46 protein-coding genes and 2 pseudogenes are annotated in these 46,773 nt (G+C 70.6%); 20 read left to right on the forward strand and 28 right to left on the reverse strand.

Annotated elements, in window-relative coordinates; all coding sequences use genetic code 11:
• Positions 1–130 precede the first annotated feature (130 nt).
• Positions 131–796, reverse strand: coding sequence for a PAS and ANTAR domain-containing protein (locus tag AC1DU4_RS16680; protein ID WP_477841610.1), 666 nt, complete (start codon positions 794–796; stop codon positions 131–133).
• 334 nt (positions 797–1,130) lie between these two features.
• Between AC1DU4_RS16680 and AC1DU4_RS16685 the strand changes: the two genes are divergently transcribed.
• Genes AC1DU4_RS16685 through AC1DU4_RS16725 form a run of 9 tightly spaced genes read left to right on the forward strand, consistent with a single transcriptional unit; the run spans position 1,131 to position 12,285 of the window.
• Complete coding sequence (locus tag AC1DU4_RS16685; RefSeq protein ID WP_477841612.1) at positions 1,131–2,180, forward strand: 3-oxoacyl-ACP synthase III family protein; 1,050 nt, start codon at positions 1,131–1,133, stop codon at positions 2,178–2,180.
• A 1-nt stretch (position 2,181) separates the two neighbouring features.
• Positions 2,182–3,093: a beta-ketoacyl-[acyl-carrier-protein] synthase family protein gene (locus AC1DU4_RS16690; protein WP_477841614.1), complete on the forward strand. Its 912-nt coding sequence runs from the start codon at positions 2,182–2,184 to the stop codon at positions 3,091–3,093.
• A complete protein-coding gene (locus AC1DU4_RS16695; protein WP_477841616.1) occupies positions 3,090–4,751 on the forward strand; it encodes a fatty acid CoA ligase family protein in 1,662 nt (553 codons plus the stop codon). The genes AC1DU4_RS16690 and AC1DU4_RS16695 overlap by 4 nt, the downstream gene beginning before the upstream one ends.
• Complete coding sequence (locus AC1DU4_RS16700; protein WP_072845635.1) at positions 4,748–5,041, forward strand: hypothetical protein; 294 nt, start codon at positions 4,748–4,750, stop codon at positions 5,039–5,041. The genes AC1DU4_RS16695 and AC1DU4_RS16700 overlap by 4 nt, the downstream gene beginning before the upstream one ends.
• Positions 5,038–6,078: an NAD-dependent epimerase/dehydratase family protein gene (locus AC1DU4_RS16705; protein WP_477841618.1), complete on the forward strand. Its 1,041-nt coding sequence runs from the start codon at positions 5,038–5,040 to the stop codon at positions 6,076–6,078. The genes AC1DU4_RS16700 and AC1DU4_RS16705 overlap by 4 nt, the downstream gene beginning before the upstream one ends.
• Before the next feature lie 31 nt (positions 6,079–6,109).
• Positions 6,110–9,127, forward strand: a complete 3,018-nt coding sequence (locus tag AC1DU4_RS16710; protein WP_477841620.1) for an amino acid adenylation domain-containing protein — start codon at positions 6,110–6,112, stop codon at positions 9,125–9,127.
• Entirely contained in the window at positions 9,124–9,819 is a 696-nt protein-coding gene (locus tag AC1DU4_RS16715) for a formyltransferase family protein (RefSeq protein WP_477841622.1), read from the forward strand. Before AC1DU4_RS16710 ends, AC1DU4_RS16715 begins: the two co-directional genes overlap by 4 nt.
• The gene (locus AC1DU4_RS16720) at positions 9,816–11,996 is read left to right on the forward strand and encodes an MMPL family transporter (protein ID WP_477841624.1); all 2,181 of its coding nucleotides are present in this window, start codon (positions 9,816–9,818) and stop codon (positions 11,994–11,996) included. The genes AC1DU4_RS16715 and AC1DU4_RS16720 overlap by 4 nt, the downstream gene beginning before the upstream one ends.
• A 55-nt stretch (positions 11,997–12,051) precedes the next feature.
• Positions 12,052–12,285: a hypothetical protein gene (locus tag AC1DU4_RS16725; protein ID WP_477841626.1), complete on the forward strand. Its 234-nt coding sequence runs from the start codon at positions 12,052–12,054 to the stop codon at positions 12,283–12,285.
• 242 nt (positions 12,286–12,527) lie between these two features.
• Here AC1DU4_RS16725 and AC1DU4_RS16730 read toward each other — a convergent pair whose 3' ends face one another.
• Both AC1DU4_RS16730 and AC1DU4_RS16735 read right to left on the reverse strand, forming a co-directional pair.
• Positions 12,528–13,028 carry a hypothetical protein gene (locus AC1DU4_RS16730; RefSeq protein WP_477841628.1) on the reverse strand — a complete coding sequence of 167 codons (501 nt, stop codon included), beginning with the start codon at positions 13,026–13,028 and terminating at the stop codon, positions 12,528–12,530.
• A 162-nt stretch (positions 13,029–13,190) separates the two neighbouring features.
• On the reverse strand, positions 13,191–14,060 hold the full coding sequence (locus tag AC1DU4_RS16735) for an alpha/beta fold hydrolase (RefSeq protein ID WP_477841630.1): 870 nt from the start codon (positions 14,058–14,060) through the stop codon (positions 13,191–13,193).
• A gap of 112 nt (positions 14,061–14,172) precedes the next feature.
• Here AC1DU4_RS16735 and AC1DU4_RS16740 point away from each other — a divergent pair, with 112 nt between their 5' ends.
• A complete protein-coding gene (locus tag AC1DU4_RS16740; protein WP_477841632.1) occupies positions 14,173–14,811 on the forward strand; it encodes a TetR/AcrR family transcriptional regulator in 639 nt (212 codons plus the stop codon).
• Positions 14,804–15,073 carry a hypothetical protein gene (locus AC1DU4_RS16745; protein WP_477841634.1) on the forward strand — a complete coding sequence of 90 codons (270 nt, stop codon included), beginning with the start codon at positions 14,804–14,806 and terminating at the stop codon, positions 15,071–15,073. The genes AC1DU4_RS16740 and AC1DU4_RS16745 overlap by 8 nt, the downstream gene beginning before the upstream one ends.
• Before the next feature lie 63 nt (positions 15,074–15,136).
• On the opposite strand, the gene AC1DU4_RS16750 is transcribed toward AC1DU4_RS16745, so the two are convergent.
• A complete protein-coding gene (locus AC1DU4_RS16750; protein WP_477841636.1) occupies positions 15,137–16,204 on the reverse strand; it encodes a phosphatidylinositol-specific phospholipase C domain-containing protein in 1,068 nt (355 codons plus the stop codon).
• Positions 16,205–16,353: 149 nt separating this feature from the next.
• On the opposite strand from AC1DU4_RS16750, the gene AC1DU4_RS16755 reads away from it, so the two are divergent.
• Positions 16,354–16,812 carry an SRPBCC family protein gene (locus tag AC1DU4_RS16755; protein ID WP_477841638.1) on the forward strand — a complete coding sequence of 153 codons (459 nt, stop codon included), beginning with the start codon at positions 16,354–16,356 and terminating at the stop codon, positions 16,810–16,812.
• Between the two features lie 559 nt (positions 16,813–17,371).
• Here the strand turns inward: AC1DU4_RS16755 and AC1DU4_RS16760 are convergent.
• From AC1DU4_RS16760 to AC1DU4_RS16770, 3 genes are all read right to left on the reverse strand, one after another.
• Entirely contained in the window at positions 17,372–18,094 is a 723-nt protein-coding gene (locus AC1DU4_RS16760) for a hypothetical protein (RefSeq protein ID WP_477841640.1), read from the reverse strand.
• Entirely contained in the window at positions 18,084–18,524 is a 441-nt protein-coding gene (locus AC1DU4_RS16765) for a hypothetical protein (protein WP_477841642.1), read from the reverse strand. The genes AC1DU4_RS16760 and AC1DU4_RS16765 overlap by 11 nt, the downstream gene beginning before the upstream one ends.
• 94 nt (positions 18,525–18,618) lie before the next feature.
• The gene (locus tag AC1DU4_RS16770) at positions 18,619–18,774 is read right to left on the reverse strand and encodes a DUF6131 family protein (protein ID WP_477841644.1); all 156 of its coding nucleotides are present in this window, start codon (positions 18,772–18,774) and stop codon (positions 18,619–18,621) included.
• Between the two features lie 324 nt (positions 18,775–19,098).
• Between AC1DU4_RS16770 and AC1DU4_RS16775 the strand changes: the two genes are divergently transcribed.
• A complete protein-coding gene (locus AC1DU4_RS16775; RefSeq protein WP_477841646.1) occupies positions 19,099–19,302 on the forward strand; it encodes a hypothetical protein in 204 nt (67 codons plus the stop codon).
• A 7-nt stretch (positions 19,303–19,309) separates the two neighbouring features.
• On the opposite strand, the gene AC1DU4_RS16780 is transcribed toward AC1DU4_RS16775, so the two are convergent.
• Positions 19,310–20,293 (reverse strand): alpha/beta hydrolase, encoded by a 984-nt coding sequence (locus AC1DU4_RS16780; protein WP_477841648.1) that lies wholly within the window; start codon positions 20,291–20,293, stop codon positions 19,310–19,312.
• 181 nt (positions 20,294–20,474) lie between these two features.
• On the opposite strand from AC1DU4_RS16780, the gene AC1DU4_RS16785 reads away from it, so the two are divergent.
• On the forward strand, positions 20,475–21,617 hold the full coding sequence (locus AC1DU4_RS16785) for a glycerate kinase (protein ID WP_477841650.1): 1,143 nt from the start codon (positions 20,475–20,477) through the stop codon (positions 21,615–21,617).
• Positions 21,618–21,668: 51 nt separating this feature from the next.
• On the opposite strand, the gene AC1DU4_RS16790 is transcribed toward AC1DU4_RS16785, so the two are convergent.
• Entirely contained in the window at positions 21,669–22,094 is a 426-nt protein-coding gene (locus AC1DU4_RS16790; RefSeq protein ID WP_477841651.1) for a nuclear transport factor 2 family protein, read from the reverse strand.
• A gap of 298 nt (positions 22,095–22,392) precedes the next feature.
• Here AC1DU4_RS16790 and AC1DU4_RS16795 point away from each other — a divergent pair, with 298 nt between their 5' ends.
• Positions 22,393–22,581, forward strand: a complete 189-nt coding sequence (locus AC1DU4_RS16795) for a hypothetical protein (protein ID WP_139191225.1) — start codon at positions 22,393–22,395, stop codon at positions 22,579–22,581.
• Positions 22,582–22,625: 44 nt separating this feature from the next.
• Here the strand turns inward: AC1DU4_RS16795 and AC1DU4_RS16800 are convergent, their stop codons facing one another.
• The 12 genes from AC1DU4_RS16800 to AC1DU4_RS16855 all read right to left on the reverse strand — a co-directional run bounded on the left by AC1DU4_RS16800 (position 22,626) and on the right by AC1DU4_RS16855 (position 37,218).
• Positions 22,626–24,479: an ABC transporter ATP-binding protein/permease gene (locus AC1DU4_RS16800; protein WP_477841654.1), complete on the reverse strand. Its 1,854-nt coding sequence runs from the start codon at positions 24,477–24,479 to the stop codon at positions 22,626–22,628.
• A 74-nt stretch (positions 24,480–24,553) separates the two neighbouring features.
• On the reverse strand, positions 24,554–25,690 hold the full coding sequence (locus AC1DU4_RS16805) for a cation:proton antiporter (RefSeq protein WP_477841656.1): 1,137 nt from the start codon (positions 25,688–25,690) through the stop codon (positions 24,554–24,556).
• Positions 25,691–25,748: 58 nt separating this feature from the next.
• Positions 25,749–26,651, reverse strand: a complete 903-nt coding sequence (locus AC1DU4_RS16810) for an acyl-CoA thioesterase (protein WP_477841658.1) — start codon at positions 26,649–26,651, stop codon at positions 25,749–25,751.
• The gene (pyk, locus tag AC1DU4_RS16815) at positions 26,652–28,070 is read right to left on the reverse strand and encodes a pyruvate kinase (RefSeq protein WP_477841660.1); all 1,419 of its coding nucleotides are present in this window, start codon (positions 28,068–28,070) and stop codon (positions 26,652–26,654) included.
• A gap of 138 nt (positions 28,071–28,208) precedes the next feature.
• Positions 28,209–29,714 (reverse strand): glutamate synthase subunit beta, encoded by a 1,506-nt coding sequence (locus AC1DU4_RS16820; RefSeq protein ID WP_477841662.1) that lies wholly within the window; start codon positions 29,712–29,714, stop codon positions 28,209–28,211.
• A 323-nt stretch (positions 29,715–30,037) separates the two neighbouring features.
• On the reverse strand, positions 30,038–31,045 hold the full coding sequence (lgt, locus tag AC1DU4_RS16825; RefSeq protein ID WP_477841664.1) for a prolipoprotein diacylglyceryl transferase: 1,008 nt from the start codon (positions 31,043–31,045) through the stop codon (positions 30,038–30,040).
• Entirely contained in the window at positions 31,042–31,845 is an 804-nt protein-coding gene (gene trpA, locus AC1DU4_RS16830) for a tryptophan synthase subunit alpha (protein WP_477841665.1), read from the reverse strand. The genes lgt and trpA overlap by 4 nt, the downstream gene beginning before the upstream one ends.
• On the reverse strand, positions 31,842–33,098 hold the full coding sequence (gene trpB, locus AC1DU4_RS16835; RefSeq protein WP_072845654.1) for a tryptophan synthase subunit beta: 1,257 nt from the start codon (positions 33,096–33,098) through the stop codon (positions 31,842–31,844). Before trpB ends, trpA begins: the two co-directional genes overlap by 4 nt.
• Before the next feature lie 114 nt (positions 33,099–33,212).
• On the reverse strand, positions 33,213–34,022 hold the full coding sequence (gene trpC, locus AC1DU4_RS16840; protein WP_477841667.1) for an indole-3-glycerol phosphate synthase TrpC: 810 nt from the start codon (positions 34,020–34,022) through the stop codon (positions 33,213–33,215).
• Positions 34,023–34,107: 85 nt separating this feature from the next.
• Positions 34,108–34,833: a TIGR02234 family membrane protein gene (locus AC1DU4_RS16845; protein ID WP_477841669.1), complete on the reverse strand. Its 726-nt coding sequence runs from the start codon at positions 34,831–34,833 to the stop codon at positions 34,108–34,110.
• Complete coding sequence (locus AC1DU4_RS16850) at positions 34,826–36,403, reverse strand: anthranilate synthase component I (protein WP_072845685.1); 1,578 nt, start codon at positions 36,401–36,403, stop codon at positions 34,826–34,828. Before AC1DU4_RS16850 ends, AC1DU4_RS16845 begins: the two co-directional genes overlap by 8 nt.
• 116 nt (positions 36,404–36,519) lie before the next feature.
• Positions 36,520–37,218 (reverse strand): hypothetical protein, encoded by a 699-nt coding sequence (locus AC1DU4_RS16855; RefSeq protein WP_477841691.1) that lies wholly within the window; start codon positions 37,216–37,218, stop codon positions 36,520–36,522.
• An 82-nt stretch (positions 37,219–37,300) separates the two neighbouring features.
• Between AC1DU4_RS16855 and AC1DU4_RS16860 the strand changes: the two genes are divergently transcribed.
• Entirely contained in the window at positions 37,301–37,756 is a 456-nt protein-coding gene (locus AC1DU4_RS16860; RefSeq protein WP_477841672.1) for a peroxiredoxin, read from the forward strand.
• Between the two features lie 7 nt (positions 37,757–37,763).
• On the opposite strand, the gene AC1DU4_RS16865 is transcribed toward AC1DU4_RS16860, so the two are convergent.
• Positions 37,764–38,546 carry a dioxygenase family protein gene (locus tag AC1DU4_RS16865; protein WP_477841674.1) on the reverse strand — a complete coding sequence of 261 codons (783 nt, stop codon included), beginning with the start codon at positions 38,544–38,546 and terminating at the stop codon, positions 37,764–37,766.
• A gap of 142 nt (positions 38,547–38,688) precedes the next feature.
• Here AC1DU4_RS16865 and AC1DU4_RS16870 point away from each other — a divergent pair, with 142 nt between their 5' ends.
• Positions 38,689–39,180 (forward strand): MarR family winged helix-turn-helix transcriptional regulator, encoded by a 492-nt coding sequence (locus AC1DU4_RS16870; RefSeq protein ID WP_477841676.1) that lies wholly within the window; start codon positions 38,689–38,691, stop codon positions 39,178–39,180.
• 1 nt (position 39,181) lies between these two features.
• On the opposite strand, the gene AC1DU4_RS16875 is transcribed toward AC1DU4_RS16870, so the two are convergent.
• Positions 39,182–39,361, reverse strand: a complete 180-nt coding sequence (locus AC1DU4_RS16875; protein WP_477841678.1) for a tautomerase family protein — start codon at positions 39,359–39,361, stop codon at positions 39,182–39,184.
• Between the two features lie 252 nt (positions 39,362–39,613).
• On the opposite strand from AC1DU4_RS16875, the gene AC1DU4_RS16880 reads away from it, so the two are divergent.
• Complete coding sequence (locus AC1DU4_RS16880) at positions 39,614–39,817, forward strand: hypothetical protein (protein ID WP_477841679.1); 204 nt, start codon at positions 39,614–39,616, stop codon at positions 39,815–39,817.
• A 397-nt stretch (positions 39,818–40,214) separates the two neighbouring features.
• Here the strand turns inward: AC1DU4_RS16880 and AC1DU4_RS16885 are convergent.
• Positions 40,215–40,772: pseudogene (locus AC1DU4_RS16885) on the reverse strand (sigma-70 family RNA polymerase sigma factor); the annotation flags it as partial.
• Positions 40,773–40,862: 90 nt separating this feature from the next.
• On the opposite strand from AC1DU4_RS16885, the gene AC1DU4_RS16890 reads away from it, so the two are divergent.
• Positions 40,863–41,078, forward strand: coding sequence for a hypothetical protein (locus tag AC1DU4_RS16890; protein WP_477841681.1), 216 nt, complete (start codon positions 40,863–40,865; stop codon positions 41,076–41,078).
• Positions 41,079–41,245: 167 nt separating this feature from the next.
• Here AC1DU4_RS16890 and AC1DU4_RS16895 read toward each other — a convergent pair whose 3' ends face one another.
• From AC1DU4_RS16895 to AC1DU4_RS16910, 4 genes and pseudogenes are all read right to left on the reverse strand, one after another.
• Positions 41,246–42,055 (reverse strand): ABC transporter permease, encoded by an 810-nt coding sequence (locus tag AC1DU4_RS16895; protein ID WP_477841682.1) that lies wholly within the window; start codon positions 42,053–42,055, stop codon positions 41,246–41,248.
• Positions 42,052–42,978 (reverse strand): ATP-binding cassette domain-containing protein, encoded by a 927-nt coding sequence (locus AC1DU4_RS16900; protein ID WP_477841684.1) that lies wholly within the window; start codon positions 42,976–42,978, stop codon positions 42,052–42,054. Before AC1DU4_RS16900 ends, AC1DU4_RS16895 begins: the two co-directional genes overlap by 4 nt.
• A 180-nt stretch (positions 42,979–43,158) precedes the next feature.
• A complete protein-coding gene (locus AC1DU4_RS16905; RefSeq protein WP_477841686.1) occupies positions 43,159–44,382 on the reverse strand; it encodes an MFS transporter in 1,224 nt (407 codons plus the stop codon).
• A gap of 6 nt (positions 44,383–44,388) precedes the next feature.
• Positions 44,389–45,728: pseudogene (locus AC1DU4_RS16910) on the reverse strand (NAD(P)-binding domain-containing protein).
• 101 nt (positions 45,729–45,829) lie between these two features.
• Between AC1DU4_RS16910 and AC1DU4_RS16915 the strand changes: the two are divergent.
• Positions 45,830–46,696 carry a helix-turn-helix domain-containing GNAT family N-acetyltransferase gene (locus AC1DU4_RS16915; RefSeq protein ID WP_477841688.1) on the forward strand — a complete coding sequence of 289 codons (867 nt, stop codon included), beginning with the start codon at positions 45,830–45,832 and terminating at the stop codon, positions 46,694–46,696.
• Positions 46,697–46,773 lie beyond the last annotated feature (77 nt).

Raw genomic sequence — 46,773 nt, forward strand, 5'->3', positions numbered from 1 at the left:
GCTGGTCGTTGTCCGTGGGGCGCCTCACCGCATGAAGATCTGCGCCTGTTGTCGCGGTCGTGACCTGCCCGAGGGCAAGGCGGTCGTGACCTGCCCGAGGCAAGAAGGCGTTGACCACCGTGGGGCAGCGTTACGCCTGTGGCCGACGATCGGCAGCCAACGTGCTGAGCAGGATGTGGTCGAATCTGTCGCGGACCTGTGGCGGGAGTTCGAGCGCGGTGGGAAGCGCCGCAGCCAGATGCTCGGCAATTCTGCGCACCTTCACGTTCGACTGCTGCGAGCACCACGTCAGCACTTCGAAGGCGTGGTCGGCACTGATGCCGTATACCAGCATGAGCGCTCCCTTCGCCTGTTCGAGTGCGATGCGGGCCTCCACTACGTGCGGGATATTGCGGTCGAGAGAGTTCTTGATGTCGGCATCGCGCATGTTGGTCACGTCGATGTAGAACCCAGACGTTCCGATCACAGCACCACCGGCATCGACCATGCGGTCGCCGACGACGACCACGAAGTGCACCCTGTCGGCCGTGTCGACGATCCTGTGTCGTCCACTGAACGGCACCCCCTCCTGCAGAACCCGCCGGAGGGTGTCGGCGACCGACGCACGATCCTCGGGGTGTTTGTGAGCGAGCACCAGTTCCGTGGTGGGCGTGACCGTCCCGGGCTGGTAACCGTGCATCCGGGCAACCGTGTCGGACCATTCCCACTTTTCGCCGTCGAGCAGCAGCCTGAAGCTGCCGACGTGCGGAAGGAGCCCGGGATCCGGGAGTTCCTGCAGACTGCCGTCGCCTGTCACCTGTCAAGTCTGGCACCTGATCCGGTCGCCTGCCCACCCATTGTGCATTGTCACCGCCGAGACGATCCGCCGAGACAAGTTGTCGGCCGGCATGCTCCTGTGGCATCGATGCGCACCGGCCAGGCCGCGACCGGTCGCGGCCCCAGTGGGCCGTCCCCGGCCCACTGTGTACATTCCTCGGCGCGGAGGTAGGCGAGGGTGAGAACCTACTCCGAGCGGATCCAGACACTCCACCATGCCCGCCGCGCCCGGTTTGCGGAAATTCCGTGGAGCACTGATGTTTTCGCGCCCAATCGTTGCTGTCCGGTTGCTCGACCCAGCTGAGGAGAATTCATTGGTTCATTCACGATTCGAGGCGATCGGCGCCTACCTTCCGGTCGACGTCCTCACCACCGAAGATCTGATCGAGCAACTCGCCCAGAAGCCGTCCTTCGACTTCGCGGCGGTCACCGGCGTGCAGGAACGACGGGTCCGGGACAAGTCGCCCGAAAACTACGAGGACTCCTTCGCGCTCGCGATGAAGGCCGCGCGCGACTGCCTCTCGCGCTCGCGCTACGACGCGGACGACCTCGACGTGGTCATCTCGGTGTCCATCACCCGCAGCAAGGAGCGCACGAAGACCTACTTCGAGCCCTCCTTCGCCTCGGCGATCGCCAAGGAACTCGGCGCGCGGCGGGCCATCCACTTCGACCTGTCCAACGCCTGCGCGGGCATGCTCACCGGCACCTACCTGCTCGACCGGATGATCCGGGCCGGCACGGTCCGCAACGGGATGGTGGTCAGCGGCGAGGCAATCACCCCGATCGCCGAGACCGCCGTCCAGGAACTCGCCGGCGGCTACGACCCGCAGTTCGCCTCGCTTTCCGTCGGCGACTCCGGGTGTGCGCTGGTCATCGACCGGTCCGAGGACGAGGGCGACCGCATCAACTACATCGAGCTGATGACCGCCTCCGAGTACGCCGACGCCTGCCTGGGCATGCCCAGCGACCGGACCGCGGGCGTCGCGCTGTACACCGACAACCGGCGGATGCACAACGAGGACCGGTTCAAACTCTGGACCGACACCCAGCGCAATCACCTGGCCCGCCAGGGGCGCACCTTCGCCGACGAAGAGTTCGACTACATCATTCATCACCAGTTCGGCGCGTCCGCGGTGACGTTCATGAACGCGCTCGGCGAGCGCGAGTTCGGCACGCCGATGCCCGAGGCGCTCAACGTGGTCGAGAAGTACGGCAACACGTCCACCACCTCGCACTTCATCGTCCTGCACGACCAGTTGCGGCAGTCCAACATTCCCGCCGGCTCGAAGATCCTGATGGTGCCGGCGGCGTCCGGCATCGTCACCGGGTTCCTGTCGGCCACCGTCTCGTCTCTGGAGGCCTGAAATGGGTATCGTCATCACGGCAACCGGCGCCAGCCACGACACGGACACCGCGAGCAGCATCGAGCACGCCGGCCGGGCCGTGCGTGCGGTGCTCACCGACGCCGCCGTCGCCCCCGAGAGCATCGGGGTGCTCATCAACACCGGCATCTACCGGGACTCGAACACCGTCGAACCGGCGATCGGCGCGCTGATCCAGAAGGCCGCCGGGATCGGGCTCGAGTACGACGAACACGACCCCCGGTCGTTCTCGTTCGACCTGATGAACGGCGCCTGCGGCGTCCTCAACGCCGTCCAGGTCGCGGCCGCGCTGCTCACCACCGGCAGCACCGGACGCGTGCTCGTGGTCTCCGGCGACACCCATCCGTCGATGACCGGACCCGACGCCCCGGCGGACTTCCCGTACGCCACCGCCGGTGCGGCGCTCCTGCTCGAACACACCGACGGGGCAGACGGTTTCGGCCCCCTGCATGTCGAGCTGGCCGACGGCCCGGCCGCGGTCGAGGGCTTCGTCGACACCGACACGATGGGCGTCACCGGCCGCAGCGCGATGACCGTCCGGCGGTCCGACGACTTCGAGGCCCGCGTCCTCGACGTCGCACTGTCCGCGGCAACCGCCGCCATGGACGCCACCGAGTGCGATCCGGCCACCACCGTGCTGATCTCCTCGCGGCCGACGCCGGGATTCCGCGCCGCGCTGTCCGCGAAGGTCGGCATCCGCGCCGTCGACGACGCCGGCACCGCGGACCACGTCACCGGTGACACCCACACCGCCGCCCTGGCCCTGGCCTACCACCATGCCGTCGGCGCCGGTCGCCTCGACCCCGTCGAGCGGGTCCTGTTCGTGGCGGCCGGCGCCGGGCCCAGCGCCGCGGCCACCGTGTACCGGGTCCCGTCCGGCCGAGCCGGGCGATGAGCGCCGCATTGACGGACAACTGGCTCGACCGACTCACCGCCACGGCCCGCCGGCGGCCCGGTGCCCCGGCGGTGACGTCCGCAGCCGGCGCCGCCGCCGAGGGACTGCCCGACTACGCCGACGTGACGTTCGGTGAGCTCGACGAGTGGTCCGACGCCCTCGCGCAGCGGTTCGCCGCCGCGGGCATGACGGCCGGTGTCCGGACGATCGTGCTGGTCAACCCCGGTCCCGAGTTGTACGCGATCCTGTTCGGGCTGTTCAAGACCGGCGCCGTCCCCGTGGTGATCGATCCCGGCATGGGGCTGCGTCCCATGCTTCGCTGCCTCGCCGCGGTGGACCCGCAGGCCTTCGTCGGGCTGCCCCAGGCGCACGCGGTGCGGGTCCTGTTCCGGCGGGGGTTCCGTGGGGTCGGCGCCAAGGTGACCGTCGGACGCCGCTGGTTCTGGGGTGGGCACACCCTCGCCGGTCTCGGCCGCAAGCCCGTCGGCGAGCGACCGCCGACCGCACCGGCCGGCGACGACGAGCTGTTGATGATCGCCTTCACCACCGGGTCGACCGGGCCGGCGAAGGCCGTCGAGCTCACCCACGGCAACCTCGCCGCGATGCTGACCCAGACGCAGGCCGTCACCGCGGTCACCGCGGAGGAATCCGCCCTGGTGACGCTGCCGATGTTCGGGGTCCTGTACCTGCTGCTCGGCGCCCAGGTGGTGCTGCCGCCGCTGGTCCCGAGCAAGGTCGGTGACACCGACCCCCGGCACGTGGTCGACGCCGTCAACCGGTTCCGGGTGCGCACCATGTTCGCCTCCCCCGCCCTGCTCGGCCCGCTGCTCGACCACGCCCGGACCCACGAGGTGGTCATGCCGACCGTCCGTGCGGTCTTCTCCGGCGGCGCCCCGGTGCCGGCCGCGGTCGTCACCGGTCTGCGCGAGGTGTTGTCGGCCGACGCCCAGGTCCACGCCGGATACGGTGCGACCGAGGCGATCCCGATGTCCACCATCGAGTCGCGCGAACTGCTCGACGGCCTGATCGAGCGCGCCCAGAGCGGCGACGGCACCTGCATCGGCCGGCCGGTGGACGGGGTCGAGGTCCGGGTCATCGCCGTCACCGACGCCCCGCTCGAGGGCTGGGCGCAGGCCCAACCGCTGCGCGGCGCCATCGGGGAGTTGGTCGTCAGCGGCCCGAACGTCAGCACCCGTTACCACTGGCCGGCGGCCGCGAACCTGACCGGCAAGATCGCGGACGGCGACCGGACCTGGCACCGCACCGGCGATCTCGGGCGGATCGACGACGAGGGCCGGATCTGGTTCTGCGGCCGCAAGTCCCAGCGCGTCGAGACCGGCGCGGTGACGCTGCACCCGGTGCAGGTGGAGCAGGTCTTCAACGCCGCGCCGGGCGTGGCCCGCACCGCGCTGGTCGGTGTCGGCGACCGCGGCGCCCAGCGTCCCGTCCTGTGCGTGGAGACGTCCCCCGGCGCCGACGCCGCCGCCGTCCTCGACGGCCTGCGCGAGCGCGGTGCCCGGTTCCCGCTCACCGCGCAGATCGACCGGTTCCTGGTCCACCCGCAGTTTCCGGTCGACATCCGCCACAACGCCAAGATCGGCCGCGAGGAGCTGGCCGTCTGGGCGGCCACCCGCCTCACCCGAGGAGCGCAGTCGTGACGCCGAAAACCGCCCTGCTGCGGACGATTCCGATCCTCGGCTGGCTCTACCTCGCCTTCGGGGCCGGTCGGGCCCTGCGGGGACGACCCCTGCGGCATCCGCTGGCCCGGGCCGCCTGGTGGCTCGACGCGGTCCTCAGCGTCGTGGTGCACGCCGCGCAGGTCCCGGCCGCGGTCCGCGTGGCCGGCGGCGACCGGTCGCCGCTGGCGACCGCCCTGCTCACCATGACGTTTGGCATGACCTGGTGGAAGACCCAGCCCGGTTCCGAGACAAAGGAGACGAACCCGTGAGGATCCTGGTCACCGGGGCATCCGGATTCCTCGGCGGCCGTCTCGCCCGCCGCCTGGTCGACGACGGTGAGCACGAGGTCTCGATACTGGTCCGCCGCAGCAGCATCCTGACCGATCTCGGCGACACCTCCGCGATGACGCTCGTCTACGGGGACCTCGCCGACCCGGACTCGCTCGATGCCGCCACCCGCGGCGTCGACGTCGTCGTCCACAGCGCCGCCCGGGTCGACGAACGCGGTGTCCGGTCCCAGTTCCAGCGCGAGAACGTCGACGCCACAGCGCAACTGCTCGCCTCGGCGCGGGCCAACGGCGCCCGCCGCTTCGTCTTCATCTCGAGCCCCAGCGCGCTGATGAGCTACGACGGCGGCGACCAGCTCGACCTCGACGAGTCGGCGCCCTACCCCACCCGGTTCCTCAACCTCTACTCCGAGACCAAGGCCGCGGCCGAGCAGGCGGTCCTGGCCGCGAACACCGACGGGTTCACCACCTGCGCGCTGCGACCACGGGCGATCTGGGGACCGGGCGACCGCTCGGGTCCCATCGTGCGGCTCCTCGGCCGGGCCCGGGCCGGGACCCTGCCGAACCTCTCCGGTGGCCGCGACGTCCTCGCGTCGCTGTGCCACGTCGACAACATCGTCGACGCCTGCGTCAGGGCCGCGGAATCCGACACCGTCGGCGGCAAGGCGTATTTCATCGCCGACGCCGAGGTCACCAACATCTGGCCGTACATGGCCGAGGTGGCGCAGGACTTCGGGTTCGAGATGCCGGACCGGTCGGCCGACCCGCGGGTGGTCCGGTCCGCGGTCCGGGTCCTCGACCTGATCTGGAAGATCCCCTACCTGGCGACGCGGTACTCGCCGCCGCTCTCGATGTACGTGCTGGCGTTGATGACCCGCTCGTCGACCTTCGACACCAGCGCCGCCCGACGCGACCTCGGGTACGCCCCGGTGGTCGACCGCGACGCCGGCATGGCCGAGTTCCGTGACTGGGTGGACCGCCAGGGCGGCCTCGCCACGCTCACCCGTGATCTCCGTTGACCCCACCACCCGCGCCGAACCGAGGTTGCCCGTGACCACGACCGTCCCCACCTTCCAGCGACCCGTCTCGGCCACCGAACGGCTGTACCTGGCGACGCAGCCGCTGTCGCCGCCGTTCGCGATCCAGCTCGTCGTCACCGGCACCGGCGACCTCGACCCCGACGACCTCGTCGCGGCGGTGGCACGCGCGTCCGCCGCATGTCCCGGCACGCGACTGGTGCGCCGCGCCGGCGCCTGGGTCGACTCCGGCGCGGTGCCGCACGTCGAGGTCGTCGACTCGGCCGAGATCGACTTCACCGACCTCGACGCCAGCCCCGTTCTGCGCCGGCAGCTCGGGCTGAGCCCGCAGGCCACCACCGAGGTGGTGCTGCTGCGCGGCGAGGCCACCACCGTCGTCTTCCGCGCCTTCCACGGCGTGATGGACGCGAAGGGACTCGGCACGTGGGCCGCTGACGTCTTCCGGGTACTGCGGGGCGAGGACCCGGTCGGCGCGCCCGATCCCACCGCGGACCACGACCTCGTCGCCCGAATCGGCATGCGGGGCAAGCCCACCACGCTGGTGCCGACCCGTCGCTCACCCCTCGGCGTCACCGGCCGGGCGCCGCGCGACGCCCGCTTCACCTGGCGTCACCGCACCGTGCCCGGCACCACCACGGGCGCGGTCGCTCGGATCTCGGCGGTCCTCGCCGACGCCGTCGGCCGGCCCACCCGGATCATGGTCCCGGTCGACCTGCGCCGCCACGACCCCACGATCCGCTCGACCGCGAACCTGGCGCTGCCCCTGTTCCTGGACGTCGCCCCCGGCCAGTCCTGGTCCCAGGTGAACGCGCAACTGCTCGTCGGCCTGGTCGAGGGGCGCGAGCTCAACGAGATGGACAACGGCGGCCTGGCGAAGCTGCCCGCGGCCGTGACCCGCGCGATCCTCGAGGCCGCGCATCGCCTCGGGGCCCACGCCGACCGGAACCTGGTCGCCGCGATCGTCTCGCATGCCGGTGACGTCGACCCCGAACTCCTGTCCGCCCCCGGCTACACCGCAGCCAGCGTCCGGGCGCTCCCGGTCCACACCGGCCTGGTGCCGATGTCGTTCGTGATCCTCGAATCCGGTGGGAACACCGAGATCACGGTGTCCTGCCGGGCCGGGGACAAGGTGGCGGGCCGCCTCGACGAGCTGCTCGACCGGGTGGCCGCCGCGCTGACCGTCGACGACCCCGCGCCGGCCCTCGACCTCGCGCCCGCCCTGCCCATGGAGACCACCACCACCGCGACCGTCGACAACGCGGACCTCCGGTTCCGCCGGCACGCCGAACTGACCCCGGACGCGGTCGCGGTCATCGGACCCGGCGGCCGGCACACCTACCGGGAACTCGACCGCCGGGCCGACGCGATCGCGGCGGAACTCCGCGGCCACGGCGCCGGTCCGGGCTCGATCGTGGCCATCCTCGCCGACCGCAGCGTCGACGGCGTCGCCGGCCAGCTCGGCATCCTCCGGGCCGGGGCGGCCTTCCTCCCACTCGACCCGAAGCACCCCGCCGACCGGCTCTCGGCGATCGTTGCCGACTCGGGGGCCCGGGCGCTGCTCGCGGCGCGGCCGCACCGCGACCGGATCACCGCAGACGTACCGGTGCTCGTCCTGGAGGATCTCCCCGAACACACCGATCACCCCGTCCGCGAACGGATCTGCGGTGAGGACGTCGCGTTCGTCACCTACACGTCCGGATCGACGGGGCAGCCGAAGGGTGTCCTGGTCCCCCACGCCGGCGTGGTCAACTTCGTCGACTCGGCCACCGACTGGTACCTGCTCGGGCCGCAGACCCGATTCGCACACCACCACACGCCGGCCGCGGACATGGCCTGCGCGGCGTTCTTCGGCGCGCTGCTGACCGGCGGAGCCGTCGCCCTGGTGCCCGGCGAGATCTCGCACGTGTCGCTGCGGTCGATGGTCGGCGACGGCGTCGCGAACACCTTCCTGCTCACCCCCAGCCTGCTCGAGGTCGTCGTCGGGTTGGAGATCGACCCGCCGAATCCGCGCACCGTGATCATCGGAGGGGAGCAACTCCGGCCGGGGCTGGCCGCGGCGGCACGCCGGTTCTTCGGGCCCGGAGCGCGCCTGCACAACAGCTACGGCCCCACCGAGCTCAGCATCGTGTGCACCTCACACCTGATCGACCCCGACCCCGACCCGGACGCGACGTCGGTCCCGATCGGCACACCGGCGACGAACACCCCGGTGTACCTGCTCGACGCGCAGGCGCGGGCGATCCCGACCGGCGAGATCGGCGAGCTCTACTTCGGTGGCCCCCAGGTGGCACGCGAGTACCTGGGCCGGCCGGAGCTGACGGCGCAGCGGTTCGTCGTCCTGCCGGGCGGCGTCCGGGCCTACCGCACCGGGGACCTGGCCCGCCTGCTGCCCTCCGGGGTGCTCGACTTCGTCGGCCGCGTCGACGACCAGGTCAAGGTCCGCGGCAATCGCGTCGAGCCCGGCGAGGTCCAGGCCGTGCTCGACCGGTTCCCGGGCATCGGCCGGTCCGCGGTGGCCGGCCGGCGCGGCCCGAGCGGCGGCAACGTCCTCGCCGCGTACCTCGTCGCGGACGGCGGCATCGACGTCGACGCGGTGCGGAGCTTCCTCGCCGAACGCCTGCCCGCGTACATGATCCCGGCGGCGATCCACGTCGTCGACGACCTCCCGCTGACGGGCAACGGCAAGCTCGACCTGTCCCGGCTGCCCGGCGCCGGCGAGGCTGCCGGCCCTCGAGACGCCGCCCCGATGCCAGATGACGACGCGGACCCGGACCTGGGCCGCATCACCGCCATCTGGGCGAAGGTGCTCGAGATCGGCCCGCAGCGCCTGACACCGGACTCGGACTTCTTCGCGCTCGGCGGCGACTCGCTGTCCTCCCTCGAGATGCTCTCGCAGGTCTCCCGGACCGTCGTCGGCGCGGCCGGCGAGGCCCGGTTCGTCGCGCAGCTCGAGGGGCTGGTCCACCACCTGACCCTCGCCCGGGTGCACGCCGCCGCGGTCGCGGCCCGAGACGCCGGGGCGGCGTCGTGATCTTCGTCGGCCGGGGCGCCCTGCTGTGGCGGGCCGTGCGCGCGGCCGACGCCGCCGGACACCGGGTCGACCTGGTCTGCGTGGGCCCCGACGAGGCTGTCCCGGAGGGTATTCCGGCACTGCGGACCACCGACGTCAACGACGACGCCGCCACCGTGACGGCGGCCTGCCGGGACGGGCTGGTGTGGTCGATCAACAACGGGACCATCCTGCGGCCGAGGCTGCTCGGCTCCGGCCTGCGGATCTACAACATCCACAACGGCCCCCTCCCGGCGTACCGGGGCCTGCCGGAGATCGCCTTCTCCGCGGCGTTGCTGGACGGTGAAACGCATTACGGCGCAACACTGCACGAGGTCGACACCGGCATCGACACGGGCGCCGTCCTCGACATCGAACGGTTCCCGATCGCGCCGCAGGACGGGTTCCAGGAGGTGATGCTCGCCGGGCTGCGGGCCTGCCATGCGGTGTTCGTACGCAACCTCACCGCGGCGGTCGAGAACACCCTGTCCCCGATGCCGCCGTCGACGCAGCCCGCCGGGTACTACGGCCGTCGCCAACTCGCGGACATCGCCGCCCGCCGCGGGACCGACGGTTTCTCGCGCGCCGCCTCGCTCGGGGTCTTCGCCCCGCTGTACCCCGACCTGGCCGCGGCCACTGCCGGGCAGCGATCGCCGGACGGCGCCGCCCGATGACCCGGTGGGCCGCGGCGGTGGCACGCCGCCCGTGGATCGTCCTGCTGCTCACCGTGGGCTTCGTCGTCGCCGCCGGCGCGTGGGGCGCCTCGGTGACGTCGCGACTCGGCTCCGGCGGATACGCCGACCACGGCAGCGAGTCGATGCAGGTCGAGCGGCTCGTCGACGACCTTTTCGGCCGCCAGAGCCCGGACGTCGTCGCCGTCTACACCGCCCCGGACGGCCAGAGTCTCGACGACATCGGACCCGCGGTGCAGGCCCGCCTCGACACCCTCGACCCGGCCCTGCTCGACAAGCCGGTGCTGACCTACTGGAACACCCCGGCCGCCGCCTCCTCGCTCCGGTCTGCCGACGGGACGAAGGCACTGGCCGTGGTGTTCGCGGCGGGCGACGAGGACCAGCGCATCGTCGCGTTCGCCGACATCGCCCCGCACCTGTCGGTGCCCGGCGTGCACACCGACACAACCGGGTTCGCCGCCCTTGCCGCCGACATCAACGCGCAGTCCCAGCGCGACCTCGTCGTCGCCGAGTCGCTGTCCCTCCCGATCACGTTGCTGGTCCTGGTCCTGGTCTTCGGCGGGCTGGTCGCCGCGTCGTTGCCGGTGGCCGTCGGCGGGCTGGCGATACTCGGGGCCATGGCCAGCCTGCGGCTGATCGTCGAGTTCACCGACGTCAACGTCTTCGCGGCCAACATCGCCACCCTCCTCGGACTCGGACTGGCCATCGACTACGGGCTGTTCGTCGTCAGCCGCTTCCGCGAGGAACTCGCCGACGACGACGCCGACGTCGACGGCGCCCTGGCCCGCACACTCGCCACGGCCGGCCGCACAGTCGGCTTCTCGGCGGTCCTGCTGATCTGCGCCTTCGCCGGGACCCTGGTGTTCCCGCAGGTCTCGCTCCGGTCCCTCGGCTACGGCGCCATGTCTGCGGTCGCGGTCGCCGCGGCGCTGTCGCTGACGGCGCTCCCGGCGGCACTGGTCCTCCTCGGACCCCGCATCGGCGCGGGCAGCTGGCGCCGGGATGCCTTCGCGCGGGGCGAGGCCCGCGCCCAACGATTCTGGGGCCGCGTCACCCGGAGCGTGCTGAGGCGGCCGCTCGCCACCGCCACCGCCGTCACCGCGGCCCTGCTGGTACTGGCCGCCCCGATACTCGGCATCACGCTGACCGACGTCGACCACACCGCGCTCCCGCCCGGCAGCGCGGCGCGGGTCACGGCGGAGCAGGTGGCCGCCGAGTTCCCGGCGGCGAACAGCGGCGTCATCGTCGCGGTCCGCGGCGCCGACGGTCAACCACCGGCCGCCCTCGGGGTGGAGGGGTTGCGCCGCGAGATCGCCGCGGTCGACGACGTGTCCGAGGTCGCCGTCGCCGGGACCCGCGAGGACGTGACCCTCCTCCGGGCTCAGCTGTCGGTGCCCGACCGGTCCCAGCAGGCGATGCACGCCCTCGCCGGCATACGCGCCGTCGACGCCCCGGCGGGCACCGACGTGATGCTGGGCGGGATGACCGCGATCACCGCCGACGGGGTCGACGCGATCGTCGACCGGCTGCCGTTGATGATCGCGGTGATGGTCCTCGCGACGCTGGTGCTGCTGTTCCTCGGGTTCGGGTCGATCGTGCTGCCGGTCAAGGCGGTGCTCGTCGCCTTCCTCAGCCTGGGTGCCACCTTCGGGATCCTGACGACCGTGTTCGTGGGCGGCCATCTCGCCGGCGTACTCGGCGTCAGCCAGGGTCCGCTGGCCGCCGGGATGGTGGTACTGGTCATCGCCGTGGTCTTCGGACTCTCGACCGACTACGAGGTGTTCCTCATCTCGCGCATGGTCGAGGCCCACCAGCAGGGCGCGAGCACCGACGACGCCATCCTGGCCGGCACGACCAGGACCGGCCGGGTGGTGACCGCGGCCGCCGCGCTGCTCGTGCTCGTCACCGGCGCGTTCACCCTCTCCACGCTCACTCCCATGCGGTTCATCGGAATCGGCATGATGATCGCCCTCGTGCTCGATGCGACGCTGGTCCGAATGCTGCTCGTCCCCGCCCTGGTGAAGCTCATGGGCGAGGCCAACTGGTGGCGGCCGGCGTGGTTGCCATCGGGGACGTCAGAGCGCAGTGTTAGTGGACAACACAACGTCAGTGGGCAACACGACGCCGAGACCGGCAGCCGAACACCTGCTCCGCCGTAGGCCCAGGCCGGGGCGGGCCGGACAGTCACCACCAACACGCCGCTGAGAGACCGCCATGAACAAGACCGCGTTACGCCTCGCATTGGCAGCAACGGCTGCCGCATCCCTGATCGCCCTCGGACCCGGTGTCGCAGCGGCGGCCCCGGCGCCGGCCCCGGTTCCCGAGGCGGTCCACCCCGTCGTCCTGTTCGGCCAGCTCGGTCCGCTCGGCGCTGTCCTCTCGTGCGCACCGGTCGGACTGCTGCCGATCCTCGGGCCGAACGTCATCTTCCCGATCTGCGTGGTCTGAGGAGTCCCGCTCCCCCGGCACCCCACGCCCTGTCGGGGCGGGAGACGAGAAAGCCCCCACCCTCGAACGAGGGTGGGGGCCTTTCGACACCAGCTCAGGAACCGATCAGGTCCTTCACGAGATTGGTGGCAACGCCGATCAGGACGGCGGTGAGCATGGTTTCGACGCTTCCCATTGTGGGCTCCTTCAATACGATCTGGTCAAGGCGGAGTTGACCATACGCGAGCGGGCGGCCCTCGGTACTACGAACTGTCGCGTTTGGCCTGACGTTTGATGCCGGCGGCGATGTCGGACGCCTCCCGCTTCTTACGGCCCGCCGACTTCTGCTTCGACTTCTTGTTCACCCGGCCCTGCTGACCCGCGGAATCCGGGCCGGTGCCGTTGCCCGCGAAGGCCGGGGCGTCCTGGCGTGCCCGCGCGAGTCGCTCTCGCTTCAACTCGGCGGCGCTCTCCTTGGCCACCGCACCCAGGCGACGACTCACCTGACCGAGCGCCTGCTCGAAAACCTCGACCCTGGCGGCGTTTCGAGTCGTGGTCCGTCCCGCCGCGCCCCGGCTCGCCTTGTCGGTCACCGCGGCAGCGGCCTCACGCCGGTAGACCTTGGCGTGCTTGTTGCGGGCCTTGCGCACCCGGGTGTGCAGGTCGATCAGGGCGTCCTCGTCCAGACCGTGCAGGTGGTCCCGCTTCGTCTCCAGCACCAGCACGTTCTCGGTCTCCGACAACGACTTCAGCAGCTTCTTCATGGAAGCCCCTTCTCTCGGCAACCGTCCCGGGGTGTCCGGGTCGCACCTTGCGCGACAGTAGCTTCACGTGACGGGCCCGTCGGTATCCGCTACGTCCGGTTCGTCCCAGGCTAGCGACAAAGCGGCCTGACTGGTTGGAACAGCGGAACCGCGCGGCGGCCCTCACGCCCCCGCTCCTCCCGTGCTCCCGGGCGGATCGTCGACCGCCCCGAGGAAGTCGCGGATCGCCGCGGCCAGTTCACGCGGGCGGTCCTCGGGGATCAGGGTGTAACAGTCGTCGAGTTCGACGAGCCTCGCGCGCGGGAACATCTCGGCGAGCCTGCGACCGTGCTCGAGCGGCATCACCACGTCCTCGGTCCCCCACACCACCAGCACCGGACCCTCGAACGAGGCTGCCGCGGTGGCCCATTCGCCCAGCACCCGTCGGCTCGGGACGGAGGTCACGTACTTGCGCAGGTCGCGCCGGATCGACCGGTCGCGGGTGGCCGGACCGAACCACCCGTCCATCACCTCGGTCGGCACCGGCCGCTTGCTCATCGCACCCCAGGCCCGCGGTGACCGCCGCATCACCCGCAGCCGCATCAGTTGCATTGCGAGAAACAACCCACCCGGGACGCGGGCAGCCGCGACGATCGGCCGCGCGGGCGGGGGCGGATAGTTCTCGAAGGCCTCGCTGGCCGTGAGGACGAGCCGTCCGATGCGAGAGGTGTCGCCGTTCGCGACCAGCACCTGCGCACCGCCCCAGTCGTTCTGCGCCAGCGTGACGTCGGTGAGGCCGAGCCGCCCGACGAACTCCCCGATCAGCACGGCCAGCGAACGCAAGGACAGGTCGGCATCGGCCCGCATCGGCACCCGGTGCCCGCCGAGCGGCCAGGTCGGGAGGATGCACCGGAAGTCCTCACGCAGGTCGTCGACGACGTGGCGCCAGAGGGTCCCGTCCATGGTCAGTCCGTGCAGGAACACGATGACCGGTCCCGCGCCGCCGGTGTCCTCGTACTCGACGGTTCCCACGGACAGCTCGACTGTGCGCACGATGCGCCCCCTCGGCAACGATTAGATAGATCGTTCTAATGTAGGCTAGGTCACAGGCAGTACGGACGCAACGGCCGTTTCGTTCCCACCGCGCGACAGGGAGGGAATCACCATGCCGGACACCAGGACTCGGATCATGAACAGCAGCGCCGAGCTGCTTCGGCGCAACGGCTACGCGGGCACCGGACTCAAGCGGATCGCCGTCGAGGCGGACGCACCGTTCGGGTCGATCTACCACTTCTTCCCCGGCGGCAAGGAGCAGCTCGCCGACGAGTCGATCCGCGCGTCCGGCGCGACGTACGCCGACCTCTTCGCCGAGATCATGGATCCGGCTCCGGACCTGCTCTGCGGCGTCGCCGCGATGTTCACCGGCGCGGCCCGGACCCTGGTGGAGACCGACTTTGCCGACGCCTGCCCCATCGCCACCGTCGCCCTCGAGGTGGCGAGCACCAACGACACCCTGCGCCGGGCCACCGCGGACGTGTTCGACGGCTGGGTCCGGGCCGGGGTCCCCCGGTTCGCTCGTTGGGGGCTCGACGCGGCCACCTCCCGATCGCTGACCCTCGCCCTGATCACCGGGCTCGAGGGCGGCTTCGTGCTCAGCCGGGCGCAACGCAGCACGGAGGCCCTCGAGGCCGCCGGGGCGAGCGTCGTCGCGGCCACCCGGGCGGCCCTCGCCGCGACATCTCCCGACAATGCGGCGACGCACGACACTGCGGCGACGCACGAAACGGCGGTGAGCCATGATTGAGTCCACCAGTCCCGCCGGCACCGACGAGCCCCTCAGCCTGGCCGACCGCGCCTGCCTGCCGATGGGCGACGGCGACCGGATCCGACTGCTCCTCGACGTCATCGAACTGGCGCAGACGCGCGTCGGCTACGACGAGATTGCCGATCTCGCGGCCCCGGCCCTCGCCGACTACGGCGTGGCGTTGAACCCGGACGTGGCGGCCGGCTGGAACCTCGCGTGCGAAATCCTCACGCGCACACTGGAGTCCCGGCTCCCCCACTGACCGTCGCGGAGCGGCGGAACGACGGCGGCGAGGGCGACCCAGTCAGCCCGCGCCCGGCCGATCTCAGCCGCGCGGCGACACCGCGGAGAGCACCTTCGGCAACGCCGTCCAGTCCGCGGTCACCACGCTCGCCGAGTGCTGCGCCAGCAGCGAGACCCGGCCGAGGGCCACTCCCTGGGGCGGCGAGACACCGTCGATCGGCGGCGCCACCTGGTGCGCGTCGGTCATCACCAGGATGTACCCGCGATCGCGGTACCACCGGGTGTCGATGCCACCCCCGAGGTAGTCCGAGGCGTCGCCGTCGAAGAACACGAACCAGGGTCGCACCGTCGGGTCGTATCGGGTCTCACGGGGATCGCCCGACTGCGCGCCGTGCACCGCGGGGAAGGCGGCCGCCTCAGCCAGCCTGCCCGTCGCGGCGAGGTCGCGCAGGTGCGTGGCGTACTCGCGATCCGTCCACAGGTCGTCGAGCGGGTTGACCTCCTCGACGGTGCCCGGGATCAGCTCGAACACGAACTTGCCCGCCATCTCGTCGACGGTGGGCCATCCCCGCTCCTGCACGGCCTCGTCCAGGGTCAGCCCGGAGTCCCCGACCAGGTCGGCGGGCCGCAGCAGGGCGTCACCGAGTCGCTCGCCGACCAGCGCGTCGAACTCGCCGGGTCCGTGGGTGGCACAACCGGCCGAGAACTGGTCGAACTCGTCCGGCCCGAGACCACAGCCCGCGTTGAATCCGTCCTTCATCTCCACCTTGACCAGGACCGGACGATGGCCGGGGTTCGCGTCGTGCCACGCCCGCAGGTCCGACAGGCACCCTTCGAGCCCCGTGTCCCGGGGCCCGCCACGCAACTGCGCCGCGGTCCGGGCCCCCGCGCAGTTGTTGTCGTTGCCCACCGGATTGTTGTGCGCGACCCGCCAACCCGGCGCGGCGAAGTTGGTCCAGACGTCCAGCTCGATCAGCGCGGTGCCGGAGTCCAGGGCGTCGGCCAGGTACGGGTAGGCGGTCTTCTCGTAGGTGTTGTGCACGCCGACGGACGTGGTGTCCGCGTAGGTCGACCCGGCCGGGACCGACTGCGGCGCTCCCGTTCCCGCGACCGCGGGTGTCGCGGCGACGACCGACGCGACGAAAATCATGGCTACGCCTGCGGCGCTGTGTCGTAGTCGACGGATCACTGGCTGCTACCTTCGGTCTGCGGGAGGCGATCAGCCAGCAGCGTACGGACTTCCGGCGCCGCCCGGTCGTCATTCCCCCGACCGGCGTCAGGCATCGGAGGGCACGAACCATGGCGAGCAACGAGATCCGACTGACCCAGCACGTCGCCGCGTCACCCGCGAAGGTCTGGGCGGTGCTCACCGACCTCGACAATGCGCAGCAGACGCTGTCGGGCGTCACCCGGGTCGAGCGCGTCTCCGGCGAGGGATACGCGGTCGGCACCCGTTGGCGCGAGACCCGCAAGATGTTCGGCAAGGAGGCGACGGAGGAGATGTGGGTCGCCGAGGTGGAACCGGAACGCCGCACGGTGGTCAAGGCGCACTCGTCCGGCACCGACTACACCACGGCGTTCACGCTGGCCCCCGCCGGCGAGGGCGCCGATCTGACGATGGTCTTCTCCGCCGAGACCGGATCCTCGCTGCTCCTGAAGATCATGATGAAGGTGTTCGGCGGGATCGGGATGAAGGCCTCCACCAAGGCCATGACGCAGGACCTGCGCGACATCGCGACCCGCGCCGAGAACAGCTGACTGGGATCACTCGGCTGCTCATCCCCTACGTCGCCCGGGCTGCCAGCCTCACCGCTGGTGAGGGTGAGGTCATCGTCGCATTGGACCCCTCACAGGCAATCCACGTTCTCCGGCTCGGCGAGCCCGACTCCGCGGAACTGGAACGACAACTGCGCGAAGCCCTGGATAATGGATATTATGACGTTTCGCCTGGCAGCGGCCGGTTTCCGGGCTACCGGATCGCGAGCTGCTTGTCCGGTCCGGTTCAAGTTGGCCAATACGCCCCCCTTCAACCTCCTGGCGATTCATCGACTCGCCCGACAGTGAGCGGACACCCGATGCGTGCGACGATCCGGGTGCCCCAGAATCGCCATCCGAACCGTCGGCCGCACTTATCCGGTCGGCGGTTCGTCGTCTGCGACGCTGTCCGGTACGCCCTCGCCGTAGCGGTTGCCGCGATCGGGATTCCCCCGATGGATCACGTTCGCCAGGTTCCCGTGTCGCGCGTGGACCACGCGATTGCCCGTGCGCGCCGGCGCGATCGGAGCGGCGTCGCGTTCGGCCCGCCCGGCGACACGCGTCAGCGCGCGACGCTGAGTCGTTCGAGGCGGGCCACTGCCGCCTCCGCCACCGCCAGGGCGACCTCGGCGCTGTCCATCCGGTCGTGCGTCTCGATGGCCGCCCAGTTCCGGCCGTGCGCGTAGGCGCTGAGCAGGTTCCATTGGATGGGCACCTCCATCGCCGGGTCGGGGCCGCCGAGCGAGTCCGGCGGCATCAGCAGGCCCGCCTGGGCGACGATGAAACTGTCCGAGTCGATGGCGTGGAAGCGGCGCTCGCTCAGGCCGGAGCGCAGCGTCCGGGCGGCGCCCAACAGCTCCGCGCGTCGCGCGTCGGCGACCGAGCACTCGCGCGATCCGGCCCGGCTCGTCTCCAGGTACTGACGGCGGTAGATCTGGTCGCGATAGCCGAACTGCAATGTGCGATAGCACTGTTCGTCGATCGGACCGGCCATCAGCCACAGCGCGGTGGCCGCCGTCGTGATGGCGGAACGGACCAGGGTTGGGTGCGCGAACTCGTGCGCGGCGTCCCGGCCGGCCATGTCCAAGTGGTCGAGGGCACTGCGGATGAGCTGGACGACGGTGCCGTGGATCGAGAGGCCCGACGCCTGCAGCGCCCGGTCCGCGACCTCGGCGTCGGACCCCGGCGCGGCCTCGATGCGGCGCAGCTGGCGCGCCAACTCACCGGCCGCAGTCGACACCCGCTCGCCCATACCCATCTCCCGGACCGGATCGTCATCCCTCATCGCGGCGAGGCTGCCATCGATCTCGGCCCACGATCCCGGCGAGCTCCCCGACATCGCCCACGCGGAGATTGTCTCTCCGGTCCGCCGCGCCCAACAACCCGTCGGGCGTGTCAATGGTCGGTGGGCCCTCGCGTGACGGGGGTTCGTCACCCTGGGGCGGTTGTTTGCGGACTTCCGCCCGTCGTGCCCGGCGGTCGTTGTAGGTAGCGCCGAGGCGTTCGAGCATCCGCCGCCCGAGGCCCTCGGCGAACGCCGCCACCTCCGGTTCGACTGCCGCGGCGGCGTCGACCGGGAGCGCCGGCACACCGAGCAGCCGCAGCTCATCGGTACGGCCCTGGAACGGTGTGGCCTTGCGCGCCGCGGTCATCGCCCGGCCGAGCACCTTGGCCGGCGCGTAGTCGTCCTCGTCGAATCCCTTGGCCTGGCCCACAGCTCGCAGCTTCGCCACACCCGCTGCGAGGACGGCGTGGGTGTAGAGGCGGTGCGACTCGCGGTACGTAGGCCCTCAGTAGTTACGTCCGCCGTCAGTAGTAGTGCCGACGCCCGCCCACCGCACGACCGGCCGAACCCAGTGCGAGCAGCACCAGCCCGACCACCGCCAGGATGATGCCGATCGTCCACAGCAGCGGGATCCCGGCGACGTATCCGATGACGAGCAGGATGATTCCGAGAATGATCATGGCGGTCTCCGATCGGGTCACTCGCTCCGACTGACCGGGTACCCGGTCCGCGGTCGAGTCAAACACGCTGCCGCGTTTCCGATGCCCCGCCGGCGGGTACCCCCGGACCATGACCGACTTCCGCGCAACCCAGCCCGACCCGGTGCCGCCGATGCCCGGGCCGCCGCCACCCGAACCACCGGTGCCCCAGCCACCGGGACCACCGGGTCCCATTCCCGATCCGGTGCCACCCGGCCCGGCTCCGGATCCACTGCCGCCCGACCCCATTCCACCGACGCCGGACCCGCTGCCCGGCCCACCCGTACTCGCCGCCCGGGAGCAGTCATGAGAATCGTCACGATCCTGGCCCTGGGCTGGTTGATTGTCGGGGCCGTCGCCGCGGGCCAACGCGGGTACTACAGCAGCGACTCGGCGACCAGTTGCGCGAGCGCGGGCACGATCGCGCTGACCGTGGTCGCGGGACCACTGAACTACTTCGGCGTGAACCCGAAGATCTCGGACTGCACGCTGCCGCAGCCCAGCAGCTGAGTCCGCCTCACCGACTGATCGCGTCCCGCATCGCCGGCAGCATCGCCCACAACTGGTCCTGCCAGTACGGCCAGCTGTGCGTGCCGAAGGACGGGAACTCGAAGTGGGCGGAGTCGATGCCCATGGTCATCAACCGCACCTCGAACGCCCGGGTCTGCACCAGCGACAAGGCCTCCAGCCCCATCGCGGTGGACGTGTTGAAGTAGTCGACCGGGTTCACCGGCCGGTCGTGATCGCCCGGCAGTCCGCTGCCGGCCGAAATCCACATGGGCAACCCCCGCAGCCCCTCTGCCTGTACGAACGGGTCGTGCAGCAACCAGGCCGGATCCCAGGGCGGACCCCACATGCTGTCCGCGTTGTACTGTCCCGCATCGAGCATCGCGACCCGGATCGCCTCCCGCATCCCGGGAGCCGACAGGTTGAGGTATCCGGACAGGGCGCCGGCGAAGACGAACTGGTCGCGATGACGGGAGGCCAGGATCAGCGCCGCGTTGCCGCCCATCGACAGTCCCACCACCGCGTTCCGGGACCGGCTGATGCCGTAGTTCCAGGCGAGGTGGTTGGGCAGGTTCTCGGTGAGGAACTTCTCCCACATGTAGGTGTAGGACTGGTTGGTGAAGTTGTTCGGCCCGTACCAGTCGCTGTAGAAACTGGACTCGCCACCGACCGGTTCGATCACGTTGACGCCGTGGTCCGAGAGCCAGGCGGCGTTGGTCTCGTGTTCCCAGCCGCTGACGTCGTCCGTGGCCCGCAGGCCGTCCAGCAGGTAGACGGCGCGATTGCTCCCGTTCCTGGCCAGCCAGATTCGGACCTTGATCCGGCCGACACCGCCGGGTGCCGACACCCAGTCCTCCTGCAACCGGGCGTACGGTCCGGCGGATGCGACGGCGCCGCTACCGAGGGCGATTCCCAGCGGCAGAACCACCGCCGCGACGACGAGCAGCACCAGTGAGCGCAACGAGCGCCGTGGGGGTCGCGGGGTTTCGCGCATCAGAATCAACCTCCGTCACATCAGTAACTTGGGTCTCACTGACAAGCACGGTATTACCGGCGGCGTGCGGCGACGAGGTCTGTGCTCAATCGTTACCTCGGCTCACCCCATCGTGATCTGCGCGAACTCCCGGGGCCTGGACGAGGTGCATCGTCGAAATTGCTGCTGGATAGTGGCCACCATGAAACGTGTGGTGGTGGCGCCCGACAAGTTCAAGGGATCGTTGACGGCAGCCGAGGTCGCGAACGCCCTCGCCGCCGGACTGGTGGCGGGGGACCCCACCCTGGAGGTCCTGTGCGCTCCGGTTGCAGATGGTGGCGACGGCACTGTCGCCGCCGCCGTCGCCTCGGGCTGGTCACCTGTCCTCGTCAACACCACCGGGCCCACCGGTCAGCCGATGCCGGCCTCGTACGCGGCACGCGGATCGGTCGCCGTAGTGGAACTCGCATCGGCGGTGGGACTGGAAGCCCTCCCCGGCGGGGTGCCGGACCCGCTCGGCGCCAGCACCTTCGGGCTCGGCACCGTCATCAGGCACGCGCTGGAGGGGGGCGCTCGCGAGATCGTCATCGGCCTCGGGGGCAGCGCGTCGACCGACGGCGGCGCCGGGATGCTGCAGGCGCTCGGCGTTCGGATACTCGACGCCGAGGGAAACGACGTCACGGGCGGCGGCGGCCCGCTGCGCGGCGCGCGGCGGGTGGACCTGAGCCGGCTCCATCCCGCGGTGGCGCAGACCCGGTTCCGACTCGCCTGCGACGTCGACAACCCGTTGCTCGGGCCGAACGGTGCCACCGCCGTCTACGCACCCCAGAAGGGGGCGAGCGCTGGCGATCTCGTCGCGCTCGAGGATGCGATGACACAGTGGGCGCGGGTCGTGCGCGCCGCGACCGGCCGCGACGACGGCGACCGCGCGGGGGCGGGGGCGGCGGGCGGGACGGCATTCGGCGCCATCTCCGTCCTCGGTGCTCAGACTCAGCCCGGCATCGAGACGGTCCTCGACCTCGTCAACTTCCGTCGGGTGCTCGCCGGGGCGGACCTCCTGGTCACCGGGGAGGGATCGCTGGACGCGCAGAGTCTGCACGGCAAGGCCCCCATCGGCGTCGCGGCCGCAGCCCGCCGGGCGGGTGTGCCCGTCGTCGCGGTGGCGGGACGAAGCGCACTCACCGAGAATCAACTGCGCGATGCCGGCATCGTCAAGGCCTACACGCTCGCCGAACTCGAGCCGGACCTCGACAGATCGATCGCGAATGCAGCGGACCTGCTGCGCCGCATCGGCCGCACGATCGCCGCGACCCGATCCACCATCGGCCAGCGACGCGAATCATGACCGGGACCAAGGGACCTGCACCGTCGCATCACGGTGCGGCCGGCCCCCGGCTCACCCCATCGTGATGCGACGGTGCGCGAGCATCCAGCGTCCGTCGACCCGCCGGAAGACGTCGTCGTAGCGACCCACGCTCGACAGCCGCACCGCCGTGGTGGTGTCCACCAAGAACATCCAGTACGCCGTCGCCTCCGCGACATCCTCACCGGTCGGACTGACCGAGATGGTCGTGAGCACGTGCCTGGTTGCCGTGCCGGGCCCCTGGATACCGTCCGCCCGACGCGCGCGGACGCCCTCCCCCAACTCCTCCCGGCCCGCGCGGCGCTGCGCAGCCATCCCGGTCCGTGGGTTGGCCGGCGACTCCCACACCGCGTCGACGGTGAAGTTGGCGAGGTACTCCTCGACCTCCCCGTCGTCCGCGAGATGCGCCAATCGCGCGAGCAGGGACTGGATTTCGACGACGGCTTCGGCGTGGGTCATGCCGCAACCATGCCCCGCGACCGCCTGCGGGACATCGTCGGTTCCCACCTCACGGGATCGCGGGCCCGACGGCCCGGCAATTACGGGTACACCCGCATCGGAAATTACGGCCAATCCCGCAATTGGTAATCCCTTTGTCGCTACATTGCAGGGCGAGCGAGGTCACCGTAGGACAAGGATCCGTTCACCAGGCATTCACCAGTGCACGTCCGCCGCGCACTGGTTGGCGGTAACGATCTTCGGGAGGTCGGATTGAGCGCGACGACAGAGCCAGTGGCCGGACGGCGAGAGGATGCCCGTGCCTAGGCCCGGGCCGGTCCGCCCGTTGGTGGGCGTGAAGATGGATGCCAACCAGATCCAGGAGTACGACCAGCAGGCCGCGCACGAGGGGCTGCTGATGAAGTCCGGCAAGCCGAACCGGTCGGAGCTGATCCGCATCAAGCTGGCCTTCGCCGACGAGCACATGCCGAACGGCTGGCGCCCCTGATCCGTGCCGGCACCGGCATCTCGTCGGCGCCGGAACCCGGCAGGTCAGGCAGGGACCGGCGACAGTTCCCAGGGTCCGTCCCCGTCCAACTCGAGCTGCCGGGAGTGGTGCCGGTCGACGGTGCTGCGGTGGCTCACGCTCACCAGCATGCACTCCGGGACCTCCGTGCGGATCAGGTCGTACAGGGCGTACTCGAGTCCCTCGTCGACCGCCGAGGTCGCCTCGTCGAGGAACGCGAGCTTCGGCCGGATCAGCACGATCCGGGCGAACGCGATCCGCTGCTGCTCGCCGGGCGAGAGGATCTTCACCCAGTCCGCCTGCTCGTCGAGGCGGTCTACGAGGTTGCCCAACTGCACCTTTCGCAGCGTCTCGCGGATCACCTCGTCGTCGAGGAGGTCGGGGGTGCCCGGGTAGGCGACCGCGGTGCGCAGGTCCCCGAGCGGGAGGTACGGCATCTGTGAGAGGAACAGGGTGTCGTCGCCGAGCGGACGACGGATCACACCCTCGGTGTACGGCCACATCGCCGCCAGGCTCCGGAGCAGCGTCGTCTTGCCGCTGCCCGAGCGCCCCTTCACGACCAGGGTGTCGCCGGGTGCCATCGCCAGGTTCAGGTCGGCGATCAGCGACTGCCCGTCCGGCCGGCGCACCTGGACACCGCTCAGTTCCAGGGCGCTCGCGAGTTCCGCGGTCTCGATTGTCGGCAGCTCGCGCGAGTGCCGGTCCGCGTCGAGCAGTCCGCTGAGCCGGATCAGGCTCGCCCGGTACCCGGCGAAGACGTCGTAGGACTCGCGGAAGAAAGACAGCGAGTCGTGCACCTGACTGAAGGCCGTGGACGACTGGGTCATGTCGCCGAGGGTGATGGTGCCCGCGAAGAACCGCGGCGCCTGGATGACGAATGCGAACACCACCGAGATCTGGTTGACGACGAGGTTCCAGCCGCTGAACTTCAGCGTCCGGAACACGATCCGCCAGAAGTTGGCGATCACCGCGGCGAACCGGGTCAGCAGGCCGTGGCGTTCGACGCCCTCGCCCCGGTAGAACGCCACGTTCTCGGCGCCGTCGCGCACCCGGACCAGTGCGTACCGGAAGTTGGCGGTCAGCTGCTCGTTCCAGAAGTTGAGCCGGATCAGCGGCCGTCCGATCCAGAACGCCACGATGGTGGAGACGAGGACGTACGCGAACACCAGGAACACCATCGCGCGGGGGATCTCGTTGCCCCACACCGTCATCGGGCCTGACAGGTCCCACAGGATCCTGGTGAAGGACACCAGGCTCACGAGCGCACCGACCGCACCCATCGACAGCGTGCGCGAGGTCTGCACGAAGTTGGTGATGTCGGTCTCGATGCGCTGGTCCGGGTTGTCGATGCCCGCGTCGACGAACCGGCCGCGGTAGAAGGCCCGCCCGTCCAGCCAGTCGGTGGTCACGTGCTCGGTCATCCACAGCCGCCACCGGATGTCGAAGGCCTGACCGACGTAGTAGTCGACCAGGCTGCGCACCACGTGGATCGTCGCGAGGATCCCGAACACCAGCAGGCTGTGCCAGAACGCGGCCTTCGCCAGATCCAGCGCGTCCGTGTCGCCCTGGGCGTAGGCCTGGGCGGCCATCTGCAGGGCCGTGTACATCTCGTTGCCCTGGTAGGAGAACAGGACCGTCATCCGGACCGCGAAGACGGTCAGGAAGAGCACCGCCGACAGCAGCGCGTACACCCGCCAGCTGCCGCGGCCGGTGTAGTAGCCGCCGCTGATCCGCCAGAACTGCCGGCCCCACCGGGTCAGCCGCGCCAGCAGCCACGCGACGATCAACAGGCACACCGCCGTGATCGCGAAGGCCTCCAGCGTCCAGATCAGGCTGTGAAGCGCCTCGTTGTTCCAGTCGAGGCCGGACGATGCGGACATGCGACTCCCCGATCAGCCGGGACGAGCGAGCGTGGCATTCCTTCGAAATGTAGACCCGTCGCGGTCTTCGCGTGTCAGGTCTTCGTCAATCCCTGCCGGGCGGCAACTCCGCCGGCCACCGCGGCAATACCCACCGTCACCAGCGCACCGAGGATCAGAGCCGGCGCCTCCCCCGGTGCGAGCACGCCCAGTTGCGTGCCGACGGTGGCCGCGGCCACCGGGATACCGAGCTGCGACGCCGCCAGCGCCCCGAGCGCCAGCGGCTGGCCCAGCAGGCGGAGTACGGAATGCACGGCCACGGCACCGAACCCGAGCAGCAGACCCAGTAGGACGAAGGACGGGTTGTCGACGAGCTCGCGCAGGTTCAGTGATGCGCCCAGCCACACGAAGAACAGCGGACCGAAGAAACCCTCGGTGATCCCGAACAGCTGGCGGGCCAGCCGTCGCGGCTCCCCGGCCGCCGCGACGGCCAGGCCGAGCGCAAACCCGGCGAGCATGACCGACACGTGCGACCACACGGCCAGCGCGGCCAGACCGAACAGGATGCCCAGGTTCACCCGCAGCTCCAAGGCGAGCCTGCGGTCCTCCGACAGGCGGTGCAGCCGGACCCCGAGCCCGCGCCGGTCCAACTCCCGGTACAGCAGGTAGACCAGTCCGGCGCACGCGGAGACCGCGACCACACCCAGCGCCGCGCGGAGCGCGTAGTCCGGGGCGATCACCAGCGGCAACGCCACGATGCAGGCGGTGTCGGCCACCGCGACCTGCGCCAGCATCCGCAGCACCGACGGCCCACCCAGCCCCAGGGAGTCGACGATCGGCAGCACCAGTGCCGCCGACGAGGACGCGATCAGCACCGCGTACAGCCCGGCCTGACCGGTCCCGAACAGGGCCGCGACGGCGATTCCGGCGGGCACCGCGAGGATCCCGACCAGCAGCGCCTGACCGGTGCCGCGCAGCAACGCCGGCCGAAGGGTCGCGTCGCGCATCGGCACGTGAGTGCCCGCGACGAACATCACCAGTGCGAAGCCGATGTCCGCCAGCATCGTGAACGTCGGCTCCGAGGCGTCGAGGATGCCCAGCACGCTGCCGCCGACCACGATCCCGGCCAGCAGTTCGCCCAGCACCACCGGCACGTGCCAGCGCTGCCGCGCGGCCAGTGCCGGCCCGAGCAGAGCCACGAGGGAGACGAGGGCGAGCGCGGCGAAGCTCACGGAAGACCGGCACCCCCTCCCGCGGCGGCTGCCGGCGGTACCTGCCGCTCCGAGGTACCTACCCCTTCTTGGGGAAGTGCCGGATCAGCCCCTCCTGCACGACGGTCGCGACGAGTTCGCCCTCCCGCGAGAAGAACCGGCCGGTGGCCATGCCGCGGGAGCCCGCGGCGACCGGCGACTCCGTCGCGTAGAGCGTCCAGTCGTCGAACCGGAACGGCCGGTGGAACCACATCGAGTGGTTCACCGTCGCGGCGACGATCCGGTCCAGGCCCCAGGACAGGCCGTGGGTGGTGATGATCGAGTCCAGCACCGTGGTGTCGGAGGCGTACCCCATGACGGCGACGTGCAGAAGCGGGTCGTCGGGCAGCGAGCCGTCCGCCTTCATCCAGACCCGGTTGTGGTTGAGCTTGTCCCCCGTGCCCTTCATGATCCAGGCCGGGTCGTTCGCGTAACGCATGTCGACCGGCTTGAGCGCCTTGACGAACATCTCCAGCCGGTCCTCGAAGCCGACGAGGTGCTCACCCAACGGCGGCAACGACTCCGGGTACGGCACCTCCGGCACCGCGACGGCATGCTCGAGCCCGCGCCCCGAGTCCTGGAAGGCGGCGAGCATGACGCACAGTTCCTTGCCGTCCTGGTACGCCGTCACCTGCCGGTTCGCGAAGGCCCGGCCGTCCCGGTGCCGCTGCACCCGGTACACGATCGGTTCCTTGACGTCGCCGCCACGGATGAAGTGCGTGTTGAGCGCGTGCAGTGGACGCCCCGGACCGACGGTGCGGCCCGCGGCGATGATCGACTGCGCGATCAACTGGCCGCCGAAGGTGCGGCTGCCCAGTTGGGCCTGCGCGGGATGCCGGCCCAGGAACTCGTCCTCGCCGATTTCCTCGAGGTCGAGCAGGTCGAGCAGAACGTCGAGATCCGTCGACCGGTCGAGTTGTGTTCCGGCCCCCGCGTCAGTCACCTAGTGGTCCTCTTCGCCAATCCGATGCACGTGAATCAAGTTGGTCGAGCCTACGGTTCCGGGGGGCGATCCGGCGACGATAACGACGAGATCGCCCTTGTTGTACCGGCCCAGCGAGAGCAACGCGGTGTCGACCTGGCCGATCATCGCGTCGGTCGTGGACATCCCGGGCACCAGGAACGTCTCCGTCCCCCACGTCAGCGACAGCTGGCTGCGCACCTCGGGCAGCGGCGTGAAGGCCAGCAGCGGCAGCGGCGTGTGCAGCCGGGCCAGGCGGCGGACGGTGTCACCGGACTGGGTGAAGGCCACCAGTGCCTTGGCGTCCAGTCGCTCGCCGATGTCGCGGGCCGCGTAGGAGATCACGCCACGCTTGGTCCGCGGCGTGTGGGTCAGCGGTGGAACGCGGGTGGACTCGGACTCGACGGCCTCGACGATCCGGGCCATCGTCTGCACGGTCTCCATGACGAACTTGCCCACCGAGGTCTCGCCGGAGAGCATCACCGCGTCGGCGCCGTCGAGGACGGCGTTGGCGACGTCCGAGGCCTCGGCCCGGGTCGGACGCGAGTTCTCGATCATCGACTCGAGCATCTGCGTTGCCACGATGACGGGGCGGGCATTCTCGCGGGCGATCTGGATGGCGCGCTTCTGTACCAGCGGCACCTGCTCGAGCGGCAGCTCCACACCGAGGTCGCCGCGGGCCACCATCACCGCGTCGAAGGCCAGCACGACGGCCTCCAGGTTCTCGATGGCCTCCGGCTTCTCCAGCTTCGCGATGACCGGGACGCGGCGGCCCACGCGGTCCATCACGGCATGCACCAGTTCGACGTCCGCCGGCGAGCGGACGAAGGACAGCGCGATGAAGTCGACGCCGAGGCGGAGCGCGAACTCGAGGTCCTCGATGTCCTTCTCCGACAMCGCCGGCACCGTGACGTTCATGCCGGGCAGCGAGACGCCCTTGTTGTTGCTGACCGGGCCGCCCTCGGTGACCACGCAGACGACGTCGTTGCCCTCGACGGCCTTTACGGTGAGCCCGACCTTGCCGTCGTCGACCAGAAGGCGGTCGCCCGGCTTCGCGTCGTTGGCGAGCTGCTTGTACGTGGTGGAGACGCGATCGTGGATGCCCTCGACGTCGTCGACGGTGATGCGCACCTCCTCGCCGTTCTCCCAGACGGTGCGGCCGTCGACGAAGCGTCCGAGGCGGATCTTCGGTCCCTGCAGGTCGGCGAGGATGCCGACCGCCTTGCCGGTGGCCTCGGAGGCGGCGCGCACCCGCAGGTAGTTGTCCTCGTGGTCGGAGTGCTCGCCGTGGCTGAAGTTAAGTCGGGCGACGTCCATGCCGCTCTCGACGAGTTCTCGGATACGGTCACCGGTCGCAGTAGCGGGTCCCAGCGTGCACACAATCTTGGTTCGTCGAGTCACGACTGTGAGCCTAGTCGCTGCGGACCGGCAACTCTATTCACCACCATTCGGCCGACCATTGGTCCAAATCATTTAACTGATAATTCACGGAATTGTCGCGGTGAATTTGCCTTCAATATCCCGAGCCCTCGGACCGGCCTACAACACCGCGAGCGGCAGCGTGGTCGGGTGCACGGGCGCGGGCAGGTCCGAGTGCCCGGTCAGGTAGGCGTCGACGCTGCGGGCAGCCGAGCGGCCCTCCGCGATCGCCCACACCACCAGCGAGGCCCCACGGTGCGCGTCGCCGCACACGAACACGCCGGGCGCGGTGGTCTGCCAGTCCGGTCCGCAGGACAAAGCACCGCGGCTGTTGGGGCGCAGCCCGAAGTCGTCGAGCAGCGGCCCGTGCTCGACGCCCTCGAAACCGATTGCGAGAAGTGCTAGATCGCAAGGCAATTCGACCTGCGCTCCGACCGGAGTGACTCGACGTCGGCCGTCCTCGTCGACGCTGACCCGGACCTCGGCCACCACCACCGAACGCACCCGGGCGTCGGCGTTGCCGCCGAATCGCTGCACCGCCACCTCGAACCGGCGCACCCCGCCCTCGGCGTGCGCCGGCGAGGTACGCAGCACCATCGGCCACGACGGCCAGGGCGAACGCTCCTCGTCGCGCTCCGCCGGCAACTCCGGGTGGTAGTCCAACTGGGTGACCGAGGCGGCGCCCTGCCGGTGCGCGGTACCGAGGCAGTCGGCCCCGGTGTCGCCGCCACCGATGATCACCACATGTTTGCCGCTCGCCGACACCGCCGTCGGCCCGTCGCCCTCACACTCCCTGTTCGAGCGCACCAGGTAATCCATCGCCAGGTGGATCCCGCCCAGCTCGCGTCCCGGGACGCGGCTGTCGTCGCGAGCCCGCAGCGCACCCACCGCAATCACCACCGCATCGAACCCGGCGCTCAGCTGCGCCACCGTAGGCGCCACGCCCACCTCGCTTTCGGTCCGGAAGCGGGTTCCCTCGGCACACATCTGCTCCAGGCGACGGCCGAGCACCGACTTCTCCATCTTGAACTCGGGGATCCCGTACCGCAGCAACCCGCCGAGCCGGTCGTCGCGTTCGAACACCGTGACGTCGTGTCCGGCGCGGGTGAGCTGCTGGGCCGCGGCCAGCCCGGCCGGGCCCGAACCGATCACCGCGACGGCCTTGCCGGTGCGGACGACGGCGGGACACGGCGCGACGACACCTGCCTCCCAGGCGGCGTCGGCGATCGCCTTCTCGATCCACTTGATCGTCACGCTGCCGCCGGAGTCACGCTCGTCGATGGAGAGCACGCAGGCGCTCTCGCACGGCGCCGGGCAGACCCGCCCGGTGAACTCCGGGAAGTTGTTGGTGGCGTGCAGGCGGTAGGACGCCGCCGACCACATGTCCCGTTGCACCAGGTCGTTCCACTCCGGGATCAGGTTGCCGAGCGGGCAGCCCGCAGAACCGGAGTGACAGAACGGAACTCCGCAGTCCATGCAGCGGCTCGCCTGCGCGGACACCTCGCGAGCCCGCTCGGCCGGGGGCTGCTCGACGTACACCTCGTGCCAGTCGTGCACCCGCTCCTGAACCGGACGCCGCGGGGCGTCCCGCTTCGGGACCTTCATGAAGCCCTCGGGGTCAACCACGTGCCGCCTCCGCGCTCACACCGACCGGCGGGTGTGGCGCAGGGATCGTTCGAGGTGTCGGGTGGATTGCCGCGGCCCGATCGGGCCGCCCACCGTCGAGAAGAGCCGCCGAGCGTCACACTCGGGTGCGGAAATTCTAGCAGTCGGGCGGCCGGTCAGCCCCGGAGCTTTCGACCCTGTCTGTCCCGGACCGCGCCGGCCAACATGACGATCCCGTCGATCACCGGCCAGACCGCGCCGAGCCCGCACCGTAGGGGTCTACAGGATCCGCGCCGAGGTAGGCGGGCCGGCTGTGGGGCTGTTACTCGAAACCCTGCCCGCCGTCAGGAGGCTGGGTCATCGCCCGAGTCGCCCGCCGGCTTGGCCTCGCCCGGCGCGACCTTCGCGGACTCCGCGCCCGCCGTCGCCGACTCGCCGGCCGGCGCCGTCTTCCCCGCCGATGCGGCCGCGACGGGCTCACGCGGATGCCGCGGCTGCAGGTCCTCGGGTGCCTCGCGGCCCTTCTTGGCCAGCACGAAGTAGGCCACCGCCACGAGGAACACGATCACCGAGGTGAAGACGTTGATCCGGATGCCGGCGATCAGGGTGGCGTGGTCGTCGCGCAGCAACTCGACGCCGAACCGGCCCACGCAGTAGCCCGCCACGTACAGCGCGAACAGCCTGCCGTGTCCGATCCGGAAGCGACGGTCCACCCACACCAGCAGCAGCACGATCAGCAGGTTCCACACCAGCTCGTACAGGAACGTCGGGTGCACCACCTTCTCGACCACGCCGTTCGAGGTCCCGGTCAGCGCGTCGACGCGGCCGCTGGCGTTGACCCGCTGGTAGATCTCCAGACCCCACGGCACGGTGGTCTCGCGGCCGTACAGCTCCTGGTTGAAGTAGTTGCCGATCCGGCCGATCGCCTGGGCGAGCAGGATCGCCGGGGCCAGGGCGTCGCCGAAGGCGGGCGTCGGGATGCCGCGCCGTCGACAGCCGATCCAGGCGCCGACGCCGCCGAGCAGCACGGCGCCCCAGATGCCCAGGCCGCCCTGCCAGATCTTCAGCGCGTCGACCGGGTTCGCACCCTCACCGAAGTACGTGGGCCAGTCCGTCGCCACGTGGTAGAGCCGGCCGCCGACCAGTCCGAAGGGCACCGCCCAGATCGCGATGTCGAGGACCGTGCCCGGCTCACCGCCGCGGGCAATCCAGCGCCGCTCGCCCCAGTACAGGGCGACGACGATCCCCGCGATGATGAACAGCGCGTAGGCGCGCAGCGGAACCGGGCCGAGCTCCCACACTCCCTGCGGCGGACTCGGAATGTAGGCAAGCAGGTCGGCGGTGGAAGTCACGACGCCACGGTAGCCGAACGGACTCCCGCGGCGAGTTCCTCGGTGATCGCGCGCAGCGCCGCGGGCCCCTCGGCGACGGCCGTGACCAGCGCGGAGCCGACGATGACCGCGTCCGCGTAGGCACCGATCTCGGCGGCCTGCGCCCCGGAACGGACGCCCAGGCCGACACCGACCGGGATCTCGGAGTGCTCGCGCACCCGCGCCACCAGCTCCGGTGCCATGTTGGACACCGCGGCGCGGGCGCCGGTGACGCCCATAGTCGATGTCGCGTAGACGAAGCCGCGGCAGGAGTCGACGGTCATGGCGAGGCGCTCGGTGGTCGACGACGGCGCGACCAGGAAGATCCGGTCCAGGCCGTGCCTGTCCGAGGCCGCGATCCAGTCGGCCGCCTCGTCCGGGATCAGGTCCGGCGTGATGATGCCGAGCCCACCCGCGGCCGCGAGGTCGCGGGCGAAGTTGTCGACGCCGTACTTGAGCACGAGGTTCCAGTACGTCATGACGACGGCCTTGCCGCCGACCTTGGTGATGGCCTCGACGACGGTGAACACGTCACGGACCCGGAAGCCGGCGGTGAGCGCCTCGTCGGCGGCGGCCTGGATGGTCGGGCCGTCCATCACCGGGTCGCTGTACGGGATGCCGACCTCGATCAGGTCGCAGCCCCCCGCGACGAGCGTCTCGACGGCCTCGATCGACCGGGGCAGGTCGGGGTAGCCGGCGGGCAGGTAGCCGACCAGCGCGGCCCGGTTCTCGGCCTTGCACTGAGCGAAGAGGTCTCCGAGCCGGGACTGCTGCGCACTCACTTCGTCTGCCCATCCTTGTTCGAGTCGGTGTCGTCGTCGGGGAAGAGGCCGAACCACTTCGCGGCGGTGTCGACGTCCTTGTCGCCGCGGCCGGAGATGTTGACCAGCACGATCGCGCCCTCCCCCAGTTCCTGGCCGAGCTTCAGCGCGCCCGCGAGCGCGTGCGCCGACTCGATGGCGGGGATGATGCCCTCGCGGCGGCTGAGCAGCGCGAGGGCGTCCATCGCCTCGGTGTCGGTGATCGACCGGTACTCGGCGCGGCCGATGTCCTTGAGGTGCGAGTGCTCCGGGCCGACGCCCGGGTAGTCCAGGCCGGCGGAGATCGAGTGCGACTCGATGGTCTGGCCGTCCTCGTCCTGCAGCAGGTACGAGTAGGCGCCGTGCAGCGCGCCCGGCGTGCCGCCCCCGATGGTCGCGGCGTGCCGGCCGGTTTCGACGCCGTCACCGCCGGCCTCGAAGCCGACGAGCCGCACCGACGGGTCGTCGATGAAGGCGTGGAAGATGCCGATCGCGTTGGAACCGCCGCCGACGCAGGCCGCGACGGCGTCGGGCAGCCGGCCGGTGTGCGCCTGCACCTGGGCCCGCGCCTCCAGGCCGATGATCCGCTGGAAGTCGCGCACCATCACCGGGAACGGGTGCGGGCCCGCGGCGGTGCCGAAGCAGTAGTAGGTGTTGTGCGCGTTGGTGACCCAGTCGCGCAGTGCCTCGTTGATGGCGTCCTTGAGGGTCGCCGAGCCGGTGACGGCGGGGATCACCTCGGCGCCGAGCAGCCGCATGCGCGCGACGTTCAACGCCTGCCGCTTGGTGTCGACCTCGCCCATGTACACGACGCACTCGAGGCCGAGCAGCGCGCAGGCGGTCGCGGTGGCGACGCCGTGCTGGCCCGCGCCGGTCTCGGCGATCACCCGGGTCTTGCCCATCCGCTTGGCGAGCAGCGCCTGGCCGAGGACGTTGTTGATCTTGTGGGAACCGGTGTGGTTCAGGTCTTCCCGCTTGAGCAGCAGTCGCGCGCCGCCCGCGAACTCGCTGAGCCGGGTGGCCTCGTACACCGGCGACGGACGGCCGGTGTAGTCCCGCTGCAGGCGGTCGAGTTCGGCGAGGAAGGCGTCGTCGCCGCGCGCCTTGTCGTACTCGGCCGTGACCTCCTCGATCACCGCCATCAGCGCCTCGGGGACGTAGCGTCCGCCGTAGACGCCGAAATGGCCGCCCTGGTCGGGTTCGTGCGCGCTGCGCTCGGTCACACCCGCGCTCATGCGGGGAAGGCCGCGGCCCTTGGCGGAAAGTACGGGATCGTCTGCAGTCACCCGTCCAGTCTGCCCCAACGGTGACCTCGGACTCATTCCGGGTCCGGGGTCACCGGGGTCGGGTCAGCGAGCCGGCTTGGGGCAGGACGGGTGCGCCCCCGCGGCGACCATTTCCTTGACGGCGGCGCGCGGATCCCCACTGGTCACCAGGCCCTCACCGACGAGCACCGCGTCTGCGCCCGCACCCGCGTAGGCCAACAGGTCACCGGTCCCGCGCACGCCGGACTCGGCGATCTTGACGACGTGGCTCGGCAGGCCGGGGCCGATCCGGGCGAAGGTGTCCCGGTCGACCTCGAGAGTCTTGAGGTTGCGCGCGTTGATGCCGATCACGGTGGCGCCGGCCTCGAGGGCCCGGTCCGCCTCCTGCTCGGTGTGCACCTCGACCAGCGCCGTCATCCCGAGGGACTCGGTGCGGTCCAGCAGCGAGGCCAGCACCTGCTGCTCGAGCGCCGCGACGATCAGCAGCACCACGTCGGCGCCGTGCGCCCGGGCCTCGTGGATCTGGTACGGCCCGACGATGAAATCCTTGCGCAGCACCGGGATGCTGACGGCCCTGCGGACCGCGTCCAGGTCGGCGAGCGAGCCCTTGAAGCGACGCTCCTCGGTCAGCACGCTGATCACCCGCGCGCCGCCCTGCTCGTAGGCGAGTGCGAGTTCGGCGGGGTCCGGGATGCCGGACAGCTCACCCTTCGACGGGCTCGCGCGCTTGACCTCGGCGATCACGGCGATACCGGGCGCCCGGAGGGCGGCGGCCGCGTCGAGCGCGGCGGGGGCGGTGGCTGCCGCGGCCTTGACCGCAGCAAAGTCGAGCACGGCTTCGCGGGCAGCTACGTCGGCACGCACCCCGTCGAGAATCGATTCGAGAACAGTCATATTTGTCCCGAGTCCTTTCTGGGCAGACCGACGATGTGAGGTAAATCATCGGATTGGGCAAGCGTAGTTGGCCCCGATGCCTTGACTAACGGCGGGTCTCTGTGGGCGGCGGACCGTCGTTGTCCGGGCCGTGGTTTGGCTCCGCCGGGCCGGTGCCGGACGCCGGTCCTGCAGGGGGTTCGTCCTCGGTCGGGTCCTCCCCCGCGTCGAGCGCATCCCAGATCACCCGCTGGCTCGGTGGCTGCGAGGACGCGCCCCGGCGGGTCGCCTCCTCCCGCCGCGCAGCGGGTGCGGCGTAGCGCGAGGACAGGCCCGCACTGCGGCCGGCCTTGCGAATCAGGGCTATCGCCGCGGCCAGAGCGACCACGCCGCCGAACACGGCCAGCAGGGCCGGCGCCGGGTAGGTCGTCGCGCCGGTGACCTCCGCCCGGCCGGGCAGCTCGGCCAGCCGGCCGGCCTTCTCCTCGTCGGCACCACCGACAAGGAGGGACACCGCGGGCACGACGGCCGCTACCGCGACCAGGGCCACCAGCAGCCCCACCACCCGCAGCGCCCAACCGCGCACCGCGAACGACGCGGCGATCGCGGCGATCAGGGTCAACGCCAGCGGCGTGGTGGCCGCCGCCCAGACGCCACCGCCCAGCGCGGTGCTGCGGGCCTCGCCGAGTCCGTCCTGCGAGTCGACCTGGACCCAGGTCATCCGCGAGGACGCCCACAGGCACAGTGCGGCCACGGCCAGCAGCAGCACCGGCAGCGCCGCCGTCGCGCCGGACCCGCGCCGGGCCGGTTCGGTGGCCGCCGCGTCAGTCATCGCGCTCACCGTCGAGTGCGGCGAGGGTTCCCGCCGCGGCGATCGCGCTGAGCACGGCCATCGCCTTGTTCCGCGCCTCGGTGTCCTCGTAGACCGGGTCGGAGTCCGCCACGATCCCCGCGCCGGCCTGCACGTACGCGGTGCCGTCCTTGACCAGGGCGGAGCGGATCGCGATGGCGGTGTCGGCGTCGCCGGCGAAGTCGAGGTAGCCGACGATGCCGCCGTATATGCCGCGCCGGGTCGGTTCGAGTTCGTCGATCAGCTCCATCGCCCGGACCTTCGGGGCGCCCGAGAGGGTGCCGGCCGGGAAGCAGGCGGTGACCGCGTCGAGCGCGTGCTTGCCCTCGGCGAGCCGGCCGGTGACCGTGGAGACCAGGTGCATGACGTGGCTGTAGCGCTCGACGTGCCGGTAGTCGTGCACCTTGACGGTGCCCGGCTCGCAGACCCGGCCGAGGTCGTTGCGCCCGAGGTCCACCAGCATCAGGTGCTCGGAGTTCTCCTTCTCGTCGGCCAGCAGGTCCTTCTCGAGCAGCAGGTCGTCCTCCTCGGACTCGCCGCGCCAGCGGGTCCCCGCGATCGGGTGCGTGGTCGCGACGCCCTCCTTGACGGTGACCAGCGACTCCGGGCTGGATCCGACGATGGTGAACGCGGTGCCGCCGTCGCCGTCCGGGACGTTGACCAGGTACATGTACGGGCTCGGGTTGGAGGCACGGAGCATCCGGTAGATGTCGAACGGGTGCGCGTCGGTGTCCATCTCGAAACGCTGCGAGAGCACCACCTGGAACGCCTCGCCCGCCTCGATCTCGCCGATCAGCCGTCGCACGTCCGCGCCGAAACTCTCGGTGGTGCGCTGGCGGCGGTAGTCCGGGGCCGGCTTGCTGAAGGTGGAGACGGTGGACGGCGCCGGCGCGCTGAGCGCCCGGGTCATCTCGTCGAGCCGGGCGACGGCGTCGTCGTAGGCCTCGTCGACGCGGTCGTCCGTGCCGTCCCAGTTGACCGCGTTGGCGATCAGGATGATGGCGCCCTCGTGGTGGTCGACGGCGGCCAGGTCGGTGGCCAGCAGCATCACCATCTCGGGGACCTGCAGGTCGTCGACGGCGTGGCTGGGCAGCCGCTCGATCCGGCGGATGATGTCGTATCCCATGAACCCGACCATGCCGCCGGTCAGCGGCGGCAGGCCCGGAAGTCGTTCACTGCGAAGCAGTTCCAAGGTCTGGCCGAGCGCGACGATCGGATCGCCGCCCGAGGGGGCGCCGGCCGGGACGTTGCCCTGCCAGCCGGCCTCGCCGTCGACCACGGTCAGCGCGGCGGGGCTCCCCGCGCCGATGAACGACCATCGGGACCAGGATCGGCCGTTCTCGGCGGACTCGAACAGGAAGGTGCCGGGCCGGTCCGCGGCCAGCTTGCGGTACGCCGAGAGGGGTGTCTCGGAGTCCGCCAGCACCTTTCGGGTGACCGGCACCACCCGGTGCTCGGCCGCGAGGGCGCGGAACTGATCCCTGGTGGTGGTGGAATCGTCCGCGCCGACGACGGCGGCTGCGGAGGGGACGGTGGTTGGCTCGCCGGGCATGGCACCCATCATCCCAGGAGCGGAGCCTGCGGAGCGACTCAGGTGCACAGGAGCGGAGCCTGCGGAGCGACTCAGGTGCACAGGAGCGGAGCCTGCGGCCACGTGCAGGCCCGCCGCTACAGGGTGGCGCGGTCCATCGGCCGGGGCAACGGCTCCAGCGCTCCGGCCTCCCGCATCCGCAGGTACACCCGCACCACGTCGTCGACGGCCCCCTCGACCTCGACCAGCGCGCCGCCCCCGAACGGCCGGACGTTCGCGCCCAGACCGTCGGGCAGGCGGACCGCGCGGCGCGGGGACAGGTAGGCATGACGGCCGATGCAGGGATCGCCGACGGCGAAGCCGGTGTCGTCTTCGAGGGCGTCGAGGATGTCGTCGTCGGTGACGTCGCCGAAGTCCGGTTCCCACACCTGGGCGAGCATCGCGAGGAGTTGGGCCTCGGGGATCGCGGCATTGTCGGGCGCGGCGATCGTCATCACGAGCGACTGCAGGAGGTACTCGGGGGCACCGCCGGCGAGGCCACTGATCTCGATGTCCCAGCCGGGTTCACCCGTCGTGGTGATCCGAAGCGCGATGCCGATGACGTCCGACCAGTCGGCGTCCGCCCGGGCCGCGACCAGGGCGTCCCGCAGCGAGTTCCGGTCACGGGGAAGGTCGGCCGGACCCGTGGGACGGATCTGCTGCCATGACCTGTCGCGACCTGGTTCCGGCGCCGGGAGCAGCGCGTCGCACCGGTCCAGGGTGGTGCGCCAGCGTTCGGCGACCGACTCGACGGATTCGGGCCGTGGCCCCCAGAACACCCGCACGATCCGCCGCATCCGCTCCCCCACCCGGCTCTCCGCCCGAGAACCCCTGCCGCACAGTATTGGACGCCACGGACGCACGCGTAGCCTCGGCAGTATGCAGACCGGACAGCAGGTACCCGACTTCGCCCTCCCCGACCAGGACGGGACGGTTCGCACGCTCGGCGAACTGGTCGCCGACGGTCCACTGGTGCTGTTCTTCTACCCGGCCGCGAACACCCCGGGGTGCACCGCCGAGGCCTGCCACTTCCGCGACCTGGCCGCCGAGTTCACCGCGGTCGGGGCATCGAGGGCCGGCATCAGCACCGACGCGGTGGCGAAGCAGGCGTCGTTCGCCGCCGCGCAGTCCTTCGACTACCCGCTGCTGTCCGACGAGTCCGGCAAGGTCGCCGAGCAGTTCGGGGTGCGGCGCGGCCTGCTCGCGAAGCTGTCGCCGGTCAAGCGCACCACCTTCGTCATCGACACCGACCGCACGGTACTGAAGGTGATCGCCAGCGAGGTGCGCATGAACACCCACGCCGACCAGGCGCTGGAGTTCCTCCGCGCACGCTGACCTGCGCCTACGCCACCTGCAGCGACCGCTTCGCCAGCCCCATCCAGAAGCCGTCGATCACCTGCGCCGGCACCTGTTCGGGGTTGCTCGACGCCCCGAGGGTGACGAACAGCGGCGCGAAGTGCTCGATGGTCGGGTGCGCGTACGGCATGCCGGGCGCCTTCGCCCGGAAGTCGATGAGTGCGTCGACGTCTGCGGCGGCGAGCCGTTCGCTCGCCCACGCGTCGAACTCCGAGGACCAGCCCGGCGCCTGCGCGTTCGGCGTCCAGTCCCGCAGGAACGGCAGTCCGTGGGTGGTGAAGCCCGAGCCGACGATCAGCACGCCCTGCTCGCGCAGCGGCCGCAGTCGCTCGCCGAGGTGCAGCAACCGCTGCGGGTCGAGGGTGGGCAGGGAGATCTGCAGGACCGGGATGTCGGCGTCGGGGTACATCACGGTCAGCGGGACGTAGGCGCCGTGGTCGAGCCCGCGGCTCGGCTGGTGGGTGACCGGTTCGTTGTCGGGCATCAGCGCGGCAACCTGACGGGCCAGGTCCGGCGCACCCGGCGACCGGTAGGTGACCCGGTAGTACTTCGGGTCGAAGCCACCGAAGTCGTAGGTGAGCGGCGTCCCGGTGACGGTGGAGCCGATGGTGAGCGGCGCCGACTCCCAGTGCGCAGACACCACGAGGACGGCCGTCGGGCGGGGCAGGTCCCGCGCCCAGCCGCCGAGCTGCGAGACCCACAGCGCGTCGTCGACGAGCGGGGGTGCACCATGACTGAGGTACAGCGCCGGCATTGCCTGGTCCGTCATTGCGACTCCTTAGATTGAAGCTTCAACTAGCCTAAGGGTCAACGTCGGCGGGCGCCAGTTGTTCCCACCGGCCGGCACCACCGGACCTGCGCCGTACGCGAGTTCGGCACGGGACATGGTTCGAGACGACACAGGATTCGAGATGACGCGGGGTTCGGACATGACGCAGTGGTTGAGCAGCGAGCAGCAGGCCGCGTGGCGCGAGCTGGTGACCGTGATGACGCGGATGCCCGCGGCACTGGACACCCAGCTGCAGCGCGACTCCGGGCTCACGCATTTCGAGTACTTCGTGCTGTCCGCACTCTCGGAGGCGCCCGAGCGCCGGCTCCAGCTCAGCGTCCTGGCCGCGCGGGCGAACGCGTCGCTCTCGCGGCTCTCGCACGTGGTGACCAAGCTGGAGAAGGCCGGCTGGGTGCGGCGCGAGAGCATCGTCGGCGCCCGCGGGTCGCTGGCCGTGCTCACCGACGCCGGGCACGACAAGGTGGTCGAGGCGGCGCCGGGCCACGTGGCGACCGTGCGGGCGCTGCTCTTCGACGGACTCGACGACGCTCAGGTACGCGAGTTGCTCGCACTGGGCACCGCGATGGTCACCCAACTCGACAAGGGCATCGCCGGCGGCGCCGGCAAGGCCTGAGTCAGCCGAGCGGCACGCCGCCGACGCCCCAGTTCTCCCGCGGCACGTCGGTCAGCGTGACCCACACCTGGGCCGGGTTCTTCCCTGCGGCCTCGGCGTATGCCCTGGTGACCGCTTCAATCACCGCACGCTTCTGCTCGGCAGTGAGGCCCGGCGTCTGACTTATCTGAATCAACGGCACAAGACGAACTGTGCCACAGTCCTATTCGACGCTTCACAGCGTGGGGCTACGTTCGATTTCGCGAAGGCAATGTCGACCACCCGCTCAGCGCTTCGATCTCGCTGCGCAAACGGTGGTTCTCGAGCGCCAGGCGCTGCACACTGGTCGCGGCAACCTCAATGTCGCTCCGGAGCCCGCGTTCTCACGTCGGAGGCGGTCGATGTCACCGCGCAAGCCGGTCGGCCTGGTTCCGTCGCTGCGACCGTCAGGTTCATGATGGTTGACCGACTTGATCTCCTCGACCACGCCAGCGAAGTGGCGACGGAATGTGTTGTCGGACAAGCCAAAATGCCGTGCGACTGCCAGGACAGTCGTCCGCCGATTCTCTTCGCCGCAGCTCAGTTCAGCGACCACAGCTCGAACATCGTCGATATCCGGAAATTGAGTTCTCGCATTCTTGACTTCTCCATCGCGTAGCGACCAAGAAACCCTTCGATCTGTTCGACTCGACGCGCAACAGCGACGCCCGTGACCGGCACAAACACGGCGGACAATCGCCAGCTTCGCCCGTGACTGTCCTCCACAAGTCTCCGCTGGTGCGTCCATTCTCGATCTCCTCCGTCTGATCTGATGCCCATCCCCACGGATCAAGGAGTCATCATGACCAACCCCAACGAGTTCAAGTCCCCGGCGACGGATCGAACGGACGCAACACCCCAGGCTGCGGCGCCGACGTGTTGCAGCACCGAACGACAGGCCACCTGCTGCGACCACAGTGAGAAGTCGACGTGCTGTGGTCCGGCGGCGACCGTCGGCGGCGGATGCGGCTGCCAGTAACCCTCAGGGCAAGACGCGGCGCGGCGCGCGCGGACGGGGTCCGGTCCTGGCTGATCTGACAGCAGGCGTGCAATTGGGCCTGGAGCGCGGCGCGGCCGCGTTGGACTCGGGATTTCATCCCGGACACCGAGATTCCCGCCTCACCGGCGGCCGCGGCGTGGGTTCGGGCGTCGAGGTCGACCATCTTCACCGCAGCGGCCTGCTCGGCGGGCAGCCCCGAGAGCATCGGCACCAGGCAGGAGGCGAGTTCTTTCTCCGCCGCCGCCTCGTCGGCGTCCGACTCGCCGTCGGGAGGATTGTCGGGGACCGCGTCGACAGTCAGCTCGCGGCGACGCGCCGCCGACCGGTAGTAGTCGGTGATCGCGTTGCGGGTGATCGCATACATCCAGCCCAGAAGGCGGTCCTGCTCGCGCAGGTTGTCGAGGCTCTTGGCCATCCGCAGGAACACGATCGACAGAATGTCTTCGGCGTCCTCGGGACGCGAGACCCGGCGGGCGATGAAGGCCCGCAAGTCGCTCGAGAAGCGGCGCCAGAGCTGGTCGAGATCAGCCGACTCCGGTTGGGGTGTCGTCGTGGTGCCCGTGTCCTCGCTCATGACTCTGGTTCCTCTCCGTCTCCAGCATCCCCGCCTCGCGGCGCGGTCGCGACCCCTGAATTCAGGGTCCCCGCAGAGGTACCGACGACGGTGACCGCGATCGAACGCACTCTGCGTCCGAATTCGGGGTGCCTCGTCTGTATGGGTGTCGATGTCGAATCCGGATTCTCCGGTTCGACGTATTCGAAGAAGCGCAGCGAGGAGGTGAGAGCGATGCTGACTACACATCTGTTGTCGGATCTGACCAGCGACGAGGTCGATCTGGTCGTGGCGGAGGAACTGCATCTGCTCGACGCCGTCGCATGAGCGCCGCCGACGCCCGCACCGGGCGTATCCGCTGACCGCAGCACACCAGGCGTGGCCCCTGCCCTCCAGAGGGACAGGGGCCATTGGGGTGCCCGGGTCCGGACGCACAGCCAACACGCAAGACCCGCCCTGGCCCCCTCACGGGAGGGGCAGGGCGGGCGCGTCGTTCAGCGGGCGCGTGCCGGCCGAACCAGTCGGGCGAGAACAGGGACCGCGATGACCACGGCCCACAACCCGATCGCGGCGACCAGGGCCGCGACGGTGTCCCCGGCGGTGGCGGTGCCGAGCACGTGTCCGCGCAGGGCGTCGGTGGCGTGCGCGACCGGATTCACCGTCGCCATGGCCTGCATCCAGCCGGGCATGGTCTCGAGCGGCGCGAACGCACTCGAGATGAACATCAGCGGCATCATCACCATCATCCCGGCGAACTGGACCACGTCCGGGCGGCGCAGCCGGTCCCCGATCAACCCGAACAGGGCGCTCATCGCCGCGGCCAGCACCACCAGCACCACGACCGCGGCGACAGCATCCAATGCGGTTCCGTAGAACTCGAAACCCAATGCCACGGCAGCGATTCCGAGCAGCGCGGCCCGGGCGAGGGTGAAGACGGCCTCGTTGACGGTGCGGGCCACCCCCGGCAGCGCCGCCCGCATGGGCAGGGCCGCGAAGCGGTCGTGCAGGCCGTTGGTGTGATCGATCGCGGCGGAGACTCCGGCGTTGGTGCCGGCCATCACGGTGGAGACGGCGAGCATTGCCGGGGTGAGGAAGACGATGTAGCTGACCCCGGCCGGGAAGCCCGGTCCCGCGGCGACGCTGCGGAACACCTGGCTGAACAGCACCAGCATTGCCATCGGCATGGTCAGCGAGAACATCAGCAACTGCGGGACGCGGGCGCTGGTGCGCAGGTTCCGGACGGTGAGGGCGGCGAGCTGGTCCCCGATCCGGGGGCGCTCGATCGAAGGCGTGGTGGTGGTCATCGGTGTGCTCCGGGGGTGTGGGCGAGGTGGGTGAAGACGTCGTCGAGGCTTGGGGAGGTCACGTCGAGGTCAGTGATCTCGATGCCGCCGCGGTGAAGGTCGGCGACCAGCGCGATCGCGGCGGTGGCATCGTCGACGGTGACCGACACCCGAGCCCGGTCGCCGTCGACCCGGTTGGTATCCGGGATGAACGGCAGATCTGCGCGCTGGCCGGCGGGGATCGTGGCGCTGAGGACCTTGCCGCCGACAATCCGTTTCAACTCCGTGGGGGTGCCGCGGGCGGCGACCCTGCCCCGACTCAGAACCACAATGTGGTCGGCGAGCCGGTCGGCTTCCTCGAGGTACTGGGTGGTGAGCACGACCGTGGTGCCCGCGACTGTCAGCTCGTCCACGACATCCCACAGTCCGGCGCGGGCGAGGGGGTCCAGGCCCGTGGTCGGCTCGTCCAGGAACAGCACTGACGGGGACCCGACGAGGCTGGCGGCAAGATCGATCCGGCGGCGAGAGCCCCCGGAGAGTTCCCCGACCCGCCGGGTCGCGTATTCGTGCAACCCGAGCCGGTTGATCAGCGCGTCGGCCTGGGCGCGGGCGGTGCGCCGCAGCCCGGTCAGGCGGCCGATCAGCTCCAGGTTCTCCCGGGCGGTGAGGAATTCGTCGAGTCCGGCGTATTGGCCGGTCACCCCGATCCGGCGGCGCACCGCGGTGGCGTCACCGACCACGTCGAGGCCCTCGATCTGTACGCGGCCGATGGTGGGCCGCACCAGGGTGGTCAACGTACGGATCAGGGTCGTCTTGCCGGCACCGTTGTGGCCGAGCACCCCGAGTGTCGTCCCGATGGCAGCTTCCAGGTCGACGCCGTCGAGGGCCCATGTTTTGCCGTAGGCGACGTGCAGATCCTCGACCACGACGGCCGGGGCGCTCATCGCGCACCCCCACGGCGGTCTCCGGCGGGGCGGGCGGACAGGTGGGTGGTCATCGGAGGTTCCTCTCGGAAGGTGTGCTCCCACCCGGTGGTGGATAGGAGTCCGCTTCCTCAGACGAACCAGCCGCGAATTGGACGCACCCGTCGCCGAATCAGGTGGATCGAACGCGGGTTCCGGTGGTCAGGGTGCGGGTTCGATGGTTCGACGGGGCATGCCGGCGGCGGCGAACACTGCGGCGAGGAGGGCGATCGCGCCGAGGACGAGGTAGGTGCGGGCGTAGCTTCCAGTCCAGTTCGACAGTGCGGTGCCGGCCCACGGTGCCAGGGCCATGACGATGACGATGGGTGCGGACATGAGCCCGTTGAGCCTCCCGTAGTGGGTTGCGCCCCAGCGGTCGGTGATCGCGGTGGCCTGGACGAGGGTGAAGATGCCGCGGACCAGGCCGGCGCCGACCGCGACGGCGATGAGGGCGGTCAGCCCGTCGACGACACCGAGTAGTGCGGTGGTCGCTGCGGTTGCGGCGATGATCCCGACGGCTCGGCCGCGGGGGCCGGTGTGTGCGGCGATCGGCAGGTAGCCGATGCGTCCGAGGACCTGTCCGGCTCCGCCGAGGCCGAGGGTCAGTGCGGCGAGGCCGGGGCTGAAGCCTTGTTCGATGAGCAGGGGAACGAGGTTGAACACGGCGGCGAACGCTGCGAATGCGGCCAGACTCAGCGCGATCACCAGTGTGGCGAAGGCCCCGCTGCGGGACGCCTCGCGGTGGTCGATGACGACGGGGCCGGGATGCTGGGGTGGGTCCGGCCAGCGGCCTCGCAATCCCAGGCAGTGGCCGGGGATCGTCACCGCGGCCAGGATCGCTGCGAGGACGACATAGGTTGCCCGCCAGTCGTATCGCTCGACCAGCGCCGCGGCCAGCGGAGCGAAGACGGTGCTTGCCAGTCCGGCGGCGAGGGTGAGGATCATCAGCGCCTTGACGTAGTCGGCGCCGTACCAGCGGGTCAGGGCGGCGAACGCGGGCGGGTAGAGCACTGCGCCCATCGCCGCCCCGGCCAAGGCCCAGCCCGTGTAGAAGACGGGCAGGTTCGGCGACCACGCCACGATCAGCAGTGCCGGCACCGCGAGCACCGATCCGGCGGTCATCACCGCGCGTGGACCGGCGGCATCGAGAATGCGTCCGACGGGAATCCCGACGACGGCGGCGACGAGCTGGCTGAGCGAGAAGGCGGCCACGATCACCGACGGCGACCAGCCGCTCTCGTGTGAGATCGCCACCGACAGCACGGGGAACGCGTAGTAGAGGATTCCCCAGCTGGTGATCTCGGTCAGGCACAGCGTGGTCAGCACCCGTCGCAGACCGGTCTTGCCGAGGGTCTCGGTCTGCGGCGGGGCCGTCGTCTCGGTCACTCCCGGCTACCGGCCGGCGATGGACGGCGAGAGGGTCACCAGCTCCGGCTCGGTGTGGCGCAGCAACCGCCCTCGGCCGCGGCGGTGTCGGGCTCCTCGAGCACTCCCGCTCCGCCGCAGACCCCGGTCTCGGGAAGGATCAGCTCGACCCGGTGCGCGGCCTCGTGGTCGCCTGCGAGGTGCGCGGCGACGGAGCGGACCTGCTCGTAGCCGGTCATCGCGAGGAACGTCGGGGCGCGGCCGTAGCTCTTCATCCCCACCAGGTAGACGCCAGGTTCGGGGTGGCTCAGCTCGCGGACGCCGTGCGGGTACACGGTGCCACACGAGTGCACGTTGGGGTCGATGAGCGGCGCCAACTCGACCGGCGCCTGCAGGACCGGGTCGAGTCCCAGGCGGACCTCCGAGAGCCACGACAGCTCGGGGCGGAACCCTGTCAGCGCCACGACGCGGTCGACGTTCTCGATCTGCTGTCGTGCGTCGGAGACCAGCGTCACCGCACCGGAGTCACCGGATCCGATTGCTGCGGTCCGGAATCCGGTGACCACGGTGAGCAGGCCGTCGTCGACCGCCTTCTTCGCGCGCAGACCCAGAGCTCCGCGGGCCGGCAGCTGGTCGGCTTCGCCGCCGCCGAACGCCGATCCGACGGTGCCGCGGCGCACCGCCCAGGTGATCCGGGTGCCCGGCGCGTCCGCGGCGAGGGATGCGAGGGCGACGATTGCGGTCAGTGCGGAGTGGCCGGCGCCGGCGATCACGGTGTGCTTTCCCGCGTACTCGGCGCGGACCTGTGGGGCGTCGACGTCGGGGACGCGGTAGGAGATGCGGTCGGCGGCGGCGCGTTCGCCGGCGGCGGGCAGGCCCTCGCTGCCGAGCGGGTTGGGGGTGCCCCAGGTGCCGGAGGCGTCGATCACCGCTTGGGCGAGGATTCGGTCCTCGGCGCCGTCGGCTCGGCGGATGTGAACGGACAGCGGTTCGGTGTCGCGTCCGGCGTCGACGACGCGGTCGCGGCCGCGGCGCGCGACGCCGACGACCTCGGTGCTGTGGTGGACCGCGTCGCCGAGGGCGGCGGCGAGCGGGACGAGGTAGTCGTTGGCCCACTGGGAGCCGGTCGGATACGACTCCGGGTCCGGGTGCGCCCAACCGGTCTCGGCGAGCAGCCGCTCGGCGGCAGGGTCGATCACCTCGGACCAGCGGGAGAACAGTCGGACGTGATTCCACTCGCCGACCGCGGCACCGGCGCTCGCGCCGCGCTCGAAAACCAGCGGGTTCAGGCCCCGCTCTCGCAGCTCGGCGGCGGCGGCAAGCCCGATCGGGCCGGCACCCACAACGACCACAGGCAGGTCAGACATCACAACATCCTTTCATCGATGCGTATCGATTTACTCGCGATCGACTATATCGACGCCTGTCGATATACGCAACCATCGACAGACATCGATATAGTGGGGTCATGACTTCCCTCGACATGCCGGTCGTCCGGACCACCCGCCCCGCCGGGGCGGATGCACTGGCGACCGAGGACGCCGCGACATACGCCGGCTGGTTCGCGTGCCTGGCCGAACCGACCCGGGTGCGGCTGCTGCACCAGGTCGCCAGCCACCCCGCCGGCATCACCGTCGGCGCGCTCGCCGAGGCGCTCGGCGTGGGGCAGCCCACCGTCTCGCATCACGTCCGCAAGCTCGCAGACGTCGGGTTCGTCAACGTCCACAAGGACGGCACCAGCACCGTCGTCGTGATCAACCCGGCGTGCTGCACCGGGCTTCCGCAGGCCGCGGACGTGGTCATGGGCCTGCTCAACCCGCGCCCCTGCTGCCCGGAAGACCTGCCCGCCGACGTCACCGTCCGCCCGATGCGCAGTGAGGACCGCGACGCGGTCCGACGGATCTACGGCGAGGGCATCGCGACCCGCGCAGCCACCTTCGCCACCGAGGTCCCCACCTGGGAATCCCTCGACGCCCAGTGGCTCCCCGAGCACCGCTGGGTGGCCGAGACCGCCGGGACGGTCGTCGGCTGGGCCACGCTGAGCCCGGTCTCGAGCCGGGACTGCTACCGCGGTGTCGCCGAGAACTCGGTCTACGTTGCCGACGGCATGCGCGGCCGCGGGGTCGGCAAGGCGCTGCTGCACACCCAGGTCATCGCCGCCGACCAGGACGGGCTCTGGACGCTGCAGACCTCGATCTTCCCGGAGAACCGTGCTTCCATCGCGCTGCACCACTCTGCAGGCTTCCGCACCATCGGTGTCCGCGAACGCATCGCCCAACTCGACGGGCGGTGGCGCGACACCGTCTTCCTCGAGCGCCGTTCCGCCGCCGGATAGYTACGCGGACCAACGCAATCGTCCGACCGCTGGCCCCGCCGCTGACTGGGCGGGACAATGGTGGACGGGGTTTCCGA

Source organism: Rhodococcus sp. P4_F5 (assembly GCF_056401315.1).

Coding starts and splice junctions, on each gene's coding strand:
- AC1DU4_RS16750 (WP_477841636.1), bottom strand. CDS start 16,204: ATGATTTTCGTCGCGTCGGTCGTCGCCGCGACACCCGCGGTCGCGGGA.
- AC1DU4_RS16880 (WP_477841679.1), top strand. CDS start 39,614: ATGATGGTTGACCGACTTGATCTCCTCGACCACGCCAGCGAAGTGGCG.
- AC1DU4_RS16740 (WP_477841632.1), top strand. CDS start 14,173: ATGCCGGACACCAGGACTCGGATCATGAACAGCAGCGCCGAGCTGCTT.
- AC1DU4_RS16775 (WP_477841646.1), top strand. CDS start 19,099: ATGAGAATCGTCACGATCCTGGCCCTGGGCTGGTTGATTGTCGGGGCC.
- trpC (WP_477841667.1), bottom strand. CDS start 34,022: ATGACTGTTCTCGAATCGATTCTCGACGGGGTGCGTGCCGACGTAGCT.
- AC1DU4_RS16865 (WP_477841674.1), bottom strand. CDS start 38,546: ATGACGGACCAGGCAATGCCGGCGCTGTACCTCAGTCATGGTGCACCC.
- AC1DU4_RS16690 (WP_477841614.1), top strand. CDS start 2,182: ATGGGTATCGTCATCACGGCAACCGGCGCCAGCCACGACACGGACACC.
- AC1DU4_RS16870 (WP_477841676.1), top strand. CDS start 38,689: ATGACGCGGGGTTCGGACATGACGCAGTGGTTGAGCAGCGAGCAGCAG.
- AC1DU4_RS16845 (WP_477841669.1), bottom strand. CDS start 34,833: ATGACTGACGCGGCGGCCACCGAACCGGCCCGGCGCGGGTCCGGCGCG.
- AC1DU4_RS16755 (WP_477841638.1), top strand. CDS start 16,354: ATGGCGAGCAACGAGATCCGACTGACCCAGCACGTCGCCGCGTCACCC.
- AC1DU4_RS16720 (WP_477841624.1), top strand. CDS start 9,816: ATGACCCGGTGGGCCGCGGCGGTGGCACGCCGCCCGTGGATCGTCCTG.
- AC1DU4_RS16770 (WP_477841644.1), bottom strand. CDS start 18,774: ATGATCATTCTCGGAATCATCCTGCTCGTCATCGGATACGTCGCCGGG.
- AC1DU4_RS16850 (WP_072845685.1), bottom strand. CDS start 36,403: ATGCCCGGCGAGCCAACCACCGTCCCCTCCGCAGCCGCCGTCGTCGGC.
- AC1DU4_RS16790 (WP_477841651.1), bottom strand. CDS start 22,094: ATGACCCACGCCGAAGCCGTCGTCGAAATCCAGTCCCTGCTCGCGCGA.
- AC1DU4_RS16760 (WP_477841640.1), bottom strand. CDS start 18,094: ATGAGGGATGACGATCCGGTCCGGGAGATGGGTATGGGCGAGCGGGTG.
- AC1DU4_RS16780 (WP_477841648.1), bottom strand. CDS start 20,293: ATGCGCGAAACCCCGCGACCCCCACGGCGCTCGTTGCGCTCACTGGTG.
- AC1DU4_RS16860 (WP_477841672.1), top strand. CDS start 37,301: ATGCAGACCGGACAGCAGGTACCCGACTTCGCCCTCCCCGACCAGGAC.
- AC1DU4_RS16730 (WP_477841628.1), bottom strand. CDS start 13,028: ATGAAGAAGCTGCTGAAGTCGTTGTCGGAGACCGAGAACGTGCTGGTG.
- AC1DU4_RS16785 (WP_477841650.1), top strand. CDS start 20,475: ATGAAACGTGTGGTGGTGGCGCCCGACAAGTTCAAGGGATCGTTGACG.
- AC1DU4_RS16915 (WP_477841688.1), top strand. CDS start 45,830: ATGACTTCCCTCGACATGCCGGTCGTCCGGACCACCCGCCCCGCCGGG.
- AC1DU4_RS16900 (WP_477841684.1), bottom strand. CDS start 42,978: ATGAGCGCCCCGGCCGTCGTGGTCGAGGATCTGCACGTCGCCTACGGC.
- AC1DU4_RS16800 (WP_477841654.1), bottom strand. CDS start 24,479: ATGTCCGCATCGTCCGGCCTCGACTGGAACAACGAGGCGCTTCACAGC.
- AC1DU4_RS16895 (WP_477841682.1), bottom strand. CDS start 42,055: ATGACCACCACCACGCCTTCGATCGAGCGCCCCCGGATCGGGGACCAG.
- AC1DU4_RS16745 (WP_477841634.1), top strand. CDS start 14,804: ATGATTGAGTCCACCAGTCCCGCCGGCACCGACGAGCCCCTCAGCCTG.
- AC1DU4_RS16725 (WP_477841626.1), top strand. CDS start 12,052: ATGAACAAGACCGCGTTACGCCTCGCATTGGCAGCAACGGCTGCCGCA.
- trpB (WP_072845654.1), bottom strand. CDS start 33,098: ATGAGCGCGGGTGTGACCGAGCGCAGCGCGCACGAACCCGACCAGGGC.
- AC1DU4_RS16695 (WP_477841616.1), top strand. CDS start 3,090: ATGAGCGCCGCATTGACGGACAACTGGCTCGACCGACTCACCGCCACG.
- AC1DU4_RS16855 (WP_477841691.1), bottom strand. CDS start 37,218: ATGCGGCGGATCGTGCGGGTGTTCTGGGGGCCACGGCCCGAATCCGTC.